This window comes from Mesorhizobium sp. AR10, from assembly GCF_024746795.1.
GTDB lineage: Bacteria > Pseudomonadota > Alphaproteobacteria > Rhizobiales > Rhizobiaceae > Mesorhizobium.
The window spans coordinates 689024-745457 of sequence record NZ_CP080523.1; the positions used below are offsets into that span (position 1 = coordinate 689024).

Annotated in this window: 54 protein-coding genes and 3 pseudogenes (2 of these 57 cut by a window edge); 30 read left to right on the forward strand and 27 right to left on the reverse strand. The window is 60.7% G+C overall.

Going from position 1 to position 56434, the window contains the following annotated elements:
- The 4 genes in view from LHFGNBLO_RS03225 to LHFGNBLO_RS03240 are tightly spaced (at most 3 nt apart) and all read right to left on the reverse strand, a layout consistent with a single transcriptional unit that may run on beyond the window.
- A protein-coding gene (locus LHFGNBLO_RS03225; protein ID WP_258600074.1) for a hypothetical protein crosses the window boundary here: on the reverse strand, positions 1 to 17 show its 5' end (the start). 733 nt of this gene lie to the left of the window's left edge; only the first 17 of its 750 coding nucleotides appear in the window; it begins with the start codon at positions 15 to 17; its stop codon lies off the left edge, out of view.
- Positions 7 to 750, reverse strand: a complete 744-nt coding sequence (locus LHFGNBLO_RS03230) for a hypothetical protein (protein ID WP_258600075.1) — start codon at positions 748 to 750, stop codon at positions 7 to 9. The genes LHFGNBLO_RS03225 and LHFGNBLO_RS03230 overlap by 11 nt, the downstream gene beginning before the upstream one ends.
- Positions 751 to 753: 3 nt before the next feature.
- Entirely contained in the window at positions 754 to 1515 is a 762-nt protein-coding gene (locus LHFGNBLO_RS03235; RefSeq protein ID WP_258600077.1) for a hypothetical protein, read from the reverse strand.
- Positions 1472 to 4345, reverse strand: coding sequence for a class I SAM-dependent DNA methyltransferase (locus LHFGNBLO_RS03240; RefSeq protein WP_258600078.1), 2874 nt, complete (start codon positions 4343 to 4345; stop codon positions 1472 to 1474). Before LHFGNBLO_RS03240 ends, LHFGNBLO_RS03235 begins: the two co-directional genes overlap by 44 nt.
- 116 nt (positions 4346 to 4461) lie before the next feature.
- Between LHFGNBLO_RS03240 and LHFGNBLO_RS03245 the strand changes: the two genes are divergently transcribed.
- The 3 genes from LHFGNBLO_RS03245 (at position 4462) to LHFGNBLO_RS03255 (ending at position 5910) form a co-directional block, all read left to right on the forward strand.
- Positions 4462 to 4821 carry a hypothetical protein gene (locus LHFGNBLO_RS03245; protein ID WP_258600079.1) on the forward strand — a complete coding sequence of 120 codons (360 nt, stop codon included), beginning with the start codon at positions 4462 to 4464 and terminating at the stop codon, positions 4819 to 4821.
- 277 nt (positions 4822 to 5098) lie between these two features.
- A complete protein-coding gene (locus tag LHFGNBLO_RS03250; RefSeq protein ID WP_413774619.1) occupies positions 5099 to 5311 on the forward strand; it encodes a transposase domain-containing protein in 213 nt (70 codons plus the stop codon).
- A complete protein-coding gene (locus LHFGNBLO_RS03255) occupies positions 5308 to 5910 on the forward strand; it encodes a UPF0149 family protein (protein ID WP_258600080.1) in 603 nt (200 codons plus the stop codon). Before LHFGNBLO_RS03250 ends, LHFGNBLO_RS03255 begins: the two co-directional genes overlap by 4 nt.
- Positions 5911 to 6240: 330 nt before the next feature.
- On the opposite strand, the pseudogene LHFGNBLO_RS03260 reads toward LHFGNBLO_RS03255, so the two are convergent.
- Positions 6241 to 6771 (reverse strand): annotated as a pseudogene (locus tag LHFGNBLO_RS03260) (hypothetical protein); the annotation flags it as partial.
- Positions 6772 to 6782: 11 nt separating this feature from the next.
- Between LHFGNBLO_RS03260 and LHFGNBLO_RS03265 the strand changes: the two are divergent.
- The gene (locus tag LHFGNBLO_RS03265; RefSeq protein ID WP_258600081.1) at positions 6783 to 6941 is read left to right on the forward strand and encodes a hypothetical protein; all 159 of its coding nucleotides are present in this window, start codon (positions 6783 to 6785) and stop codon (positions 6939 to 6941) included.
- A 51-nt stretch (positions 6942 to 6992) separates the two neighbouring features.
- Here the strand turns inward: LHFGNBLO_RS03265 and LHFGNBLO_RS03270 are convergent, their stop codons facing one another.
- From LHFGNBLO_RS03270 to LHFGNBLO_RS03280, 3 genes are all read right to left on the reverse strand, one after another.
- Positions 6993 to 7613 (reverse strand): helix-turn-helix domain-containing protein, encoded by a 621-nt coding sequence (locus LHFGNBLO_RS03270; RefSeq protein ID WP_258600082.1) that lies wholly within the window; start codon positions 7611 to 7613, stop codon positions 6993 to 6995.
- 7 nt (positions 7614 to 7620) lie between these two features.
- Entirely contained in the window at positions 7621 to 7800 is a 180-nt protein-coding gene (locus tag LHFGNBLO_RS03275) for a hypothetical protein (RefSeq protein WP_258600084.1), read from the reverse strand.
- 300 nt (positions 7801 to 8100) lie between these two features.
- The gene (locus tag LHFGNBLO_RS03280) at positions 8101 to 8325 is read right to left on the reverse strand and encodes a hypothetical protein (RefSeq protein ID WP_258600550.1); all 225 of its coding nucleotides are present in this window, start codon (positions 8323 to 8325) and stop codon (positions 8101 to 8103) included.
- Between LHFGNBLO_RS03280 and LHFGNBLO_RS03285 the strand changes: the two genes are divergently transcribed.
- Positions 8224 to 8733: a thermonuclease family protein gene (locus LHFGNBLO_RS03285; RefSeq protein WP_319944157.1), complete on the forward strand. Its 510-nt coding sequence runs from the start codon at positions 8224 to 8226 to the stop codon at positions 8731 to 8733. The genes LHFGNBLO_RS03280 and LHFGNBLO_RS03285 overlap by 102 nt on opposite strands.
- Before the next feature lie 327 nt (positions 8734 to 9060).
- On the opposite strand, the gene LHFGNBLO_RS03290 is transcribed toward LHFGNBLO_RS03285, so the two are convergent.
- Complete coding sequence (locus LHFGNBLO_RS03290) at positions 9061 to 9366, reverse strand: hypothetical protein (RefSeq protein ID WP_258600091.1); 306 nt, start codon at positions 9364 to 9366, stop codon at positions 9061 to 9063.
- A gap of 752 nt (positions 9367 to 10118) precedes the next feature.
- On the reverse strand, positions 10119 to 10364 hold the full coding sequence (locus LHFGNBLO_RS03295; protein WP_258600093.1) for a hypothetical protein: 246 nt from the start codon (positions 10362 to 10364) through the stop codon (positions 10119 to 10121).
- A gap of 172 nt (positions 10365 to 10536) precedes the next feature.
- On the opposite strand from LHFGNBLO_RS03295, the gene LHFGNBLO_RS03300 reads away from it, so the two are divergent.
- The 3 genes from LHFGNBLO_RS03300 to LHFGNBLO_RS03310 are packed head-to-tail and all read left to right on the forward strand — an operon-like array spanning position 10537 to position 14828.
- Positions 10537 to 12021 carry a tyrosinase family protein gene (locus LHFGNBLO_RS03300; protein ID WP_258600095.1) on the forward strand — a complete coding sequence of 495 codons (1485 nt, stop codon included), beginning with the start codon at positions 10537 to 10539 and terminating at the stop codon, positions 12019 to 12021.
- A 16-nt stretch (positions 12022 to 12037) separates the two neighbouring features.
- Positions 12038 to 12814 carry a DUF2182 domain-containing protein gene (locus tag LHFGNBLO_RS03305; protein WP_258600096.1) on the forward strand — a complete coding sequence of 259 codons (777 nt, stop codon included), beginning with the start codon at positions 12038 to 12040 and terminating at the stop codon, positions 12812 to 12814.
- A gap of 58 nt (positions 12815 to 12872) precedes the next feature.
- Positions 12873 to 14828, forward strand: coding sequence for a hypothetical protein (locus LHFGNBLO_RS03310; protein ID WP_258600097.1), 1956 nt, complete (start codon positions 12873 to 12875; stop codon positions 14826 to 14828).
- Positions 14829 to 15343: 515 nt separating this feature from the next.
- Here LHFGNBLO_RS03310 and LHFGNBLO_RS03315 read toward each other — a convergent pair.
- From LHFGNBLO_RS03315 to LHFGNBLO_RS03335, 5 genes are read right to left on the reverse strand one after another with little or no spacing between them, the layout of a single operon-like run.
- Positions 15344 to 16429 carry an NAD/NADP octopine/nopaline dehydrogenase family protein gene (locus LHFGNBLO_RS03315; RefSeq protein ID WP_258600098.1) on the reverse strand — a complete coding sequence of 362 codons (1086 nt, stop codon included), beginning with the start codon at positions 16427 to 16429 and terminating at the stop codon, positions 15344 to 15346.
- A complete protein-coding gene (locus LHFGNBLO_RS03320; protein WP_258600099.1) occupies positions 16423 to 17439 on the reverse strand; it encodes an NAD/NADP octopine/nopaline dehydrogenase family protein in 1017 nt (338 codons plus the stop codon). The genes LHFGNBLO_RS03315 and LHFGNBLO_RS03320 overlap by 7 nt, the downstream gene beginning before the upstream one ends.
- Before the next feature lie 38 nt (positions 17440 to 17477).
- On the reverse strand, positions 17478 to 18170 hold the full coding sequence (locus tag LHFGNBLO_RS03325) for a hypothetical protein (RefSeq protein WP_258600100.1): 693 nt from the start codon (positions 18168 to 18170) through the stop codon (positions 17478 to 17480).
- Between the two features lie 9 nt (positions 18171 to 18179).
- On the reverse strand, positions 18180 to 18407 hold the full coding sequence (locus LHFGNBLO_RS03330) for a hypothetical protein (protein WP_258600101.1): 228 nt from the start codon (positions 18405 to 18407) through the stop codon (positions 18180 to 18182).
- A gap of 59 nt (positions 18408 to 18466) precedes the next feature.
- Entirely contained in the window at positions 18467 to 18685 is a 219-nt protein-coding gene (locus LHFGNBLO_RS03335; RefSeq protein WP_258600103.1) for a hypothetical protein, read from the reverse strand.
- Between the two features lie 455 nt (positions 18686 to 19140).
- Between LHFGNBLO_RS03335 and LHFGNBLO_RS03340 the strand changes: the two genes are divergently transcribed.
- From LHFGNBLO_RS03340 to LHFGNBLO_RS03410, 14 genes are all read left to right on the forward strand, one after another.
- The gene (locus tag LHFGNBLO_RS03340; protein ID WP_258600105.1) at positions 19141 to 19422 is read left to right on the forward strand and encodes a hypothetical protein; all 282 of its coding nucleotides are present in this window, start codon (positions 19141 to 19143) and stop codon (positions 19420 to 19422) included.
- 1 nt (position 19423) lies between these two features.
- Complete coding sequence (locus LHFGNBLO_RS03345; protein WP_258600106.1) at positions 19424 to 20869, forward strand: hypothetical protein; 1446 nt, start codon at positions 19424 to 19426, stop codon at positions 20867 to 20869.
- Entirely contained in the window at positions 20844 to 21716 is an 873-nt protein-coding gene (locus LHFGNBLO_RS03350; RefSeq protein ID WP_258600108.1) for a hypothetical protein, read from the forward strand. The genes LHFGNBLO_RS03345 and LHFGNBLO_RS03350 overlap by 26 nt, the downstream gene beginning before the upstream one ends.
- Position 21717: 1 nt before the next feature.
- On the forward strand, positions 21718 to 23079 hold the full coding sequence (locus LHFGNBLO_RS03355; RefSeq protein WP_258600110.1) for a radical SAM/SPASM domain-containing protein: 1362 nt from the start codon (positions 21718 to 21720) through the stop codon (positions 23077 to 23079).
- On the forward strand, positions 23015 to 24481 hold the full coding sequence (locus LHFGNBLO_RS03360) for an NAD(P)/FAD-dependent oxidoreductase (protein WP_258600112.1): 1467 nt from the start codon (positions 23015 to 23017) through the stop codon (positions 24479 to 24481). Before LHFGNBLO_RS03355 ends, LHFGNBLO_RS03360 begins: the two co-directional genes overlap by 65 nt.
- Positions 24482 to 24684: 203 nt before the next feature.
- Entirely contained in the window at positions 24685 to 26733 is a 2049-nt protein-coding gene (locus tag LHFGNBLO_RS33395) for a multicopper oxidase family protein (protein ID WP_319944158.1), read from the forward strand.
- Positions 26734 to 26786: 53 nt separating this feature from the next.
- Positions 26787 to 27188 carry a hypothetical protein gene (locus LHFGNBLO_RS03375; protein WP_258600114.1) on the forward strand — a complete coding sequence of 134 codons (402 nt, stop codon included), beginning with the start codon at positions 26787 to 26789 and terminating at the stop codon, positions 27186 to 27188.
- A 21-nt stretch (positions 27189 to 27209) separates the two neighbouring features.
- Positions 27210 to 28610, forward strand: a complete 1401-nt coding sequence (locus tag LHFGNBLO_RS03380) for a tyrosinase family protein (protein ID WP_258600115.1) — start codon at positions 27210 to 27212, stop codon at positions 28608 to 28610.
- A 10-nt stretch (positions 28611 to 28620) separates the two neighbouring features.
- Positions 28621 to 29169 carry a hypothetical protein gene (locus LHFGNBLO_RS03385; RefSeq protein WP_258600116.1) on the forward strand — a complete coding sequence of 183 codons (549 nt, stop codon included), beginning with the start codon at positions 28621 to 28623 and terminating at the stop codon, positions 29167 to 29169.
- A gap of 11 nt (positions 29170 to 29180) precedes the next feature.
- On the forward strand, positions 29181 to 29786 hold the full coding sequence (locus LHFGNBLO_RS03390; protein ID WP_258600118.1) for a cytochrome P460 family protein: 606 nt from the start codon (positions 29181 to 29183) through the stop codon (positions 29784 to 29786).
- The gene (locus LHFGNBLO_RS03395) at positions 29783 to 31099 is read left to right on the forward strand and encodes a YCF48-related protein (RefSeq protein ID WP_258600119.1); all 1317 of its coding nucleotides are present in this window, start codon (positions 29783 to 29785) and stop codon (positions 31097 to 31099) included. Before LHFGNBLO_RS03390 ends, LHFGNBLO_RS03395 begins: the two co-directional genes overlap by 4 nt.
- An 11-nt stretch (positions 31100 to 31110) precedes the next feature.
- Complete coding sequence (locus tag LHFGNBLO_RS03400; RefSeq protein WP_258600121.1) at positions 31111 to 31761, forward strand: hypothetical protein; 651 nt, start codon at positions 31111 to 31113, stop codon at positions 31759 to 31761.
- Positions 31762 to 31785: 24 nt separating this feature from the next.
- Positions 31786 to 32817 (forward strand): M4 family metallopeptidase, encoded by a 1032-nt coding sequence (locus LHFGNBLO_RS03405; RefSeq protein ID WP_258600123.1) that lies wholly within the window; start codon positions 31786 to 31788, stop codon positions 32815 to 32817.
- Positions 32818 to 32844: 27 nt separating this feature from the next.
- Complete coding sequence (locus LHFGNBLO_RS03410; protein WP_258600124.1) at positions 32845 to 33132, forward strand: protealysin inhibitor emfourin; 288 nt, start codon at positions 32845 to 32847, stop codon at positions 33130 to 33132.
- Positions 33133 to 33208: 76 nt separating this feature from the next.
- Here LHFGNBLO_RS03410 and LHFGNBLO_RS03415 read toward each other — a convergent pair whose 3' ends face one another.
- The 5 genes from LHFGNBLO_RS03415 to LHFGNBLO_RS03435 form a co-directional block, all read right to left on the reverse strand.
- The gene (locus LHFGNBLO_RS03415) at positions 33209 to 36802 is read right to left on the reverse strand and encodes an adenylate/guanylate cyclase domain-containing protein (RefSeq protein WP_258600126.1); all 3594 of its coding nucleotides are present in this window, start codon (positions 36800 to 36802) and stop codon (positions 33209 to 33211) included.
- Between the two features lie 92 nt (positions 36803 to 36894).
- Positions 36895 to 37596 (reverse strand): Crp/Fnr family transcriptional regulator, encoded by a 702-nt coding sequence (locus LHFGNBLO_RS03420; protein WP_258600127.1) that lies wholly within the window; start codon positions 37594 to 37596, stop codon positions 36895 to 36897.
- 407 nt (positions 37597 to 38003) lie between these two features.
- Positions 38004 to 39053: a hypothetical protein gene (locus LHFGNBLO_RS03425; protein WP_258600128.1), complete on the reverse strand. Its 1050-nt coding sequence runs from the start codon at positions 39051 to 39053 to the stop codon at positions 38004 to 38006.
- Positions 39050 to 40789, reverse strand: coding sequence for an AAA family ATPase (locus tag LHFGNBLO_RS03430; RefSeq protein WP_258600129.1), 1740 nt, complete (start codon positions 40787 to 40789; stop codon positions 39050 to 39052). The genes LHFGNBLO_RS03425 and LHFGNBLO_RS03430 overlap by 4 nt, the downstream gene beginning before the upstream one ends.
- A 183-nt stretch (positions 40790 to 40972) precedes the next feature.
- A protein-coding gene (locus LHFGNBLO_RS03435) for an IS630 family transposase (RefSeq protein WP_258600130.1) occupies positions 40973 to 41915 on the reverse strand; the annotation gives its coding sequence in 2 pieces (ribosomal slippage) (positions 40973 to 41579 and positions 41578 to 41915; 945 coding nt in all).
- A 156-nt stretch (positions 41916 to 42071) separates the two neighbouring features.
- Between LHFGNBLO_RS03435 and pmtA the strand changes: the two genes are divergently transcribed.
- The gene (gene pmtA, locus LHFGNBLO_RS03440) at positions 42072 to 42653 is read left to right on the forward strand and encodes a phospholipid N-methyltransferase PmtA (RefSeq protein WP_258600131.1); all 582 of its coding nucleotides are present in this window, start codon (positions 42072 to 42074) and stop codon (positions 42651 to 42653) included.
- A gap of 161 nt (positions 42654 to 42814) precedes the next feature.
- Here the strand turns inward: pmtA and LHFGNBLO_RS03445 are convergent, their stop codons facing one another.
- The 6 genes from LHFGNBLO_RS03445 to LHFGNBLO_RS03470 form a co-directional block, all read right to left on the reverse strand.
- Positions 42815 to 43876, reverse strand: a complete 1062-nt coding sequence (locus LHFGNBLO_RS03445) for an ABC transporter ATP-binding protein (protein WP_258600133.1) — start codon at positions 43874 to 43876, stop codon at positions 42815 to 42817.
- Entirely contained in the window at positions 43873 to 44880 is a 1008-nt protein-coding gene (locus tag LHFGNBLO_RS03450) for an ABC transporter ATP-binding protein (protein WP_258600503.1), read from the reverse strand. The genes LHFGNBLO_RS03445 and LHFGNBLO_RS03450 overlap by 4 nt, the downstream gene beginning before the upstream one ends.
- Before the next feature lies 1 nt (position 44881).
- On the reverse strand, positions 44882 to 45763 hold the full coding sequence (locus tag LHFGNBLO_RS03455) for an ABC transporter permease (protein WP_258600135.1): 882 nt from the start codon (positions 45761 to 45763) through the stop codon (positions 44882 to 44884).
- 2 nt (positions 45764 to 45765) lie between these two features.
- Complete coding sequence (locus LHFGNBLO_RS03460) at positions 45766 to 46707, reverse strand: ABC transporter permease (RefSeq protein ID WP_258600504.1); 942 nt, start codon at positions 46705 to 46707, stop codon at positions 45766 to 45768.
- Positions 46707 to 48311, reverse strand: a complete 1605-nt coding sequence (locus tag LHFGNBLO_RS03465; RefSeq protein ID WP_258600137.1) for an ABC transporter substrate-binding protein — start codon at positions 48309 to 48311, stop codon at positions 46707 to 46709. The genes LHFGNBLO_RS03460 and LHFGNBLO_RS03465 overlap by 1 nt, the downstream gene beginning before the upstream one ends.
- Before the next feature lie 90 nt (positions 48312 to 48401).
- Positions 48402 to 49499 (reverse strand): serine hydrolase domain-containing protein, encoded by a 1098-nt coding sequence (locus LHFGNBLO_RS03470; RefSeq protein WP_258600138.1) that lies wholly within the window; start codon positions 49497 to 49499, stop codon positions 48402 to 48404.
- A 305-nt stretch (positions 49500 to 49804) separates the two neighbouring features.
- Here LHFGNBLO_RS03470 and tnpA point away from each other — a divergent pair, with 305 nt between their 5' ends.
- The 5 genes and pseudogenes from tnpA to tnpC all read left to right on the forward strand — a co-directional run.
- Positions 49805 to 50269 (forward strand): IS66-like element accessory protein TnpA, encoded by a 465-nt coding sequence (gene tnpA, locus LHFGNBLO_RS03475; protein ID WP_258600505.1) that lies wholly within the window; start codon positions 49805 to 49807, stop codon positions 50267 to 50269.
- On the forward strand, positions 50250 to 50603 hold the full coding sequence (gene tnpB, locus LHFGNBLO_RS03480; protein WP_258580693.1) for an IS66 family insertion sequence element accessory protein TnpB: 354 nt from the start codon (positions 50250 to 50252) through the stop codon (positions 50601 to 50603). The genes tnpA and tnpB overlap by 20 nt, the downstream gene beginning before the upstream one ends.
- Before the next feature lie 57 nt (positions 50604 to 50660).
- Positions 50661 to 50942 (forward strand): annotated as a pseudogene (locus LHFGNBLO_RS03485) (IS66 family transposase); the annotation flags it as partial.
- Positions 50943 to 51058: 116 nt separating this feature from the next.
- A complete protein-coding gene (locus LHFGNBLO_RS03490; RefSeq protein WP_258600489.1) occupies positions 51059 to 52309 on the forward strand; it encodes an IS256 family transposase in 1251 nt (416 codons plus the stop codon).
- 65 nt (positions 52310 to 52374) lie between these two features.
- Positions 52375 to 53670: pseudogene (gene tnpC / locus LHFGNBLO_RS03495) on the forward strand (IS66 family transposase); the annotation flags it as partial.
- A gap of 450 nt (positions 53671 to 54120) precedes the next feature.
- On the opposite strand, the gene LHFGNBLO_RS03505 reads toward tnpC, so the two are convergent.
- Positions 54121 to 55134, reverse strand: coding sequence for a MurR/RpiR family transcriptional regulator (locus tag LHFGNBLO_RS03505; protein WP_258600139.1), 1014 nt, complete (start codon positions 55132 to 55134; stop codon positions 54121 to 54123).
- Positions 55135 to 55483: 349 nt separating this feature from the next.
- Between LHFGNBLO_RS03505 and LHFGNBLO_RS03510 the strand changes: the two genes are divergently transcribed.
- Positions 55484 to 56266: an enoyl-CoA hydratase/isomerase family protein gene (locus tag LHFGNBLO_RS03510; protein WP_258600140.1), complete on the forward strand. Its 783-nt coding sequence runs from the start codon at positions 55484 to 55486 to the stop codon at positions 56264 to 56266.
- A gap of 2 nt (positions 56267 to 56268) precedes the next feature.
- A protein-coding gene (locus LHFGNBLO_RS03515) for an acetate--CoA ligase family protein (RefSeq protein WP_258600141.1) crosses the window boundary here: on the forward strand, positions 56269 to 56434 show its 5' portion. It continues 2027 nt past the right edge of the window; the window shows 166 of its 2193 coding nt (coding positions 1–166); the start codon lies at positions 56269 to 56271; the stop codon falls past the right edge of the window.

Below are 56434 nucleotides of genomic sequence, written 5' to 3' on the forward strand. Positions count from 1 at the left end.
TCGACATCATTCGCCATGACTGCCTGCCTCTGTCCTCGCAGCCGGTGGCATCCATTTCCGTTCAACACGCTCGCGGGCGAGCCTGCTCTCCAGGGATGGGTGCTTGGATTGGATGCTTTCGTTGTAGATGTACTCCGCATCCTGCCAGAATTCGACAATTGCATCGACGAAGCCGCACAGACGTTCGATCGGTACGTCCATCGCCCCCACTGTCTGGAGATTGACCTGCGGCAGCTGATCGCCAAACGGCATGGGCGGGATTGGCCGCCAGAGATCGGCACAACGCCGGGACAATTGTACCGCGGAGGCACCGTCGCCATGCCGACAAGCATTTCCCAGCAGCTGTAACGTATCGAGTGCCTCAAAGCTGGGGAACGCCTCCAACCCGATGCCGCGCAGCTCGCTAAACAGCTTCCGCAATCCCTTCCAGTCAGCCACCTCGATCCTCTTGTCTACCGGCTCTCCCGGGCGAAGCTCCCTCGCGCAACCCAGCAGATATGACCTCAGTTGCCGCTCCCAGATCGACTGCATCGCGAGCGCGAAGGCCATTTTCGTTTCGCGCAAGACGTCCTCGATGTCGCCTTTCTCGAACGCGGCCCACGGCTCTCTGTTACGGCCGAGGTCATCGATGCGGCGATCGAGGGAACTCAAGGCCGGGAGGATCACGTCATCGAGGTAGGCTCTGATCGTCCGGTCATGCCGGGAGGCCGCGACATCCGCATAGCAGTTCTGCCATCGGAACAGCGTCATCGGCTACATCTCGATCCAGAGATGGTCAATAAGGATCGGCTCGAGGTCGGCATCGCGTCGATGTGTCGACTGCAACGAAGCAATCCCGGTCGCGCTATTGTGTTCCGCCAAAGCCAGCTTGTCGTCCGCGGACCAACCTTGAACCGCGGTGGCGACCAACCCATCGATCCATGCATCGAGCTGCGTGCGCCAGAAGGGTATGTCTCGGTCCTGGACGTAGCCAATCATGGCCGCGCGAGCATGTCCTGCAGCGTGATGACCTGCCTTGAATCGTTGAATCCCGCCAGTGGAGCTGAACTGGCTGAACACATACTCCCGCTCGTCCCGATCCTTGCCGGTCGGGGTCGGCAGCCGTTTGCACTCTATGGGCAGGAGAGTGCGATACTCGCTGTATTCGCGGCCGGCGATCCAAATAAGGGCGCCACTGGGTGCGACGACGAGATCGATGGAACGCCCCGCGCGAACATCGTCGGGCTCTTCGCGACGGAACTGCAGGAAATCCCATCCAGGCGAGTGGCGACTGAAGCTGTTCAGTCGCGCGCAAAGCTGTGCCGTCAATCCGGTTTCGCCGGTCTTGGCCGGCCGTCTAGGATCGTCGCGCCAACCAGGCAACGCTGCGGCAATAAATCCGACCAAAGACGCCAGCCATTCTCCCGGAAAATGGATGTCGGCGCCGAGCGTGCCGGTCTGAACCGTGGCCCCGTCTTCGTCCGCCAGCACGCTAGAAACCCTGTGCCCGAAGATCCGCGAGAACATCATCGGCATCGCGCAACGCAATCGACCGCGTCCAGAACCGGTGCCGATCGGGCTTGAGAAGAAAGACGAAGCCCTGATCATACAGGCGCGTAATGCGTGTGATCGTCAGACTGGAGCCGCGACGCTCCTGCAACAATGCATCCAGCTTCGCCCGCAGCTCATCGGCACCCGACCAGTCTACGACCCCATCCCCGAAAACATACGCGCCGCATATGGCGCCGGTCCAATGGTAGCGATCCACAGCGCGTAGCGGCTTGCGTGGGTAGACGGCGTTAATCTGCACGGTAAAGGTCGCGTCGAACTTGCCGAGCGCGTCTTCGGGCGCGACGCGCATCAGTGCCGACCCCGTGCCAAGCCGGACGAACTCGCGCTGATAGTCTACAATGTCCTGAGCGACGATGCGCTCATTGTCGCTGAGGTCGAGATCCTCGTCTTCCGGATACGGTAGGGCGAGGATGTCCGCCTGCAGGATTGCAGTGGCGCGCTGCACGAAGAGGCTGGCGCTGATCCCCGCGACATACGCCCTGAGCACGGTTTGCTCCTTGCGCAACCACGCCTCGATCGCCTCCAACCGGGTAAGATCGCGCTTCTTTGCCGCAAAACCCATAATGCGGTGCTTGTAGGTCAGATAGTCGCCCTGCCAGAGCCCGTGATGAAGATCCTCGTTTTCTTTGACCAGCAGGAACGGAGGCGTGAACCGCTTGACAGACCTAGGACCCTCGATCGGCTGGTCCGGCACTATCTGCAGATGGGTGGCATCAATTCCGGTGTCGGACAGCGCTTCGGTCGGGAGCAGCGGCTGACCGATCAAATGCTCAGCGGACCGAGACACATCCTTCCCGCCTGCGATGTAGCCTTCACCGAAGTCCCACTCGTGGCGTGTCGCGATATCCCGTAGCGTTGGGTACTGCCGGAGGCGCCTAATCAAATCGTGTACGCGGCTGCCGCCGAGGAGGTTCGATCTCCATATATCGGCGGACTCCCTCGCCTGCGTGTTCCGCACCCAATGGAGATCGTAATAGTCGATATCGAACCCTTGCTCCGCCGTGGCGCGTCCGTTGCGACGAAACACGGCGTGTAGAATGCGCCCATCCGCGACAGGTGCGACCGCCTCTATAAGTACGACGACGATCTTGGGGTCGGCCTCGCCCTTTTTGAAGAGCCCTCGAACGGAGACGAAGTCCAGGATCTCTCTCACACCCCAACGGGTGAAGATGCCGCCCCGGAACGGTGCGACGTTCTGGTTGTAGAGAAAACCAGCCGGCTCGACCAAGGCCAGTATCCCATTTGGCGCAAGAAGCTCTATCGCCTCATGCAGGAAGAGGTATGCAAGCTGCATGTCCGCAAGCAGGCCATGGGTCTTGGTGTAAGCGGCATAGCTCCGCTTGGCACCGTCCGTCGTGAGAGTCGACTCAAACGGAGGATTGCCGACCACCACTGCGACTGGTGCCTTCAGGACCCCCCGTTCCTTGGCTTCGAAGAAGCAACTCCAATGCAGCGTCACGTCGGCCAACGGCGGGAAAAGCTTCACGCTTGCGCGGATTTCCTCGGGCTGAAGGGCATCGCAGAGGCTGAGACACAAGCTGAACGCAGCAAGCTCGATAGCTCCTTCTTCAACGTCCATCCCGTGCACACGCTGGAGTAGCGGGCGCAAGTCATCGATGCCAGGACGGGCCCATCCATTGTGAAGTCGCCAGTGCAGCACCAGCCGCTTGTAGGCTTCCACCAGGAAAACGCCCGAACCACATGCCGGATCGAGGATGACGCCGTCACCGGCCATCAGCGTATCCAGCCGCTCCCAACTCAGAGTTTCCTCGAGCATCAAGCGAACCAGCGCGGGCGGCGTGTAGACCGAACTCGCGGCATCCTTGACGAAGAGCTGGTAGATATTGCTGATCAACTCCACCGGCAGGTCACGGAACGAATAGAGCCGCCACAGGCTCAGCTGGCCCGTCGCATCTTCGCGGCCCTCGACCAGTCGCGCATAGTTTGCGAGCTCGGTGCTCGCAAGCAACGCAGTGCGCTCCTCGTCGGTCAGGCGAAACACATGACCGTTGAAACGCCCTTCCAGAGCTTCCAGCAATTTCACCAACGCGGCGCCATCGCCTAGCACCTCGAAGAAGCGGGTCGCGCCCTTGCGCGCGCGGGCGAAATCCTTGGGCAGGAGAACCGAACGCTCCTCGAGATAAGCTATGAGCAGTGCGAGAATAAGCAGTCGACGGAGCAGGCGCGGCTCGAGCAAGCGACTATCGGTGAGCTGCTTGGCGAGCGCTCGAACTTCTTCGACGAGTGTACGGTGCGCCGATTTCTGCGCCGAGAGCATGAGGTCACATGCGATCGGGTCATCCCAGATTGTGCCATTCCGGATCCGCGCCGCATTCCACCACACGTCCTGAGCGGCGATTTTGGCTCCGACGGATAGACTTCGGATGGGCCGGCAAACGGGGACATTGTCTGGACCAACAAAGTCCGGTTGATGCGCGCAGCGGAACAGCTGGATGCGGCCAGGAGCGGCACGATAGACGAGAGGCACGCCGCCCCAGCTCCAAAGCCGTTTGTGCAGTTCGGCAAACTGGCCGTCATCGGCCGCGGTGCTCGCGTCGAACACAAGGGCCTGCGCGACCGGGGCACGCCCGTGCCGGGCCGCCTCGAAGAATACAGCACGCGCCCCATAGTCGCGGGCCTTCTCCATGACCGCAACTTCCTCGGGCGGGCGTCCCGACGGCGCATAACCATCGACCGCGACCAAACCATCGACGCCCGGAAAGCCACGACCTTCGCCGATGGCGAACAGCCAGTCGGCCTCGGATCCAGGACTTCCAACTTCGTCCAGCGTCATAGGCGCCACCCAAGCGATGGCCGTGATCGAAGGGCGCCGACACGCGGCCCAGGTCGCGCGCTCATTTCTGCCGCTTCTTCTTCGAGAGGACAAAGCCCTCTTTTAGGAGATCGGTCATGCTGATCCCCTCGGACACCGCGAAGCCTTTGAACTCCTTCTTGAATTCGGGGCTGACCTTGAAGTTGAGCGACTCTTTTTCGCTCTCCGGCGCGCTGTTCTCGCTGGTGCTTTCGGTTCGCCTGCTGGCCAAAGCCGCCCCCCCATGGCGCGGCGACTACCGCCCCTGGTCGCGCAACGCACCGCAAGGATACAGATTTCTGCCTTTCTTGCAATACCGAAAGGCAGAAATCGTTCTTTCCCGAAAGCCAGAAATAAAGAATTCTGGATTGGGCGACCCACCCATGCATAGCCCATCGTCGACCACCCGCGCTCGCCAAGACCTACCAAATCAAGACACTGTCCGGCGCTCATCTTGACGTTGCTACCGTCCTAGGTTCGGCGACCCTGCGACAAGAGTTGGGACACGCTGCGCGATTTCATTCGGCAGCCAAAGCAAGATCAAAACGCTGCCCTCGGGACGGAATCAAACTTGACGCCGTACTCTAGAACAAACAGAGAACCGAACGCAAGGCCCGGATCTCTGGAAGTCGATCGACCCGTGCGGCCTCACCCACTCTCGATTGAGCTTCCATTCGAGGTGTGGCAGTCGACACACTAGCATCCAGCGGGGCTCAAAGCCCCGGAGGTGGGCAATTGGCTCTTCTCGGGCAACTTCGCGCCGCAGAGCGGTCAGCGGTCGTGCTCAGCATCATCGAGACCTGCAAGCTCTGCGGCGTCGATGCCGAAGCCTACATGGCCGACGTCACCGAGCGCATCCAGAACGACTGGCCAGCCTCGCGCTGGGACGAGCTAATGCCGTGGAGCTGGGTGCGCCGCGAAGAGATGCCGCTCCCCTTGGCGGCATGAGCGCGATCGATGACATGGCGCTGTCGGACGAGGCGCTCGAGGCCTGGATGGCCGCCAAGACCAACCGCCGCCCGCTGGTGCGGACCATGTCGGCGCTGGATGGCTTCGTAACGGCGGCGGTCACCGGACCGCGGTTCCTGGATCCGCAAGACTGGATGTGCCCGCTCATGGGGTTGCCGCGCGACGTCTTGGCCAAAGGGTCCGCAACCGATCACGCCGTGTTTGCCAGCGTCGCCAGGATCCACAACCAGATCAACGAGACGCTCTTCGACAGACCGCAGGATTATGCGCCCCGATTCGCAACCAAGCCCAGCGGCGGCATCGACCCCCGGCCGTGGTGCCAGGGGTTCTACGCGGCCATGAATCTCAACATCAAAAGCTGGAGACGGCTACTCGACCTCGACAACCCCAATCACGGCCTGCTGCTGCCGATCCTGATCTACTGCGTCGACAAAAAGGGCAGGCCCGTCCTCGGTAAGCCCAGGCCGGGGCCCGAGACCGCGCATTCCATCGAGCACGAGGCCTACAAAGACATCGCCCTCGTCATTCCCGCCCTCCGCGAACTCCACTACGTCACCCGTTATGACGATCCGGAGTGATCGTCGGCCCCGCGCCGACCAACGGCTGATGTACTATAGGCGCACCAGACGATTTCGGGAAAGGTGCCTCGGCGCATCGCTTACGAGTCATCGATTGGGGTGGCAGTGGCCGATAGAGACGCGACCCATGCTTGGAAGAGCGAGCATTCGACGGGAGGTGACGTATAGCTAAATGGAAAGACGCCGAACCCCTCGATCGCGCCAGCCGCGACCCAACCGACTCGACTCCAGAGCGAAAAGAGCGCGTGCGGCTCGAGCGACTAGCGAGGAAAAAGGAATGGGCGCCTCGGCATGACTGGCCAAAAGCGGTCCAGTCAGATCAGGCTGTTCCTATTCGCTAATGGGCGGAAACGGTGTGATCGACCAATCGATCAATTCGACGGCACTTTGAAGTATTGCCTCGGTCCGAGTATGGCTGTGTGAAAAGGCGATGACATATCCCATGGAGTCTAGGCAATCGCCTTTCCTGATGATCGGCGTCTTGGGTTTAGCACACAATTTGACCTCGGCCACACCAGGTACAGCCGCCGCCCGACTGCCGTCATCGATCCAGTCGAGGGTGCCATCCTGATCGGGAAGTAGGGACCGCCAGCCAGCAATTTGCGAATGCCTTTTGCGCAAATCCCATTCGTCGCCGGTGACAAGTTTGATGTGCTCGGTGATGAGATCGATACCGTAAGCCAGCTGAATGTGTTCAGGACCGCCACCAAGGCGCGGATTGACTTCAATGACGACTGGGCCACGCTTCGTCCACCGGAGTTCAATGCACGTTGGCCCCTAGCCAAGGCTCAGAGCTTGCAAACAACTCAACGAAACATCGATACTACGCTTATGCTCGTCATCAGTTAGCGGAGCGGGAAAGATCCTGCAAGATGACCGCCACCGGCATGGTCTGCGAAATGACCCCGATGAACGACGCCTCGAAGGACATGTTCATGGAATGCTGCAAGCGCATGATGGCCATGAACGGCGCCGGCATGCCGATGATGATGATGTGCGGCGGCATGATGATGATGGGCTCGATGGCCTGAGCGCTACCGCTCTATCTTTGAGAAGGGCCGCCTAGCCGGCCCCTTTTTTGTTCAGCCGACAGCCTCGACATAAGTCATGACGAGGTAGGCGATCGCCTCGCTGCCGCCGGGGTTCCCGTAGCTGTGCGGCACATCGGCTTCGAACAGGATGGCATCGCCTTCGGACAGGTGATGCGGCGCCTCCTGGCCCGCCCGGATCTCGAGTTGGCCTTTCGCCAAGATGATGTTCTCGATCGTGCCCGCAGCATGCGCCTCGGCGTTTTCGGTGTGTCCGGCCGCAAAGCGCAACTCGTAGAACTCGACCTTCCGTTCCGCGTCGAAAGGAAACAAGGCCCGCGATGTGAATTTGCCGTCGACCGAGGTCAGGATTTTCGCATGTTGGCGGCGCAGGACCACAGTCCCTTGCACCTTTTGACTGTCGAGCAGCGTGGCAAAAGGAACGCCCAGTGCTGTGGCGATCTTCCAAAGCAGGTTGATGCTGGGAGCGCTCATGCCGGTTTCGATCTGGCTGAGCATGGCCCGGCTGACGCCTGACAGCTTCGCAAGCCGCTCAAGGGAGTGGCCTTGCCGCGTCCTCAGCCGGCGCAGATTGCGTCCGAGGACCTGTGGCAGTTCATTGGCGGCTTCATCGCTCTCACCAATTTGGATGACGTTTGAGAACGGGTCCGCCACGGCTATTTCAATTCTGCGTCGAAGGTGTTCCGACCGGATAAACCGGCATGAACCAGACCGGCACCCAAGCCATCGGCACCATGCCCGGCATCATGAAAAGGGCTTCCGGCGGACGCGTTAACTGTTGTGCATTCCGAGCATGGCGGAAGGCATCCAAGCTGACGACGTTTGCGGATTGCGCAGACATTGTGTGCTTCCTGCATGTTCCTGGCCAATTACCCAATATTAGCCGTGGGACCGTTGACTGGCAGAGTGCTCGATTCCATTTTAGGTCTCTCGGGGAAATATGAATTCCATCACGGACCGACTGGTGAGCATGGCAGTGCGATATACGGGGAGCTGGGCCTTGGCTGCGATGCAGACGCGGTGCTGGATGCAGGCCTGCCTAGGGTCGTCGAACGACGGCATTCCTGTTGGGTGCATCCACCCGTCCTGACATAGTCTGCGAAAGCACCGGTTTCCCAGCAGAGAATTACATGGTCGACCTCTACGCCGGTCGCGAAGCGTCGCCGGTGACACGCGGCACGCTGTGGCCGCGCTGCACAGCTGGGCGATCGGCCAGTTCGAGATACCAGCGCCTGACATTGGCAAAGTCGGCGAGGGCGGTCACGTGTCGCTCGATCCGCGATACCGACGGCCAGATCGCGATGTCGGCGATCGAATAGTCGCCGCCGACGTAGCGGCGGCCGGCGAGCCGGGTCCAGGGTCGCACAACCTGTCTCACTGGATTGGACATTCGCCGGGGCCGATCGCCGGTGTAGCTTCCGTCATCGATGGCGACACGATCGAGATCCGCGGACAACGCGTCCGCTTAAATGGCATCGATGCGCCTGAATCCGCCCAACAGTGCAACGACGCCAAGGGCTTTCGATATCAGTGCGGCACCAAATCTGCTGCTGCCCTTGATACGTTCCTCACACTCTCCAGGCCCACGCATTGCACGTTCGTTTCGTGGGGCAGGTACCGCCGCTATGTAGGCGACTGCCACCGCGCGGACGGCAAGAGCGTAGCCGGCTGGCTGGTCGAGAATGGCCTAGCCGTAGATTGGCCCAAATACGGTCACGGGAACTATGCGGAGCAGCAGGCGGCGAAGGTTGTCGTGTGGCTTGGCGTGTTTTAGGCGCCCGGGGATTGCCGCGCCGAACCTGCCGAGGGCGCTAAACCATCCAGCAGCCAGCCGCTCGGCATCATCAGCCGCCCTCAGGTAGCGCAGAACTGACAGCTTTCGGATTCGGACCTTTAGAAGCGAACGTCCATACCTGCGCGAGCTGCCGGAGTGAACCGTCCACCGACGCCACGTTTCAGCGCTGCATCTCGTCCAACCCTTTCTGAACGCTCCTGCGATTACGTGAGCGACGTGAAAACGTTCATCCGCCTGCAATTCGTGGAATACATGATGACCGGCGTGCGGCCGAAGACCGATACGGAGCAGTGATCCCGCGCAGCTTCAAGGACGCCGGAGAAATGCGTCGTCAAAAAGCACACGGAACTGGTCTATGGCCTCTTCAAAGCGGTCAAATCCTTCCTGCCTAAGCTTCGCTGCAAATGCGATGCTAGGGTCGGTTCCGACGATGGCAGACCAGTAGTATTGGACCATCCCCCGCGCGTCCCGCTCGTTGAGCCGCATTATGGTGTAGTTGATCCCCCTCCTTAGGCTGTCTGATGTTATCGGGGACGCAAGGATCGGGTCGAAGACGTGCTCGTGCAGAAAAGCTAGGATTTCTCGTTCCTTACGGCCATGAACTCTCGGCATGTCCACATCCCAGCAATTGGCGGTGTTTATTCTTCCACGCGCTGTGTATCATACACCTTCAGTCCTGGCCGAGAATGCCGTATTTGCAGGCACATTGCGGGGCTTTGGGTGGCTCTTTTTAGCGAGGAGTTAAAGGGCGCAGTAAGTTTCCGCGTACGTGAAGGACGTTGCCCGAAAGTTTGAGAGGGGAAACGCCACTGAACACACCTATCGCGAATGTCTGGTCACACTCTCCAATGCGCTGTTGGCCAACTAATACAGCCTTACGAATGAGCCGAAACGGCAAAAATGTGGGGCTCCCGACTACATCCTGGAAAAGGGCGCAGTGCCCGTTGGCTACATCGAGGCGAAGAACATCGGTGCCTCACTCGACCAGATGGAAGGCGGTGAGCAACACCGTTGGCATCGCGAAGGTCGTCAAGGGTAAGGTCTTGCTGCAGCCGGACTAGGTCGAGCGCTTTTTGACCTATTTCAAAGCCTTCGCTGACTATCGCACTCAGACAATCCGAAATTCAAAACTGCTCGCACAGGTGATGGCCGTAAGGCGATCCTCGTGAAGGACGTATTTACGCGGATCTTGGCAAGCGACGAAAACTCCGGCCTTCACGACTAGTATAATGCCTTTAAACAGGTGCCCCGGCACACGGTTATCCGGATATGTAGTTATCCCGATCAAATCAAGGATCAGTTTCTTAACAATGTGAGGCTCGCCTAGTTTTGGAATAAAATCGACCAACTCCTCCGTTGCCGTGTTAAGTTGCTCCCCACTCCGATCCATCGAATTCGGCCGCTACCTTTTGAACAGCCACCGCATCCTTGATTTTCTTTAGTGCCGCGATCTGCGCATCCGCAGTGGTAGGTGCGTCTTCGGCCGAATCTATAGCCTCAACGTCTGCCTTCATTTCCGCAATGACTTTCGAGTGTACTGCTGCCTCAACTCGGGTCTCTTTACCGATCTTTCCTTTCAGTTTCGGCCACGCTCTGCGGAACTCCCGCATCGCCCGATTTCCAACTCCGACTTCCTGCTGGCGGAAGGCGTAACAAGCTTATTAGGAAAGTTGGAGAAAAAGGCGATTTCAGGCCGAATCCTGCTTTTCACGCTCAAACAAAATATTGAATTTCATTTTCTTTTTGCTAGGCTTGAGATCGGTCTTTTCTGGGGGTGGGGTGATGGCTATTCGGCGAGACGCGGCAACTCTTGGTGCTGGTTGGAATAAGACTCTAGTCAATTATGCTCTCGCGGTTCGCGCACTGGACAAATTGCCATTCGATAATCGCAACTCCTGGCGCTTTCTTGGGGCGATGCACGGGTTCGACGCACAACTATGGGGATCGGTCGGGTTGCTGTCCGACGGAGAACAGATCCCGGCTGACATCAACGGCGACTATGGCAACCAGTGCCAGCACGCGAGCTGGTATTTCGTTGCGTGGCACCGCGGCTATGTTGGCGCGTTTGAGGCTGTCGTGGCGGCTAAGGTCAAGGAACTGACCGGCGACGACTGGGCGCTGCCCTATTGGAACTACCTCGATTCGTCCAATGCCGACGCGCGCAAACTGCCACAGGCATTCCTAGCCGACACTATGCCCGACGGTACGGAAAATCCGTTGAAATATTATGGCGGGACAGCGATGCGCGACGCTGCCGTGACCGCGATCAAACCGGGGTCGCGCGACAAGTTCGACCTCGATTCGATGGACGAAGATGATTTTTTGGTCGGCAACCAGGGCGGGATAGGTTTCGGCGGAGGCATTTCGGGTGGGTTCATCCAGTTCGGCAACTGGACCGGAGATCTCGAGAGCAACCCGCATAACATCGTTCACGTGCTGGTAGGCCGAGGCGGCGGCTGGATCGGCGATCCGATCACGGCGGGCATCGATCCATTGTTCTGGCTTCACCATTGCAACATCGACCGGTTGTGGCAAGCTTGGATGGGCGCGCCCGGCAAGCATATGGTCAACGACCCGCGCTGGTACCATGGGCCGGCCGACCGCGCGTTCATCATGCCAGTCGTGGGCGGCAACAAACCCGGAATCAGCTTCGGCGGGCAGGATTGCCTTGCAGAGGGTCTGTTCTTCCCGCAATACGACGATCTCACCAAGGGAACAGGGGTCACTCAAGGAGTTCAAGCCGTGGCGCGCGTCAGCATGGGGCCATCGGAAAGCCAGACGGTTGAAGTGATTGGCGCCAACGCCGGACCTGTCCGGGTGAGCGCTGAGCCTGCCATGACCGAAGTCGCGGTCGACTTGCCGCGGGCCAATGCGGCGGTGATGTCGATGGGGGTGACCGAGCTAGGCGAGGTAGTCTCGCGGCTCTATCTTGCGCTCGAATCGGTAAAGGGTAACCTCGCGTCGGGCATGCTCGATGTCTACCTTGATCTGCCCGAAGGGGCGAAGCCGGAGGAGCACGCCGAGAAGCATGTCGGCAGCGTGGCGCTTTTCGGGCTCAACGTCGCTTCGAAGCCGGATGGTCCGCACGGCGGCAATGGGCTGAGCTACACCATCGACGTTACCGACCAAGCAAAACAGTTCACCGCAGCGGGCTTGGGCAAAGGCCTGCTCAAGGTCACGCTGCAAACACGCGACGGCCATTCGGGTGACGCCACGATCACGGTCGGCCGGTTAAGCCTGATCAAGCGCACCGGCAAAGTCGGTTGATACGCGGGGCGCGGCTATGACCGGTATGATCGAGCACTTTCGCCGCCCACCGTGGCCAGCGCTGCTGGGTGTCAGCGCAGCCGGCTACGTGCTCTGGCTGTTGGGCTCGATCGGCGTTCTCCCGGCTGCCGTGTGCGGTCCCGGTGGAGGAGGTTGGCCCGGTGGCGTTGAACTGTGGGAGGTAGTCGCGGCTACGCTCACGCTCAACTCGCCCGGATCCCTGGTGACAGGTTGGAGTATGATGCTTGTGGCGATGATGCCGCCTTTGGTGGCGGCGCCGATTGTGCATGTCCAGCAATCGAGCCTGGTACGGCGCAGGGCACGTGCCGTCGCCGGCTTCCTTGTAGGCTATTCGATGGTATGGCTCGCCATGGGCGTCCCGCTCGGATTGCTCGCAATGCAAGCGCAAGCCGCCTTTGGCTCTTTGGCATTCCCGCTTGCCGTCGCCGTGGCGTTGATATGGAGCGCGAGCCCTGCCCACCGACGGTTACTCAATCGCGCCCATCGCCTACCACCGATCAGCCTGTTCGGCATGCGCGCGGACGGTGATTGCCTTGTCTTCGGAATCGACCACGGCCTGCTGTGTGCCGCCACCTGCTGGGCATGGATGCTGGTGCCTCTGCTGGGCGGAGGCTGGCATTTTGCGGCGATGCTGGCGACCGGAACGATCCTGCTGGCCGAGCGGCTGAGCTTGCCCCGGACGGCACAGTGGCGCATGCCCGTGGCCATGGCGCTTGCTCTGCGCCTGCGCGCGCACCTCTTTCCGCTCGTATTGAACCGGCGCCATGGCTAGGCGTGCCTGCTTGGCTATAGGCGTCGGCATCGTCGACCCACCCACGCCAGGCTCGGCGATGAAGTTCGGCTATCTCAGCGGTGCCCCGATCGCGGCCAAGAACCTCGGCGAATGGGCCCGCAGCGCGGGCTTCGGCGACGCCAATGTGCGGATCGTGACTGACGAATACATCGGCAACAAGCCCAACCCGGTTACCCGCGAGCGGGTTCAGGCCGCGGTGGATGAGCTTTTCCCGGACGCAGCGGAGACGGTCAGCCACCTGATCCTCGGGTTCTGCGGCCACGGTCTCACCGATGAGAACATCAAGGCGATTTCCTGGCTGTTCAGCGATTCGCTGGCGCAGAAATACCGGGTCAAGGCAGACCTGTTCTATTCGGAGCTGCTCTTGCACGGCATCGAGCGGCTTACCTTGGTGAGCGACGCCTGCCGCGAGGCACCCAAGGATGTGAATCTGCAGCGGCTCGACGCGGTGCGCGGGATCGTCGTCCAGGGTCAGCAAGTTGACAGCCCGCGGTTCGACAGCTTGGTTGCCTGCCAAGATACCCAACTGGGGTTCATGGTCGCCGAGCAGAACAATCCGGCCAAACCCGGCAAGTGTGTATTTTCTGGCGTGGTCGCGGACGCCCTGTGGGGGAGTGAGCCATCGGCGTTCGACGGCGACCGGATCACGGTGCGCAGCCTGGGCGATTGCCTTCAGGAACGCACGCCCAAAGTGGCCGAAAAGTACCGCCTCAAGCTATTTCCCGACTGCATGACCAACCCGGCGCCGGCGATCCTCTACGATAAGGCCGCGGCGCCGGCGGGCCCGCCAGTCCTGCAGGCATGGCCGGCCGTGGGAACGTCATCGGTGATGGGGATGATCGAGAAGGCCGCAGTGGCCCCGGTCGATGCTACTAAGGTGCTCCAGCGGTTCAACACCGACGCCGATTTTCGCGCCGACGTTCTTAGCGTCGGGCACACGCCGCTGCCCGGCGAAGCCGTCTTCGTGGGCTTGCCCAAGGCGAGCGCCCCGGTCGTGAGAGGGCTCGTCGTGCTTCAGGCCGATCGCGCCGCATGGGGGCCCAAAGCAAAGAGGTTCGAGCGCGGTCTAGTAGGTCGGTTGGCGGCTGAATCCGCTAAGAGCGCGCGCAACAAGGCAAGCGGCGACGTTGGGCGGAGCTTGAGCCAGCTCCGCACACCGGAGCAAGAAGGCCGCTCGAACCTGATCGTGGCCGAGGCCGGCGCGACAATTTGGTCCCGGCACGGCTTGGCGCTCGGCACTCGGACCCGCGCACGCGAGGGGTTCCGAGTTCCGGATTCCCCTGCCGGCGCGCCTAACCTCGTCGAACTCTCTGACGGAAGGTTCGTGCCGTGGGTGCCCTACAGCGGGCTCTACACCGTCATGAAGCGCAGTCGGCTGGGCGACGTTTTCCAAGCCTACGGGATGCCGATCCCGGGCATGTCAGCCAACTTCACGAGCGGGGTCCGGACGCTGGCGGACTTCGCGTCGGGCCAGATCGTGCCGGGGGACGTGGCTCAGATCGCCGCCGGTTTGCGCGACGGCAAGCACCGCGATCCGGTGCTGGGGGTGATCTGCGCCTATCTCTATCGCGCCGTGGCGGACTTCGACAACATCCGGCGGATGGCATACTACTACGTGGACAATGCGCAGCCGGTCCCGTTCGACATCGTGCTCCTCGGCGAAATGAAGGTCGTGCGAGCTGCTGCTGGCGGGTTCACCGTTCACGTTCCAGCGGTGAAAGACGGAGACGAGTACGCCGCAAGGGGACTGCCAACCTATGCATTTGCGCAGACGCCAGCCATCATAGGGACGGTAGGGGGATGGTGTCCATGGCTTGGCATTGGTTGGGACTATGTCGGGGAACCGCGCCAAGACTGGGCGGTGCTGGTGGAAGGCCTCGCCGAGCTGGCAAGCAAGGTCCAGCGTCGCGGTTTTACCTGGCTGCCGAAGCAGCAGGGACGTATGTTGGCCCGGCAATGGGGGCTCGGGACGCCGATGCGTCATAGAGCGTAATGACCGCTGCAGCCTCGGGTTTGGTACATGGCAAACCGCCCGAAGCGAAACTTCGGAAACGGACTGGCCGCTCCGGCCCCAAGCGGTCTGTGTACGGTTCCCCAATTAGGGATCGAGCCTTCCTGCAAGCTTTTCGAGCTTTCTGGATCGCGCCTAGTCGGAATTGAGTGAGGAGGCATCGACTTCCTGGGCGCGTGCCTTCCTGATCGTGAACGTCAGCACGAAACCCCTATAGTTCAATGTGCTGAACGGCGGCTATGCGCCTCTTCTGAGCCGCCCACCACGCGACACGCCGCGCTCGAAGCTGCCCTTGCTTCATCTCTACCGAGCGAACTGCCGCAAGGCGCGTTTACGCGGCATCATGGAATATTCAGAACTGCTCCCAGCCGCGGACCTTGATAGGCAGCGCCGCGGCAGGCATCCAGCACCAAGGTTGGACCAGCTTGCAGCCCTTCATCCCGGCGGCGGCTGCATTCGGTGCTGACAGGCCTGGTGCCCGCCCCGATAGACTAAGCTCAATCGAGCAAGCGCATTAGCGATTCGATGTCTGGAAACGCCTGATCGAAGTCGGTCTCGTGGGTCGTCAAACAACAGCCCGGGGACGCAAATTGCGATCGCCTCCAATCGATGATCTCGTCGGCGACCGGCGTCTTCGCTCCCGCAAGGCGAAGTATCGAGCGCACGGTGGCAAGGCCGACATCGATATCCTCAGTGACGTAGGCAGAGGCCGGATCGAGTTCGATGGCGTCCCCGGCACACTTTGCAGGGATGGGGCGGCCGGCGAGGGCGGTTAGGCTACGGAAACGGTCCGTAAGAGTATGTTCGTCGTTCGCGTCGTATTGCAGAAGGATCGGCGCAACGAACGACGTGTCTCGCGGGATCAGACGTCGCCCGTGCTGCAGCTCTTCGTCAAGCCGCAAAAGCAGCCTCGACGAGGGCAAATCCCAATCGATGAAGAACTCCATTTCGAGGCGGTGACGTTTGACGTCCTTGCCGCCAAAGAGCGAATAAAGGCGAATGGGATTGACGATGGAGTTGGATGGGCTGAGTTCGACATTCACGTAGTGCGAAACAGGCACAGTGGGGACATCGAGCACGCGGGTCAGCAATTCACTGACGGCGCGGGACCGGCAGGCGGGCATAGTGCCGACAAAGGTCTGCCGGCGGATGCCGCCTATCGTCACGCTGCGGCCAGGAATGTGGCTGCGGACGACAAACGGAATCCTCTGTGTTCCAAAAAGGCAAGAGGCGTGCGGAATGATGTTTCGGGCAGCGATGCCGAAACCTCCAAAGCCCGGTATGGCACCGACCACCATGCGCTCCGAAACATAAGCCGAAATTTGCTTGAGCATCACTGCAATTTGGGAGGCGGGCACGCAGACGGCGACAATGTCACTGCCTGGAATGCAATCGCCGGCCGACTGTGACACCATCTCCAGAGGCGCGGCAATGCTCTGGCGGGATGGCAACCTGCCTCGAAGTTTATCTGACCACACTGCCGCGTCCGAGACCAACACGCGCACCGAATGGCCCAGATATCCGCTTATCAGGGCAATGGAATGCGCGATCGGCCCGTGTCCGCATACCGTTATCCTCAGCAAGGTCGGCCCTCGCACATTCGACCTTGATCATACCAGCGCACTATGGCTTCGCAATTCGGCATCGCGACGCCCCTGTTTCTGGCCAGTTCGACGATGTAGGAGAGACCTTCCCCGATATCTTCGCGGAAGAAGCGATGACTGCGGTCAAGTGCAGTGCCCTCTCCATCCAAGATACAGGGCAGACGCACTTCGCTCAGCCTTCTTTCATCTCGAATCTCACGGGTAAGCTCTGACGGGGACGGGGTCGGACGACGATCCACAAGGGTGCGAATGAACTTTCTCGAGAGATTGGCGGCATCGCGCAGGGCTGCCAATTCCTTGTGCAGGGCGAGCAGCACCTTGGAAGCACCGTCGTCCCAGTCCGCGTAAAACCTGTCGTTGCACGCCGGCCGAGGAGGTGTCGCACACTGGCTGCTGAAAAGGCGTGCGGGATGGATCAGCGGATTGCCCGGCGAAACGGAAACATATTCGAATTCCGGGGCCATCACAAAATGGAAAGGAAGCAGCGCCGACAACAGTACGCGAGCGCGGGCATTGTGGGCCGGGTTTACGGCGGCGGCGACGACTGAATTGCGGACGCCAATCAGTTCCACCGATGATCCGGGCTGACGGATCCGGCATATGATCGGGCTACGCTGAAGCCCTGCCGAAACCGCGTGAATTTTCAGATCAATCAATGATTGAGCGAACCGTCCGGTGCCTTCCCAACTTAGCAGCAGGGCGCAGTTCGCGATCCGGTCGGCGATCTCACCGAGGATGTCGTGTCTCGCAGGTGTCGGCACTGCCAAGACAATCATGTCGGCGTTGCGAACGGCGGTCCCGAGGTCGTTTTCGACGGTTGCCACGCCGATGGCGTAGGTGCCGTTTTCTCCAAAGCACATCAACTCTCGGCTTTGGGCTCGCTCCCAGCGCCTTCCCCAGAGGGCGACGTCCAGTTCAGGCCGGGCGCCAAGAATGGCAGCGAGCGTATGACCGACGCTGCCACTGCCGATGATCGCGACTTTGACCAAGGATGCCGCCCCTCGATATGGTGCCTCGCAGCTCGCCCTTACTGAAGCCTGGCATTCTCAAATTCGCCGAGTTCATCAAAATAGAGCCCGATGAATTTGGTAATTCCACCCAGTATTTCGACGGCCGCGAGCAGCTTGTCCGGACTGTCGATCAACACGGCCAGAACCTCCGTGACTGCCTCCGCATGGTTCAGATTTTCGTCGAGCGCCCGATGTGCCGAGGCCCCTCGAACGGCGTCGTCGCCGAACAGCGAGCGACCCCGGGCGATGATCGGGGCGGAACCTTCATCGGAGTTCTTCTCGGCCCAAAACGAATATACCACTACCGGCAGCGGACCGAACTCGCCAATGGCATGCCTGATGTAGGAGATCAGGGCTTCCGTGGCCTGGAATGGCTGCAGCTGCTCAACGTGCTCCCGCGCAATGCCCATCGCTTCGAGATCGCGCAGAAAATAGCGGTCATGAACGGCTTCCGAGCGGGCATAGCGCGACCAGGGCGTGGCAATTTCCGGGTGGTGTTGCTCGATCAGCTTTGTGGCGGCTGCATCCAGTTGGCGAAACCGCCGAATGCGCAGCACGTGTTCGGCGGCATGCCGAGCCAGAACGCTTCGCGAGAGGCGCCCCGGATCAACGGCAAATCCGATGGAGGTTTCGGATGCGTCCCTGATCCTGGAAACCTGCTCACCAAGATTCAGGCTGAGGAAATGGTCGATCTGCTCGGTGGACAACATCGAAACATCCTATTTTACGATATCGAAACCGAACGGCAGCGTGGCTATGATCTTCTTGCCGCCAACGGATTTGGAGGATTTCTCGATCAGACCCTTGAGCTTTATCGAATGATTGAGAATTTCCGCCAGCGTATCCTTGTCTTCGGCCGATAGTCCGCATGCTTTGACCCGCTTCAGGACAGCTTTCAGTTCGCTGCTGGTGATTGGTTCGTGTGCGACGGATTTCTGCGTTGCCATTTCAATCTCCTTCGGTTGGGTTCAGTCCAAAATATTACTTCAGCTTGTATTGCCCGACCTCATCTCGCGAGCCAGTGCAGGAGCCAGACCATCGCAAGCACGAGCGCGCCGGCGCGCGGCGCGAAGCGCCGCAAGCCACGTTCGTACAGGGAGACCGACATCATGGCGGCCATGAACAGCAGCGAGTGGTCTGCCACCGCCAGTGGCAGCATCAGATGGCCGCACCTGGCAACGCAACTTCGTCCGTGCGCGGCGCCATAGCTGAAGGTCGAGACCATCGCTGCTGGCCCGCGAGCGATAAAAGGGTGCGTACGGTGCGAGGCGCGGCGGCGCGGGATCGATGACGCTGCGGCCAGACTCTCCTGCTCCCCCTCTTGGCAGCAGATCGTCCATCGGCAATGTTCGTGGCACCGGTCCCACTTCCAGGGTTGTCGTGAAAGTGTCGGGACTGGCCGGGGGCTCTTCCGCGTTGACGATGAGGCCATGGGCCATCATCGCATCGAGCCCGGCCTCGTCGGCAACGCTGATGAGGTAGTCTCCACTATCTTCGGGAGCGGGTGCGGCGCGCAACAGCTTGAGCGCCGTATCGCGCTCGTCGGGGCTGACGTACAGAACCGAGACGCGTCGCATCATTGGGTATCCATTGCGCTAGCGATGCTCTCAATCGGCACGCTTGCGAAAAAGTGCCTGCTTTCCCAAATCCTGAACCGCGGACGTCGCCTTGGATGTGAAAATGGCCACCTCGTTCACGGATATTTTTGGCGATCACGCCCGCATCGTCATCGACAAAGCGCGTGTTCAAGTCGAACCGAAATCTGCGCTGCAATTTCGGGAGTTCCACGTGGTAATTTTCACATTGGTGAGGCAGTGCCGAATCTACTCTGGTTCCTCGCATTGCGGTGTTGGGCAGCCGCAAGAGGGGCAAGCAATCAATGATTCTGCGGCAGCTACGCATCCTCCCTCCCATAGTGATCGCCCGGTTCGGCTCATCGCCGACACCGATGGAGAACTATGAGTTGAAGCTGCCGCGCGACGCGGCGGGCGCTGAGACGTCCGATTATCGGGTCATTGCGCCCGCCGAGACGCTTTTGATCGACAACGCGACGGGTGCTGTCGTTGAGGCCTCAACTCCGGCCGACGTGCGGTTCCGGGATGCACAGGGTCGAATCAAGCCTGTCTCTCCTTTCCTCGAGGTGTGGGCGCAGTGCGACGGCAGCGACGAACTCGAACCGCTTACGCTGAACCATCTGGCCGAGCTGGGCGGATCCGTCGCTTCATTGTCGTGGCGGGTGCGGGCAGGCAACCTCAAGGTGTTCAGGCGCACTGGTGAGGAACGCGACAAGGTGGAAGCCGATACCGGGGCGTTCTCCGATCATGCGCCGCATGCTCTCGTCGGCCGGTCGCCAAATTTCAAACCGGGCAAAACCATCTCGTTCGGTGAGATACGCTTCCTGAAACCCACCGAGGCGTTCCCCGAGATCCGCCTTCGCTTCTTGCCCGGCAAGGGCCTCGTCTTCGGCCCACGCGCCGGCGATCCGCACGTCACCGACGACGTCTATTTCGGCGCAACCTCGGTGAAGCCGATGCCGCGGGCATCGGGGCGATGGGACCGCTACTACATCAGTGATCCCGGAACGCCGCCCTTCACGGCGCCGGCCGATATCTTTCAGGGCGAGAGCATCGGCGTGAACGGCAGTTCCAAGCTCAGCCACGGCTATCTCGACGATTCCTGCGATGGCATTGCCGAGGTGACGCTGGCGCTGGGCGGCCAGACCTTCAGCGCCTACGGGCGCTTCGCATCCGCAATACCGGACTTCGCACCCGACAGCCTACCGGTCCGCTCGATTGCCGACGATATCGAGCAGATGGCGCTCGGACCGGGCGTCACGATGCCGCCTGACGCGGACGGCCAGGCGGGGCTGCTCGCAGACGTGCGCGACATCCTGCGCCGCGGTCTCGACACGATGCGGCAGATCAATACAGCCGTCCACAACGGCGATGAGCCGGTCGCCGACGTTGCATCGTTCCGCAACAACATGCCGGGGCAGGAACAGGGTTCCTACAACAGAAGCTTCGAGCCGATTTTCAGTCCTGCGCAAATGGCGAGCTATCCGTTCGCGCTCAACGTCCACAAGGGTGTACTCGAAAGGGCCAACGCCAGCCCGGATTTCGCCAATGCCTTTGCCGGCGGCATGGCGCATGTGCGCCTTCCGGAAGATGTCGCCGACCTCACCACTCCAAAGCGCAGGCTCATGCCGGCCATGATGCGAGGTAACGAAGGCCTCGAACTGGCGCTCACCCGGCGGATGATCGCCAAGCTCGCGCTTGCCGATCCCACGGCTCCGCCCGGAGCTGTCGTTGCCGCGGCCGTACCCGCCGCGGACAATGCGGCGCAGACAGTCGACTATGCCAGCGCGACGCGGCCGATATTTGGCCGTGTGCGCGGCGGCGACGAATCGTGAAGTGGGACGGGGGATGGCGATGATCAAGGCCAAGAATGTAACCGCCGAACTGCAGTTTCGCGGCCGCGGCAATCCACCGGCTGCTCATCCGCAAGATGCCGTAGGCAATTTCTTTCCTGGGCTGGAGTTCAATTTCCAGAACGTCTGGAAACGGTTCTTCGTCGGGCTGGAAGTTCTTGAGCACGGCGCTCAGGTGACAGCGGTGAATGAAGATGAAGTCAGTGCGAGCGGTGGGGACATCGTCTCGCCCGGGCCTGATCCTGTCTCGTTGAGCACCGTTGTCGGCGCGGTCTTCATTCAGATCGACGGCAAGCAGACATGGCAGCAGATGGCGGGACCGCTCGACGATCCTTCGGCGGGGGCGCCTTTCATCCTGCTGGAGTGGAGCAACATGCTGGCCGAGGTCCATGCCGCCAAAGGTGGGACCGACCAAACCGTGGCCTGCTTCTTCCAGCGCCCCGAAGATCAGGCGCCGGTTGGCCCCTTCCGCCTCAAGGTCCGGCGGCTGCTGGAACCGGATTCCGCGCTGATCAAACGCGAAACGAGCCTTCCCGGTGAGATCACCGAGAGCCTGTGCTCGCCGTGGCAGACAGACTATATCGGCTGCGCCTGCTATTACTGGGCGTCCAACCGGCCGGACTACGTCAACATCACCGACCCTGAAACTCCTGACGTGACCGGCAACAACTGGCTCGATACCGCACGCCTGAAGAAGGCGGACGGCAAGCCGCTCTACACGCTGGTCGAAACGAATCTTCTGCAACATGAAGATGTGATGCAGGACTGGGAAAGCAAGTTCCAGTTTATCGTCAAGGGCAAGGACGCCCCTGACGGGTTGGGGTCCTGACATGGGCGGGGCGGCAGCGGCTGATCGTAGGGCATGGCGCGAAGCACACTGGTCGAAGGCCGGTCTTTCGTTCTATGTCGACGATCAGCCGCATCTGTTCCTCTCCAACGGTTCTCGGCTTTATGGTGTCGACGAACAGGTGCTGCGCTCGTTTCGTGCCCTGGCATCGGACGACGAGACCACCGTTTCCAGATGGCTGGAAGCGAGCGGGCTTGATGCGGATCGCTATATAGACGACACGCCGATCGAGCCGTTTCCGGTCCATGCAATCTCTCTGGCGGTCGCCCAGAAATGCAATCTCGGCTGTACCTACTGCTACGCGCAGGAGGGTGATTTCGGCGGCCGCCCGAAAAACATGCCCCTTGACGTGGCAAAGCGCTCGATCGAAGCCCTGATCGATGGTGTCGAACCGGGCGAGCGTGTCAACATCGCCTTTCTCGGCGGCGAACCGCTCGTGAATCGTGACGTCCTGCGCGCGGCGACCGAACATGCCGGAGCGATCGGCGCCTCCAAGGGCGTCAAAGTCAATTTCTCGGTTACCACCAACGGCACGCTGATCCGGCCCGACGACGCCGATTTCTTCGAACGTCACGGCTTTGCGGTAACGATCAGTCTTGACGGCGCCGGTGCGACGCACGACGCGTTGCGCTCATACAAAAGCGGCCGGGGCAGCTTCGATGAAATCATCCGACGCGTGACCCCCTTACTCGAAAAACAGCATCGCATGCAGGTGTCCGCCAGGGTCACGGTCACGCCCCGCAACCTCGATCTGCCGCGCACGCTGGAAGATTTCATCGCGAGGGGCTTTTTCAGCGTCGGCTTCTCGCCGATACTGAGCTCCCCGACCGGTCGCGACGAGATGACGGCCGATGCCCTGCAGACCATGCTCGATCAGATGGTCGTCTGCGGCGGTGCCTTCGAAAACGCCTTGATCGAAGGCCGGCGATACCCGTTTCTCAATATGGTCAACGCAATGCGCGAGATCCATCGCGGCACGCACCGGCCATACGGCTGCGGTGCCGGCGGCGGATATCTCGGCGTGTCGGCCGAGGGTGCCTATTTCGCCTGCCATCGGTTTGTCGACGACGAGATTGGCGCGATGGGAACGATCGCCGCTGGATTGGATGACGACCGTCGGCGTGGTTGGCTCGCCGAGCGGCATGTCCATCGCCAGAAGCCTTGCTCGGATTGCGGCGCACGCTACCTCTGCGGCGGCGGCTGCCACCACGAAGTGATCCATCGGGGGCGCCCGGCCTGTGATTTCATTCGCGGTTGGCTCGCCTACTGCCTCGCAGCCTATGTACGGCTCGTCGAGCGCCGGCCTGACTTCTTCGGTGCCGCGGAGGCGACGAAGCCGCAGTAGGTCATCAATGGAAAAAGAAGAGCGGCGCTTTGACTGCGTCATCCTGGGTGGCGGCTTGAGCGGATCTGTGGCCGCCGTCCGTTTGTCTGCACTCGGCCTGACGGTTTGCCTTTTGCAGGATGGGCGGGCGACTGTCGTCGGCACAGTCGAATCGATCTCGCACGGCGCGATTGCCGTACTCGAACGAATGGGCTTGGCGCGCGCGCTGCGGCGAGCGGAGATGATCAGATCGATCGGATCGCGAGTGCATTGGGGCGGCGAGACGATCGAGGTCGACGCCGCTGCGGGATCCAACCTGATTGTCTGTCACTCTGCCTTCCGCGCCGCGTTGCTGGACGACGCCGAATGTCGAGGCGTGGAAGTTCATCGTGGCACCAGCATAAGCAGCGTCGATCGCGGCGGTCACGGCTGGCGGGTCGAAGCCGAAACGCCGGACGGCTTGCTGCGCGTTGGCGGACGTTTCATGGTTTTCGCCGGCGGACGCCACGGCCATCGGTGCGGCAGGCGGCGCCGCATGTCTCCGGCGACCCTGGCACTGACGGGCCGATTTCGCGCACCGGCGGCAATGCCGGCGAGGAGCTATGTCGAGGCGGGCGCTGAATGGTGGTGCTGGGCTGCCCCGCTGCCTGCCGATCTTGCCCAGATCACAGTTTTCACCGCGCCGGATCATCCGGCATTGAAGGCCGGATCGAATCTGGAATCTGGCCTGCGGCGGTTGCTCGCCCGATCCGGATCGTTGGCCGCGTTCGCGGATGCTGATCTGGATGGCCCGTTGCAGGCGTGCGATGCCTCGCGCACGATGGTCTTTCCTGCCATAGGAGACGACTTCGTCGCTGTCGGCGATGCCGCCTTCACCATCGATCCGCTGTCCTCGCAAGGCGTTGTGAAAGCGGTCGTATCGGCGCAGCAGGCCGCGGTTGCGGTGAACACACTGCTGCGACGCCCCGATCTGGCGAGCTCTGCCCGGGATTTCTACCTTGCGCGCGTTCGCGAGGCGGTCGACTGGGATCGTCGGACGTCCGGTCTCTACTATGCGCGCCAGGCGGCCTGCATGCCGACGCCATTTTGGGTTTTGCGATCGGGCACGCCGGAACCGCAGGCGCGGTGCGCCCTGGAACCGCACCTTGCGCTGCACTTCGACGACGCCACGGCCATGGTCGACACACCGGTGCTCTGCGACGAACTCATCGAAAGGCATCCGGCCCTGACCCATCCCGGCCTGCAAAGGCCCATCGCCTTTGTCGGAAATACACCGGTCGGCGCATTGCTGCGCGGGCTGCCGCGCACGGCAACCGCAAGCCAGCTCGCCGAGCGCTGGTCGGCGGCTCTGGGACGCCACGCCGCAGCTCGGTTCGTCAACCTGCTCTGGGATAGGGCCGTGCTCGTCACCGCTGGTCGCTAAGGCGAGATCCGCGTCTGAACGGCTGTTTGCAGCCGTGTCCCGCCGACGCCGGCGGTCCCGTCGGCCACCCCTTTCCCGTTATCGAGGAAATCGCGCTCGACGGTGGCAAATCCCACAGTCAGGAGCCACGGATCGGCAAAGGATCGATGACGGAGAGATACGGATTTCGTGGCAACCGTCAGACCGGTGGGAGGATGACCGAGGTGCGCAAAGTTCCCGAAACAGAACCCGTTGGTCGAGCGGGTCGCAAAAATCGGTCCTGCGTCTTCGCCGCGGCAGCTATCTGCGTCGGGTTGCCTTCCGCGGCATGGACTGCCGGGCAGATCGCGCAGAACCCACCCAGCGCAGTCATCGAGCGCGCTGGAAGCGGCGCCGGGCCGATCACGATCCTGTCGGAAGCGCCGACGGTACCGACCGTCGGCGGAGAGGCGTTCTGGTCGGCCACCATACAGTACGTGAACGGCAAGATCTTCAACCCGCGGACCGGCATGTATGACAAGGTGCGGCTGCGCAGCTATCAAGGGGAGGGGGTCGACCCGGACTATCCGTTTGTCGCTCCAACGATTTCGCTCTTCCCCGGCGAAACGTTCCGGATCACCCTTGATAACAAGCTACCCGCAGACGATCCGTCCTGCACTGCGGAGCATGAAAATCCCAACATTCCGCACTGCTTCAACTCGACCAACCTGCACGCGCATGGACTTTGGGTCAGCCCGGCCGGCAATTCCGACAACGTGCTGCTGCGCATCAACCCGGACGTTCAGTTTCAGTACGAATACAACATCCCCGCCGATCATCCGGCCGGAACCTACTGGTATCATCCGCATCTTCACGGCTCGACCGCGCTGCAGGTTTCGAGCGGCATGGCGGGGGCGCTCATCATAAAGGGAACCCGACTGCCGACCGCGGATCAACCGGGCGACGTCGACACGCTGTTGCGGCGCGACGACGGCACCCCGTTCCCGGAACGGATCGTCCTTTTGCAGCAGATTCCGTACGCTTGCCGCGACGCGGCGGGGCGCATCAAGACCGATCCGCCGTCAGCTGCAAACGGCGTTTGGGTATGCGATGAAGGCGATGTCGGGGAGATCGAGAGATATGTAGGACCTGTGAAGCCGGATCAGTTTGGACCGCCTGCGTGGCACGATTCTGGACGCTACACCACCATCAACGGGCGAACGATTCCGACCTTTACGGGCGCCTCGGCCGGCGGCATCGAGCGCTGGCGGCTGATCCACGCCGGCGTGCGGGCCTCGATCTCGCTCGGCTTCCAGAAGACTCGGCCGACCCAGGTCGCCATGGCAGAGGCGGCCGCCTACACGGCAGCGACGCCGCAGGCGCGGGCGGCCTTCGTCGATCAGGTTTGCGATGGCACCAACATCGTCCAGCATGCGCTCGCCGAAGACGGGCATACGCGCGACCGGCTTGTCGGGCAGCAGACGGCCACGCTACACCCCGGATACCGCGAGGATCTGCTGGTCGTTTTCCCGACGCCTGGCATCTACTGCATCGTCGACGGCGACCTCCCCGGCGACGGCACGGCGAGCCAGCAGGCAAAGTCGCGTCAACTGCTCGGCTTCGTCGAAGTCGGGGAAGGCTCCGGCACCGGCGGGGTCGATACGGAAGCCTATCTCAAGCAGGAGCTGAAAGCCGCCGCGGCGCGCTTCATGCCGGGCGACGTCAGCCAGAAGGTCATCGACGATCTCGAGCAGGGGCTGCTGCTTTCGGCCTTTGAGCCACACAAAACAATCGCGCCAGAAGAACTCACGGGCAAGCAGAGTGTTGCGTTCAAGATAGATACGTCCGTCGCGCCACCCATCTTCGAGATCGGCTCCCTGGACGGAAGCGGGGGTGGGGTCGACCTTCGGCCATATGACCCAATGCGCGTCGATCGACTGCTGCCGCTGGGTGGAGTCGAGGAATGGCGGGTGAAGTCCCTGTTCGCCGGGCATCCATTTCACATACATGTGAATCCGTTCCAGATTGTCGAGATCCTTGACGGAGACAAGGACGTCAGCGGTTTCGAGCCTGGCAACTCGTCGCCCTATGCGCGGCTGAAGGGTGTGTGGAAAGACACGCTCTATATTTCAGGCGCGGACCTGACATTCGTGCTTCGAACCCGCTACCAGCGCTATATCGGCGACTTCGTCCTCCACTGCCACATCCTCGACCATGAGGACCAAGGCATGATGCAGAACGTGCGCATCGCGCTGCCCGACGGGCACGGCGGAATCGCCGCCAGCCACCACTAGCGACGCGCTTTGGCATCGTCTCTGAAGGCCTCGCGCAACCGAGAGGAAATACGATGAGCAGCTCCTTTGTTGGAACCTGGACCTATCGCAGCTTCGTCAGTGATCCCGACTTGAATACGCCGTTCCAGAGCCTGGAGTTCGGGCGCGCCAAGTTGGCGATCGAGGAGCCCAAGCCAGGCACTGTCGGCGGCACGATCGGCGGAACGGGCTGGTCGCTCAACCTCGACGGCACGATCACAGCCGGCAACCCCGAAACGATCCGCTTCACAGGCTCCGGTCCGATCGGCGGTGAAAACTGGGTCTACGATTATCGCGGATTTCTCGTCCCGCAATGGCCGAACGGCGTCAATCAGCGCGCCGCTATTGTCGGAACCATCGTGCGCACCGTGGCGCATTCGAATGGCACGGCTCCGGCAGGGGTCGTCGCCCAGTGGATCGCGGTGCGGCAGGACTGACCGCAATTGGAGGATGTAGAGATGCGAAAGAAATTAGCCGCCTTGGTCATCTTTTCCATTCTTGCCGCGATCATGAGCGTTGGCGGGGCGCTTGCCGACAATCCCGAATTGCGCATCCGCAAGAACATAGATGCGCTGAAGCCGGAGGAGTTGTCCAACTACCTGCACGCGCTGGACATCGTCATGCGGCGTGACCCTTCGACGGTCGGGAGCTATGCCTACTACGCGGCACTTCACAACGACCTCGACGTTGGTCCCTGCGAGCATGCCACAGACACCTTCCTGCCCTGGCACCGCGCGCACCTGTATGATTTCGAAAACGAGCTCAGGGCATCGGATCCGCCGCGCACGTCCGAGGTTACGATCCCCTACTGGAACTGGTCGGAGCTTCCGAGCGGAACGCGCTTTCCCAAGGCGTTCGAAACTGAGGCGCTTCTGACGCGCAAGGATCGTTGGAACAGACCGATCTGCAAGGGCGCTCCGGACCCAAGCTGTGATCGTCTCTCCTTTCCATGGCCTGAACTCGACGCGGACGTTCTCTCGGTGAAATCCTGGTCTTCGCCAACGGAGGACAATTTCGGCAGCTTCAGCCTGAACCAGGCGGTGGAGTGCAAAGACCGCGCAGACGGCGGCTACGGAGCACTCGAGAATCCGCCGCACAACACCATGCATGGCAGCTACATCGGCGGCCTGATGGGCAATCCAAGGACAGCTGCGGAAGACCCGATCTACTGGTCCTATCACGCTTTTATCGACCTGCTCTGGTGGAATTGGCAGCAGCGCGCCAACCACGTGGTCGACACCTGTCCGACCTGCAAACTCTGCGGGCTGAACTGGACCGTCGACAAGCTCGTCGATTCCGAAGCGCAGTTGAAAGTTTCCTACGAATTCAGCCCGCCGCCGCCTGTGACGACGATCGCATCACCGGGGGGCATGCCCGAGCCGCTTGCGAGCGTTGATATGGCGCTGAGTGCGACCGAGGATCCTGTCGGACGCCACACGAGCCTTGTCACAATCCCATCCAAGAAGGTGGAAGCAGCGAGAGTGACGGTCCAGAACGTCCGCATCGTTTCTCCCGTCACGTTTCAGGTCAACGCATTCTTCTACCCGCAAAGCGAGGCAGCTTCCTTCGATCCCAAGGACCGCGCATCCCGCGAACGCCGCATCGTCTATGTCGGAACGATCTGGCAGAGGCACCACGGCCACGACACCACAAGCAGTGGATTGACCCAGACCTTCCGCGTCAATCTTGCGCCCTACCTCAACGCACTGGTTGCCGAACATGGCGGCGAGACCTGGGTGCTGGATGTCCGGACCTACGTCGATCCGAACAGTGATTCCGGAATGCACGGCCTGACTACGGATTCGGAGGCGATACGCGGCATCCTCGAATTCGGCGGTGTGGGCCTGTCGATCGAATAGGGGAGGTGAGATGTCGACGCCACGCTGGGAACTGCACATTCGTCCCATGTTCAACCTTCAGGACTGGGATCATATGCGATCTCGATTTGACTTTTCGGACGTGAATGCCGTCTGGGCCTCTCGGCATGCCATTCTCGATCGGCTGCGGTCCGACGACCCGATGCCACCCAGGCCCGAGGGCGGTCCTTGGCCGCGGGAGTGGGTTGATCTCTTCGACCGTTGGATCGTGGCCGGAGAGACCGAGTTCGGCGGACAGCCGCCGCGTCTGACTATCGGGCAAGGAACCGGTTACAATCTAGCGGCCGGCTTCGGAAAATGGCGCCTCACCGCAACAGTCTCCGTGCCTTCCCCGGATTCGAAAGCATGGCTGCATCTCGTTGCATTTTCGCCAGCGGTGCAGACCCTGACGATGTTCATCGAGGCGCCAGCCAATCCAGCGGGACCCGCGTCCGACCGCCCGCTGCTTGCCATGATCAATGCCTCACCCGCGCTGCAGGAGGTTGTCGTCATCAACGCGAACGGCGAGACGCGGCTGCCCCGTCCCGGCGCGGGCACATGAAGGAGATGGACATGGTCGCGCGCGCTCTCGCAATCCAGATTGGCATCGCCTCGCTGCTGATCGGCATGGCCGGATCGGCCACTGCCCAGACCGCCCCAACCTACGACGCCAGCGGCAACCTCGTTCTGCCGCCGAGCTATGAGAACTGGGTCTTCGTCGGCTCGAATCTGGGCCTCGCGTATAAGAGCGGCGCCGCGGCCATGACAGCGCTCGAAGCCACACGTGCCGACAGCCAGGTCTTTCACAATATCTATATCGACCCGACGGCCTATGCGGCATTCGTCAAGACCGGCGTGTTTCCCGATCCGACGATCCTGATCATGGAAAACTACGCCGCCGAGGACAAGGACAGCGGCGGCGTGCTCAACGGCGGCACCTACAATGGCAACCGGGTGAGGGTGGAGGCGGCTGTCAAGGATTCGCACCGCCCGACCCGCCCCGATTCGAAAGAGGTGTGGGCGTATTACTCCTTCTCAGTCAATGCCGCCGGCCAGCCTGCGCCGGCGACCTCGGCATTTCCGGACGCCGCTTGCTACTCCTGCCACAAGCTGCATGCCGGCCACGACAATGTGTGGGTGCAGTTCTATCCCCAGCTAAGACGCTGGATCCAGCCATGACCGCCATGAAAACATGGAGGCCGACCAGCCTTCCGGTTGCTCGCCGCACCGACGACATCTGGTTCGTCGATGCGGCCGTCGGATGGGCGGTCAATGCCGACGGCTACATCATGAAGACGAGTGATGGCGGCGCCAGCTGGATCCGCCAGGCGCATCTGGCAGGCAGTTATCTGCGTTGCATTGCGTTCGCCGACGCCGACACCGGATGGGTCGGGACCCTGCACGGCCCCCACCGCCTCTATGTCACCCGCAACGGCGGTGCCGACTGGGTGCATGTGGAAAATCTTCCCGCGGGCGCGCCCGGACGCATTTGCGGCCTCTCAGCGCCCGGTCCGACGACGCTCTATGCTTCGGGCACCAACTACCCCAACGAGCAGGCCGGGATCCTGCGCACCCGTGACGGAGGTGCAACGTGGGACACCATGCAAGTTCCGGATGCGGCGCTTCTGGTCGACATCTGTTTCGATTCACCCGACACAGGGTGGGTGGTGGGTGGGGTCAATGACGTCGGCCACCCCGCACGCCCGACGCAGAGGGCCGACGTGGTGCCCGGGATATTCTTCACCAGGGACGGTGGTGAGACCTGGGTCAACCAGGTACGCGGCAACGCCGCATCCGGGGAGTTCCCGCGCGGCGAATGGGGCTGGAAATTCCAGAAACTCAACGAGCGCGTGCTTTTCGTATCCTGCGAGAACTTCCATGACGGAGCAATTCTACGCAGCGACGACAGCGGGCAATCCTGGCGGAGGCTGCGACTGAACGACCGCCAAAGGAACTCCAACCTTGAAGGAATAGGCTTTCTCGACGAACGGCAAGGCTGGGTCGGGGGCTGGGGCGACGCCGACTTCACCGGCGGCTTCTCCAGCGCAACCGTTGACGGCGGCGCCAACTGGAGCGAAGCCAACGAAATCGGCTTCCGGCTCAATCGTTTTCGCTTCATCGGCAATCCACCGACGGTCGCCTATGCCTCCGGTGATACGGTCTACAAGCTCACGGACGAGCCGGTCGCGGTCGCCGCCCTTGCGGCGTACGCGCGCAGTCCTGAAGCGGTGGGCGAAGAGAGCGTCGCGTTGCCCGCCGAAATCCCTGCCGGAGCGCGGCTCCTTCAGGTCCGGATATGGGAACGGTTCGGACGCCAGGTGCGGCGCTTTGCCGACGAGGTCGATCCGGCTCCAGGACAGCGTTCGATCGTGTGGGATTTCACCGACGACAGCGGCCGAAAACTGGTTCCGGGGCCATTCATCGTACGCATCACGATCAACGACGATTCATCCAGCATGATCGTCCACAAGAAGACTTCGTCCACAAACTGAAAGGGCATTTTATGAGCGCAGGCAAAATCTATTCGGTCGATGACGTCGCCACGACGCTGCTCAAGGGCAAGCCGCCGTCGCTGCTCGTCACCAGCAGCGGGCGCGTCGTCAGCAGTGGCTGGAGCAATCCGGAACTGGCGCAGTACGTCCATATCGTACCACCTGCGGACGGCATTCTGGATTTCGATTTCATCGCACGCAGGCCGCCCGCCGGCAGCGTGGTCCTGCCCGTGCTCACTCCCATTCGCGCCGAGATCCTGCTTCAGGATACCGACCTGGCGAACTACTGGGGGCCTGGATTGCCGCTGCGCGGCGTCCGCGTGCATGCCGTCTCGAACGTCAAGACCGCACTGTTCGACAAGGCATCGAAGATGCACAGCCTGGCGAGCGGATCGGCCGCGCTGGCGGCGCCGAGCCAGCCCGTCGAGGCGGCCGGCGCCCCCAGCTTCGCGGCGGATATCAAGCCGCTGTTCCGTCCGAAGGATATCAACGTGATGGCCGCGGTAACCGGCTGGCGCTTGGACGTCTACGAGGACGTCAAGGCGAACGCTCCCGGAATTCTGCAGCATTTGCGGGATGGAGACATGCCGTGTGACGGCAAATGGCCCATAGCCGATGTCGACTTGTTCGACAATTGGACGACCACAGGAATGAATGCATAGCAAATCTTACTCGGGGGAATCGTCATGTGCATGTACTGCAGTATAGTCCCACTCCAGGTATTGTTGCGTCTGTCAAAAGACCAGACTTACTCGTCACAGGTCAGGCGCGGGCTCGCCGACGCAGCGCAGGTCGATACCCAACTGCGCAAGCTTCGCGAGCAGGCCCGCAAGCTGACAAGGGCTTCCGAGGCGGTTTCGCCCGGAATCGTGGCACTGGCCGCCGCGCCAACCATCACCATATATGATTGCAACGGCTCAAAGACGCTGCCAGGCCTGCCGGTAACTAATCCTGACACATCTGCCGATGCGAGTATCAAGCAGGCATTCGAAACGACTACGAACGTTTCGAAATTCTATCAGCAAGTATTCAATCGAAATTCTATCGACAGTTCCGGGATGACGATATTGTCCTCGGTCCACTTCGGTATCGGATACAACAATGCCAATTGGAATGGGTCTCAGATGTTGTACGGTGACGGAGACGGCGCGATTTTCGTCGACTTCACCAGGAGCAACGACGTCATTTGCCACGAACTTACGCACGGTGTCATACAGCACAGCCTTCAATTGGTCTACAGCAACGAACCGGGCGGCCTGAATGAGAGCATGTCGGATGTTTTTGGCGCGATGTTCCGTCAATGGATGGCTGGGCAAACGGTCGCGACCGCCGACTGGCTGATCGGCAAGGACATTGTCGGACCGCAGGCTGCCGCCAATGGGCTGACCTGCCTGAGAGATATGGCAAGCCCCGGCAATGCGCATTGCATCGCTCCCCAAGTCTTTCATTACGCGAACTACCGGCCGGGAATAGACCCTCACACGAGCAGCGGCATACCGAATTTCGCATTCTACAACGCGGCAATGGCGATTGGGGGCAACAGCTGGGACAGCGCGGGCCAGATTTGGTACGCTGCAATGACCGGGTTTGGCGCTTCTCCGAACATGACAATGCAGAAATTCGCTGACCGGACCCGTCAGGTCGCAGGCCAACTGTTCCCAGGAAACGCAGCGGTGGCCAATGCGGTCGATCAAGGATGGAGGCAAGTCGGATTGTAGCGACTGCCGGTGCCGATTGGAGTTGTGATGAGCGATCTGAAGATAGAGAAGGTGGGCGGACTTGCCGGCTTCGGCCTGCCCAACTCCAGATTGAAGAGCCGGGGGAGCTTAGCGGCCAAAGATCTTACAAAAGCGGATCAAGCGGCTGTCGAGGCTCTCTTCGCCAACAAGGACAAAGGCGGCACGTCCGCCGTCGCAGATGAGTTTCGCTACCGCATAACGCGCGAAACGGCGAAAGGGCCGGAAACGATAGAGGTCGCGGAGCATGCTGTGCCCGAGGCCCTCGCCGCCAGCGTCAAAGACGAGATCGAGTAGCGGTCTGGCGCCCGTGCAATCGCGTGTTTGAGCAGAGGAAGCGGCGAGCGCGATGCAGCATGTTCCGGCGGACGTCTCAGGCCATCACCATCAGTTTGAGGCCTGGCACATCAGCCGTGAACGTCCCATAGTGGAGCCGCTCCGCTATCCCGGATAGTTCCGCGGCCGATCGCGCGATCTGGTCGTCGGGCGAGCCGTTGCGTGAGTCCGTCAAGATCCGGCACCTGCGCACCACCACATCCGCCCATGCCATCGGTTCGTGCTGGGTGTATCGGGCCAGTGCGTCGGCGAGCCGCGTGGCATCGTCGAGGTCGCCGTGGGCAAGGCTTGCATCGATCGCGTCGCGATAGAACCACAGGTGGTTGGAGCCGATGCACCCCGCCGCGAGCAGCGCCTCTCCTTGCTTGAGCACAGCCTTGCGTTTCCTCGCATCCGGTTCGCACAGCGCGATCTCCCCCAGTACCCGCGCGCCGTTGTACGACATGCCCACGTCCTCGCTGGCCCTCAGAGCCTCGTCCAGCACCTCGCGGGCCTGCGCATGCTGGCCGCGAAGCCGCAGGACCTTTGCCAGAAAGGTGAGGTTCAACGGCTCGAAGCGTCGTGCACCGAGTTCGCGCGCCAGAGACTGTGCCTGCGTAGCGTACGCGTCCGCCTCGTCGAGAAGCCCCAAATCGAACGAGATCACGCTGAGAAAGGACAGGCAGCACAGTTCGGCGCGGCGATGGGCAATCTGCCTGGCGCGCTCGAGCGCGGCCAGTCCCTGTGACAAGGCTTCCCGAAGCGGAATGAAATAATGCGCGGCGGTGGCCACCATGTGATGGTTTTCCACCGCTGTGCGCCGCCAGCCTCTTTCGTCCGACATCTGAACGCATTGGCGAAACAATGCATGGGCGCTACGCATGCGCCCGCGCGCGTATTCCGCATCGCCAAGCCCGCTCAGCGCCAGCACCTCGGTTTCGGCGCAGTCGGCCTTTCGCGCCGTCAATCGCGCCGCGTCGTGCTGGCGGTAGCAGTCGTCGACGCGGCCTTGCGGGAAGAACACGCTGCCGCGCAAGTAATGAGCCTGCGCCAACTCCTTGGTGCAGCCGCGCTCAAGTGCGGCGTTTTCAGCCAGATCGAGGAATCTCAATGCGTCGGCATATCGATCGACAGAGGCATGGCATTTAGCCAGGACCAGCCAGGCCTGTATCGTCGCCAGGTCATTCGAAGCGGATGGCAACTGCACCACTTCGCCAGCCACCGTGATCGCGCTTCCGGTCAACCCCATCGCAAGCAAAACCTGCGCCTTGAGCAGCAGCAGATCGCGACGTTGCGGGTCAGTGCGTGCCCATCGCAGACCGCGTTCGGCAAGCGCAAGGGCTTCCGCGTACCGAAGGCTCTGCAGCTGCTCCGTCGCAGCCTGACGGAAGGCCTCGGCGGTCTGCTGGTCGGCGGCCTTCTCGAGGTGCTCCGCGCGCAACACGGCATTCGTCCCGGCGAACCATTCCGCCGCGCTTTGATGCAGCTTGCGGCGCTGGGACGCCGTTGTCGAGGCGTATGTGACGTCACGAATAAGAGGGTGGTTGAACACCCAGGTCTCGTCTATCAGCTCGATCAGGCCGCCCTGCGCCAGCGTGCGTGGGTCGTAGCTCGAATCCATCAGCAGGAAGCGAAGCATCTCCGTCGATGCGCGTGCCCCGGCAACCGCCAGGGCGCGAAGCGCCAGCCCATCCGAACGCGGCAAGTGCGCAAGCCTGGTCTTGATCGCATCCATGATCGTCGCTGGAATGGCGCTATCGGCCGAAGCATCGATGTGGCGCAGCAACTGCACGAGGAACAGTGGATTGCCCCCTGATCGCGAAATGCAGTCGTCGACCAAGTGCGCGGCAATCGAGGAGAACTGCGCCGCGATCTGCCGGCAGTCGTCATCCGGAAGCGAGCCGAGAGACAGCAGCATTCCGGTCTGGTCGGCAGTGGCGCCATTTCTGCCGCTTGCCTCAAGTACGTTGGCTACGCGAGATGTCATCAGGACGGCGATCGGCAGGTTTGCGACGAGCTTGGCGATATCCCGCAGGAACGACAGCTCGGAATGGTCGGCAATCTCGGCATTGTTGATGATAACGACCAGCGGCGTGAGCCGGGACGCTTTGCAGACGATGTCGACCACCACAGCCTGTTTGCCCAGCTTGCGGGCCTGGTCGTCAAGCAGCGAATACTGGCCGAGCAGGGATATCGGAATAGGCAGGTTCAGCAAATCGTACACAAACGGGAACTGCCGCTCTTGCAGCCACCCCCGGCTCTTCATCTCGGCAAGCAGAAGATCCATGTCGGCCGTTGCCAGCCCTTCCGTCCTGAGCAGGTCGGCAAGAAGCAATCCGGCGACCGACGAAGACGATGATGCCACGCTAAATTCATGGGGCTCGATGCGCAAGCAGCGGCAGTTCGCGGCCTCGCATTCGGTGGCCTCCTCGGCAAGTCGAGTCTTGCCGATACCGGCCTCGCCGACGATGGTGACCACGCAGCCCCGCCGGGCCGAAAAGACGGCCGTCAACAGGCTCCGCAACTGCATCAACTCGACTTGGCGGCCGACGAAGGCGGTTTGCCTGGCTAGCGGCTTGGCCCGACCGTTGACGGCCTTCCATATCTGCCCGGGCGCGGCATTGCGCGTTGCGCTTTCGACGCTGACCGCGTCAAACCTGTCGCCGACCGCCTGGAAGATCTCCGACGTCATGTAGACGCCCGGAGTACTCGATTGCTCGGCAAGCCACAGCGAATTGGCGACCACCGGCCCATGTATGTCGCATTCACCCGATGAAGTTTGGGTCTCGACAAGCGCCAGACCGCAGTCCACGCCGACGCGCCAGGTGAAAGTCTTGCCCAGTTCGCGGGTGACCTCGTCGGCTGCCTGCGCAAAGGTCAGTGCGGCGCCAAGGCAGGTGAAGATGGCACTCTCTTGAGTAGCCTCAATGCCAAAACCGGCGATGTACCTATCGGCCGCCCGCGAGACGATCGTGCCTCCCTTCTTGCCGACGATTCCGCGCAGCAGCTGTTCGAAGGCGTTGGTTGCCCGGCGCGCCTCCTCGACATCCATGAGTGGGATGTCGGAGGCGCTTGTCATCTTGAAGGTCGCGACTGCGACGAAGGTCGCGATGTCGAGACCGGGCGATGGTCCATGAGCGATCCTGTCCGTCGAAAGGTGATATATTCTCACCGGCCTGCTGACGTTCTTCAGCGCTCGCTCGCCCAGCAGAGCGAAGCGGTGGCTTGCCGAGCCGCCGAGCGCGGAATAGACCGCTTCGGAAATGCAAACACCGCCCGGCTCCGCCACACGCTGAATTCGTTCGGCGATGTTCACGCCGTCGCCATAGACGTTGTTGCGATCGACGATGATGTCGCCGAGATTGATGCCGATCCTGAAGTCGAGGACGCGCTTGCCCGAGGCGCGCGCCGTTGCAAGAGCATGCTGGGCCTCTTCACCAGCCGAGACCGCTCCTGTCACGGTCGAGAACTCGGCAAGCACGGCATCGCCTGGATGGTAAATGATCGTTCCGCCATGGCGTTCGAAGGTTTTGCGGAAAACCTCGAAGCTTTCCGTCAGCGCCTCGTGCGTGGCCAGTTCGTCGGCGCCTGTCTCCGAGCAATAGCCGACCGCGTCCCCATAGAGCAGGACGGCAAGTCGCCTGGTCGGCATCGCAGTCGCCATCGTCTCCCACCCCTTAGACAAGCCGTTCAAGGTACCGCTGTCGGTCGCAACCAGGCTACAACGTCAGACGATGTCGTAAATCAGGCTATGGCGGCCATGGCGAAGTCGGTGCGGAACCGACCTTCATCCAAAATGACGATCTGGCCGCGACGGAGCTGCACATATCCCAGCGACTCCAACCGGTTCAGTTCCTTCGTCACCGCCTCGCGATGGGAGCCGACCCGCGCCGCAATTTCATAGTGCGTTGGAGCCGGGCGAATTGTCACCGCTGTGCCCTCACGCCGGCCGTTCTTGGCCAGGCGGGCCAATTCGAAATGCATGCGGTCATGCGCGTTGAGGGCGATTACTTGAAGAAGCCGTTCCGAAAGCGCCCTGGATTTTGCCGTCAGCAGACGCAGCAGCTGAATTGTAAAGTCGAAATTGGAAGCGACCAACGCCAGCAGGTCGGTAGATTTCATTCTCGCGACCGTGGTGTCTTCGATCGCAAATACGTCGGCGGCTCGCGGCAATCCATCGATCGCCGAAAGCTCTCCAAACAGGTCTCCGGTCTCGATCTCGGAATATATGAGCTCGCGCCCTTCCCGAGAGTAGTTCTTCACGTGAACTCGACCCTCGAGAATAAAAAACACATCGCTTGTATCTTCTAGAGCCGAAAGGATCTGTCTGCCTTTCGCGTACTGGCAAACCAAACACTTGTCGACAACAGCTTGCAGTTCCTTGTCCGCGAGTGAAGCGAATAAGCCTACGCAGCGAAACAAAGGCAATGTTATCGCCGTCTTCATATCTCGCCTCAAAGGTATATTAGCAAGCAATTGTCCTCTGTGGAGAACTCCCTGTCAATCGCAAATAGCGGCGCTGTCGCCGCTCCGTCGAGTTGCGCGGAGAACCGATGGGCGCTGAATTCATCGAGGGGCGTTTCGCAGCGGCCGGTCGCTGTGAGTTCGGCTGTGGCGTCGCCCACGCGGCCTTGGAGCGGCGGGGCTTCCTTACGTCGCACATGTCGTCGATATGAAGATCGATGAGTTCGCCGAAAGTTTTCAGGCGCGCTATACGAGATTTGGTTGGCGTCCCACCACGATCCACTTGGCGCTCGGCTTCGGTTGCCTAGCGTCGCTCGCAGTATGGCCTCGTGACGGAGAGGGCTTGGGGTCTAAATTATGTCCGACCAGCACCCCCTTGCGGTGCTGGCTCAGCTTAGATACTTCGAAATCCATGCCCTGACCAGCTCGGAATAGGGTTCCTGCGGGTCGGCCATGCGTCTAAGCTGTGCGAGCGTGTCTCGTCGAAACCCTTCGATGCCTCGCTTGATTTTCGCATTGAATGCGATGTCTTTGCCAAGCTGCTGTGCCTGAGCTGCGGAACTTCCGGCAATTTGGGCGTTCTTGCCTGCGGTTTCACCATCGATCTCCTCAATGACTTCGGCTAGGCCGATACCGAGTTCCAAAATAAACTCGATGTCGCGTAGCACTTTCGTTCGAGCCTGGACGAGGCTCAAGCGGTTAAGCCCGTACACTTGGATGGACACCAAGCCCACCGCGCTTACGCCCGCTTGGGCAGCCAAGGCGACGAGATCAGCGGGAGCGCCATTCTGCGCCTGACCAGGAGCCTGCAGTGCCTGCCCCGTCAACTTCGGGAACACCAGGCCGATGAGATGGTCCCGATCAATGTGGAAGGTGAGATGCTCCCGTGGATCGTCTCGTGTTGGGTCCAGTAGGAGCCGATGTTCCGCAAGCAGCGCATCTCCGGGACTTCGAGCCCGTCCCCTCTCTGTTGCCAAAGGAAATGCCGAAGACTTACCCAGTGACATTTTTCTCGTTCGGTCGAATTCGCCGCTCGATAGCAACTTGACGATGCTCCCGATGGCAATGTCCGGCGTCTTTTGTTCGCGTCGACGATTGCAGTCGATGCAACTGGGCAAAAGGTTGTTCCAGTCCATCGCCAGCCAGTAATAACCAAGATGACCCGCAACGCCTTCGACCTCGCCCTTGGGACGATAGTGCTCGACATCGACGGGCTGTGTGCTTGCAAAAAAGCTCTCGCAGTACGCACACTTTCCGTGGAAGAGCCGCTCAAGTTCGACCTTGACGGCGTTCTCCTTGTAGCGTGCAAACTCAAACGCCTTTGCCGCGTCCGGTCCGGCCATATGGTCGAGAACGCGATCAAGTTCCGTCTTACCCTGCTTGTCAGGCTTGTGCAGGATGGAAGGCTCTGTACTTTGCGACCGGTCGACGCGCCTCATCCGAGCAGATCCCCCAGGTAAGACTTAACGGCGTCCTTGGCACGCTGACGCTTGTCGTCGTTGCTGCTCTTGTCGCGTTCTCTGCGACTGGCAACATATTCGGCCACCGCTTCCTGCACGAGCCTGCTGACTTCGGTCTTTCCATAAGGCAAACCATTGCTGATTTCATTTCGAAACGAGCGCAGTATGGTTTGCTCACGTTCGGACAGCCGCCAACGCTCCTCCCTTGTCCGGAGAAATTCCTCTTCTTTTTTGAGAATCGCGGGTACTTCGGCGAATGCCGTTTCGATCCGCCGATCATCAGTGGTGAATAACTGAAAGATGTCTGAGGTCAGAAGTTGGTCGATGGTCAGATTTTCGATGTTTGGGAAGTCGCTAATTTGCTCAACGATTTCGTTCATGCTGCTCTCGACCGCCCCGTCTCGATTCCGGAAACGGTTCAACATCATGACTTCTCCCGCGAACATACCTCTGAGACATAGGGGATCGTGGCTGGTTAGGATAAATGTCGAGCGAGGAAGTGCGCGGCGTAAACCGGAGACAATCTGCATCTTCCAACGCGGATGTAGGTGGGCTTCGATCTCATCAATCAAGATGATGGCGCGAGCGTGGCGTGCAGCGCGGTGGTCATTCTTCGACAGCTCAAACAGTCGAGAGAAGATGTCACAGACCACGGCAAGAACCGCTCGGTAGCCCGATGACACCACGCCCAGGCGCTGCCTCAGCATTCCTGGGGGATTCTTGCGTTCAATGTTGATTGCACAATATTCCTTGCCGTCTTGGTCATGCCCCACTTCAATGTTTCGAAAATGACCGTCGATCTGAATGATATGCCGCAGAGCGCTCACGACTTCGTTGAGCGACTCCGGAGAATTTCTGGATAGTTCGATCAGCCAGGGCTCCGGATTTGAGATTACCTGATCGCGTCTGAAAAGTGTGTCGATGTGGCGGACGACATCATCGCGTTGTTCCCTGTCAAAGAGCCTATGGGCGCCATAGGCGAAGACCAGGGGATGATGAGCGTCGGTGTCGTCGCCGAAGATGCCGTTGGTGCGATCGAGCACCAACTTCAAGGTAGGAGCATCGTTGTAGAATTCGACCTCAATCGATCCACGATTTATTGGCTTGTGGCCGGCGCTTCCCATGTATTCGGGATCCATCAAAAGATCCGATGGGCTTTCTTGAAGTTGGTTGCGCAAGTCGGTAGGAATGCAAGTCAATGCAATCGCCTCTAGGATGCTGCTCTTCCCAGTCGCATTTTCGCCTAGAATTAAAAGGCATGGAGCGTCCGGCACGTCGCTGAACTCATTGGGCACGGACATAGCAACAGCGACTTCAGGCATCTGCGCTTTCATATTGAACTCGATGGACTCCAATGACTTGAAGTTCTCGATCCGAACGCGTTTGATGCGAGGATGAGCGAGATCCACGTCAGGTTTTGGGAGCGTTTCCTCGATCGGCGCTACCGACTGCGGGAGACCCCGGTTCTCGTCCAGTCGTCGCACTTCTTCAATCGCGTCATGAATGAAGGTATAGGCATCGCCGTCGCGCCACAGGCGGGCAATGGCGGAACCGATTGCGGTTGGCGCAAGGTTCAGTTTTCGCTTCGTCTGACGCCGGATTTCGCGGCCAATGCGCAGAGCGAAGAGATATGCAGCACTCGGATATGGCGCGGACGATTGGAGCGACGGATAGGACTGGTCACTCGACGGACGGTCGAGCATTTCCTTGATCATTTGTATCAGGAATAGCCTCCGTTCCTCGACGAGCGTCGGTCTATTCAAAGCGAAATGAGCAATTGTCGGATCTGCTCTTCTGTTCCCGGTGAATCGCCCGTCGGAGCGGACCTGGAACGCCTGCGTGATGCGCCTTTCGCCTGGGTAGTACAGGACTTGATCTTCATCTAGAGCACGTCCTGTTTAATTTGGGTCATATCCGGCGGCCTGGAAGTAGTTGGCGCATTCGGCTGGCGTGAACTGATCAAGGAGTGAGCCGACCGCATCCCACAGAGCGGTGATGGTTCTCTCGGCCTTGGCGCGTAGGAGTGCCTTGAGTTTTGAGAAGGCATTCTCGATGGGATTAAAGTCGGGGCTATAGGGCGGCAGGAACATGAGCCTTGCGCCGGCGGTCTCGATCGCGTCCCGAACGCCGGCCGCCTTGTGGGCGGGCAGGTTGTCCATCACGACGATGTCGCCCTCCGACAGGGTCGGGACCAGCACCTGCTCGACATAGGCCAGGAACACGTTGCCGTTCATGGCGCCGTCGTAGACGAATGGGGCGGTCATGCCCGTCAGCCGCAGTGCGCCGGTGAAAGTGGTGGTTTTCCAATGGCCGTGCGGCACGCCTGCCCGGCAGCGCTCACCGCATGGCGCACGGCCCCGCAGCCGGGCCATCTTGGTCGATAATCCAGTTTCATCGATGAACACCAGCTTTGCCGGATCGAGATCGAGTTGGCCGTCGAACCACGCGCGACGACGCTTCAGGATGTCGGGACGATCCTGCTCCAGTGCATGTGCGGACTTTTTTGAACGTCCAGCCGTGCTGGCCAAGCCAGGCGCTTAAGGCACTGCGACTGATCCGAGCCGATCGTTCGACCGCCAGCCGTTCCACCATCTCATTAAGCGTGATGTCCTTGCGTTCATCGATCAGCCCGACGAGGAAGGCTTCATGCGTATCGAGGCTGGACCCGCGTCGGCGGCCTTGTCGCCTCGGCCCCAGTTCGCCGATCTTTGCCCGAGCGATCCAACGGATCGCACTCGATATACCAACCCCGAACCGCGCCGCAGCCCGCCGGGCCGACATGCCGGCGTCCGAGGCCTGCAGAACCCGAGACCGAAGATCTTCGCTCAATGCTCTTCCCATCATCCACCTCATGAAAGTGGATGTTGAATCACACCGCCAACGCCCTCGTCACATCACAATCGATTCATCGATCCCCGGATGTGCTCTAGATCTTCGGCCGCCGCCGCGGCACCCCTTAACTCGGCGACCACATCGCCCCTTGCATGTTCCAATGTCATGGCCCGAAACCTCCATGTTCATCGGCCTCTTGCGAGGTGCCTCGGCGCATCGCTTACGGACAAGAAGGGTGTCGGCGCCGTCATTCCGACATCGATCCATACCGCGCGACGAATGGCGAGTGTGGTCAAGCCATGGTCCGGATTGCCGGTGCTGGAACTCGGCGCCGGTACAGGCGTGATCACCAAGGCGATCCTGGCGCGCGGCGTCGCGCCGCGCCAACTGGTCTCGGTCGAGTATTCCAGGAATTTCTTTGACGGCCTGACGCAGCGCCTTCCAGGTGTGGATTTCCGATTGGGCGATGCATTTCAACTCGATCAGGTGCTGGGCGATCGCCGAGGCGAACAGTTCGACTGTGTTGTCAGCACCGTGCCGATGCTGAGCTTTCCGATGGGAAAACGCGTTGTCCTGCTTGAGGATCTGCTTGCCCGCATTCCTCCCGGCCGGCCGATCATCCAGATTACGTATGGGCCGCTGTCACCGGTGATCAAGATGCCCGACCGCTATGTGGTTTCACACAACGACTTCATCGTCCGCAACATCCCGCCGGCTCAGCTTTGGACCTATCGGCGCGCGATCTGAGCATGTGTGTTAATGCCCACCGACCGGTATCCGGCACCTGTTGGCGTGCTGTCAGCAGGCCGCCCGCGGCCAAGTTACTGAAGCAAAAAGGAACTGCGATTTGGAGAAATACGTCAGCGACAAACTCCACGGGATCCGGGTGACGGAGCCAAGCTGAACTATCATGGCTCGATCACGAACGATAGCGCCCTTTTTATGTCCGGCCTCTTTATATCGTCAGCAACTACATTCGACTGCTTCCTGGCACCCGCAGCTGGAGCCCGTACATGACAGGCCACTACCCGCCCGTCGGCCATCGGCATCAGGGCTGGCACTTCGATGCGACAACGCTCGACCGCAAGCGGGCAGCGCGGATGGAACGCACAGCCACTCGGCGGATTGATCGGGCTCGGCACCTCACCCTCGACAGGCGCCTCTAGCCGAACATGTGTGGGATCCGGCACAGGTGCAGCGGCGATAAGGGCTTCCGTATATGGATGAACCGGGTTGGCGAAGAGGGCCTCGCATGTGGCGAGTTCCACGATCCGCCCGAGATACATGACCGCGACGCGATGGCCGAGATGCTCCACGACGCCGAGGTCATGCGAAATGAAGACGTAGGCGATGCCCAGTTGCTGCTGAAGGTCCATAAGTAGATTTAGGATCTGTGCCTGCACGGAGACATCCAGGGCAGAAACCGCCTCGTCGGCGATGATTATCGACGGCTTCAGCGCCAGTGCCCGCGCAATGCCGAGCCGCTGGCGTTGACCACCCGATAGCTCGGACGGCAGCCTGTGCGTCATTTCGGGCGACATTCCTACCTTGTGAAGAAGGTCTGCTGCAAGCGCATGGTGTTGCTTGTGGCTGAGTCGCTCATAGTTCTCGACAGGTTCCGTGATGATCTGTCCTGCGGTGAGACGAGGATTGAGCGACAAGTAAGGATCCTGAAACACCATCTGCATTTGACGGCGATACGCGCGCAACTCATGTTTCTTGAGGCCTGCAATATCGGTTCCGTCGATCAGCACGCGCCCACCCGTCGGCTCGACGAGCCGCATCAGGAGCCGCGCGACGGTGGACTTGCCACAGCCGGATTCGCCGACGATGCAGAGTGTCTCGCCCGCCTCGACGGAAAAGGATACATCCTCCACCGCCCGGATCACCGGAATGCTTTTCCGGAAGATTCCCGCACCGAGCGGATAATGCTTGGTGAGATTCTCGACTTTCAGCAAAGGACCACTCATGCGCCCATCACCTCTTCGGCGCGCCAGCAAGCCGCGGCGTGGCTCGACCCGATATCCCGCAGGATGGGCGGCTTGTCGCGGCAAATGTCGATAGCGAACGGGCAGCGAGGAGCAAAGCTGCATCCGACTACGGGCTCGCGCAGACTTGGAACAATGCCGGGAATTTCTGGAAGGCGGCGCTGTCGGCCGCGCCGCCGGTCAGGCACCGATCGCATGAGGCCCTGAGTGTAGGGATGCGCGGGACGCGCGAAGAGATCAATTACGGTCGCTTGTTCTACGATACGGCCAGCGTACATCACGATCACGCGTTGGCACGTTTCGGCTACAACGCCCAGATCGTGCGTGATGAACATCACGGCCGTTCCCATGCGTTCTTTCAGATCGACGATCAGCCGCAGGATCTGTGCCTGGATGGTGACGTCGAGCGCAGTCGTCGGCTCGTCGGCGATCAACAGTTCGGGCGAGCAGGCAAGAGCCATGGCGATCATGGCGCGCTGGCGCATGCCGCCTGACATTTCGTGGGGATAGTTGTTGACGCGACGCTCGGGATCCGCGATGCGGACGAGACGGAGCATCTCCTCGGCCTTTGCCATGGCCACCGACCGGGACGCTTTCGTGTGGATTTGTACCGCCTCGGCGATCTGGTTGCCGACCGTATAGACCGGGTTCAGGCTCGTCATCGGCTCCTGGAAGATCATGGCGATCTGGTCGCCGCGGACCTTTCGTATCTCGCGATCGGACAGCTCAAGCAGGTCGCGTCCGTGAAAGCGGATCTCGCCGCCGACCGTCCTGGCGCTTAGCTTCGGCAGCAGGCGAAGGATGGAAAGAGCGGTGACGCTCTTCCCGCATCCGGACTCGCCGACGACGCCAAGCGTCTCGCCTTTCTTTACCTGGAAGCTGATGCCGCCCAGGGCACGGGTGACGCTTTCTTCGCCGTAAAAGTGCGTCTCAAGGTCTCGAACGTCGAGAAGCACGTCCTCCGCTGCTGATTCTCGCATTAGCATATCAACGCCTCCGCTTCGCGCGGGGGTCGAACAGGTCGCGCAGGCCGTCCCCGAGCAGGTTGACGGCAAGGACCATGACGGCAAGGCAGATGCCAGGGGCGAACACCGTGAATGGGGCGATGGTGAGATACAGTCGAGAGCTTGAAATCATATTGCCCCAGCTCGGAATCTCGGGCGGAACGCCCACGCCGAGGAAGCTCAGCCCGGCCTCTGTCAAAATTGCGTCGGCGCAGACAATGGCGCTCTGCACCATAAGTGGCGGAATGGTGCTCGGCAGGATATGGCGCCACAGTACCTTCGGCAGGCGCGCACCGCCGCAGACGGCGGCCTCCACATAAGGACGCTCCCGGACACCCAGAACTACCGAACGAACCAGGCGGGTGACGCTTGGCAGCTGGGGGATCGTGATGGCAACGATCAGGATACCGATCCCGGGGCCCGTCAGGGAAATAAGGGCAATGGCCAGCAGAAAGGTCGGGATAGACATCAGGCCGTCCATGACCCGCATGACGATATTGTCGAAGCCGCGGCTATAGCCGGCAAGAACTCCGATCAGAAGCCCGCCTAAAGCCGCGCCCGCCGCCGCCGTCAATCCCACTATGAGTGAGATCCGGGCGCCAAACACCGTTCGCGCAAAGACATCCCGGCCCAGATTGTCACTCCCGAACCACATTTCGGCGGAAGGCGGCTGGAGGCGCTTGAATGGATCAATGTTCAATGGATCGCCCGCGTAAAGCGGGGCACCGAGCGCCAGGAAGATCAAGAGCACGAGGAGGCCACCGCCTATCACGACCAGCGGATGCCGCCTTGCCAGACGGGGAAGGTCAGATATTAGAAGGCGCCCCGTCGAGACGTATTCAACTGATGCGGAGAGGAGCGTCATTATCAGTACCTTATGCGGGGATCGATGAGGGTGTAGGAAAGATCGACCGCCAGATTGATAAGCACGTACAGACCCGAAACCAGGATGAGCACGCCTTGAATGATGGGATAATCGCGGTTGTTGATCGCATCAACCACCAGACGACCGACACCTGGTATGTTGAACACCGTCTCCGTGATGACGACACCGCCAATCAGACCTGCGAAACTTAGGCCGATCACGGTGAGGATCGGGACACCCGCATTCTTCAGTGCGTGGTGGAAAAGCATGGCATAAGACGAGGCGCCCTTGGCTGCAGCTGTTCGCATATAGTCTTCCGACAGAACTTCGAGCATGCTCGCACGCGCGATTCTGGCGATATAAGCAATGTAGGGAATGCTCAAAGTCACGGTCGGCAGGATCAGGTGCACAAGCCATGGCCCGAAGCCATGGTCGATCGGGTTGTATCCTTGAACCGGTAGCCAATGTGTTGTGGTCGCGAACAAGTATATGAGAAAAAAGCCGACGACAAACACCGGGACAGAAAAACCGAGTGTAGCGAATGCCGTCAGGATGCGATCGACGAGACCGCCAGATCGCCACGCAGCAAGGATGCCGAAGGAGACCCCGACCGTCACCGACACGATCATTGTCAGGATCGACAGGGAAATGGTCGGTTCAAGCCGCTGCGAGATGAGCTCTAGGACCGGTCGTCCGGCAAAGATCGAGGTGCCGAAATCGCCGCCGAGCATGTCGCGCACCCAACGGATGAACTGAACCGGCATAGGATCGTTCAGCCCCAGTTGCTCGCGGATTCCGGCAATCATCTCCTCCGTCGCCGACCGGCCGGCAATCATCGCCGCCGGGTCGCCGGGCGCCAGCCGGAGTAGAAGGAAGACGAAGATCCCGACCATCGCCATGACCGCGATGGCCGACACCAGCCTGCGGAAGATGTAGGCAACCATCAGGCAGAGGCCTTCTGCATGTTCCACGTCGGAACCGATCCATCAGTGCTTATGACGCCGGTAAGCGTCTTCCGGCGCGCGGACGGCGAGACCGCTTGACCCAAGAAAACCGCTCCGACAAAGTCAAACCAAATATGTTGCATCTTGCGAGCCAGAGCCTTGCGCTCATCCATTGTTTCAACTTCGGCCCACTTGGCGCGTAGCGCCTCATATTCATTGTTCTTTGGCCAGCCGTACCAAGCATTTTCGCCATTCGCGCTGAAGAGCGCGCACCCGATTGGATCGGAGAGTGCACCATTAGGCCAACTCGATATGTGAATGTTCCAGCCACCATTCTCAACAGGACCCTTGTTCGCTCGGCGCGCGACAATGCCGGCCCAGTCGCTCGGTGCCAACTCCGCATTAACGCCGATTTTCTTCAGCTCTGACGCCAGTAGCTGGGCGGAAACGTCGGCCTGTGCCCAGTCAGTAGAGTCAAGAATGACGACCTTGTCGCCGGTGTAACCGGCCTCCTTGAAGAGCTGCTTGGCTTTTTCTGGGTCGCCGCCCTTCTTATACCATCCCGTGTTTTCGTCATTTGAGTAAGGCGAACCGTTGCCGAACATCGACGAAATGGGATGGGCGTACCTTGGATCGGGAGCCAGGACTCTCAGGAACGCCTCCTGATCAACCAAGTGCAAAAGCGCTTGACGCGCCTTGACATTGTCGAATGGCGGCTGGAGGAAGTTTACTCGTGCAAACATACATTGCCCCCCTGTGACCACAAGCTGGAGCTGAAGGTTGGGATCTCCCTCGATTGTCGAATAGAAGTCGGGAGGGCAAGTAAGCAGAAAATCAACCTCACCCGCCTGCAACGCGGCCAAAGCCGTCTGTGGATCGGAGATGTTCCCCCAGATGGCTCGATCGACTTTAACGATCTTCCCCCCAGCGAATCCGTTGGGCGCCTCGTTGCGGGGCACGTATTGTTCATTGCGGTCGTACGTGAAGCTTGCACCCGGCTTGGCGAGAGCGTGATTGAACTTGAACGGCCCCGAACCGATATTGGCAGTTACCTGCTCTGTCGGGAGAAGATTCGCGTCCTTCTCCCGCATTACAGCCAGGAACTGTGATGGCGAAGCCAGCGTGTCGATCAGAAGCCCAAATGGTTCCGTCAGCTCGATCGTGAAGGTTCTATCATCCTTCTTCGAAACGTCCTTAGTTCTTTCCATGAGTAGTTTTCCACCCGAGGACGCCGCGCCCCAACGTCGAATTGAAGCCACACAGTCTGCAGCTGTGACAGGGGTGCCGTCGTGGAAGCCCAAGCCGTCCCTAAGCGCGAATGTATAGGTCTTCCTGTCCTCGGATACGCCCCAGTTTCCGATCATTTGCGGGCGCGACACCCGCTCGGAGTCGAACGCAAAGAGCATATCATAAATGGCCAGGGCATGGTTTCCAGTGTCGGCGGCTGTCGAAATGTGAGGGTCAAAGCCCGAGGGGAGACCTATCTCCAAGCGGACCATGCGCGTGTCTGCTGAAGCCACCTGAGCGCGCAGGATAGACGGAGCCGACAAAGCGGCTCCGGCGGATACGCTCAGCTTGATGAGATCGCGTCGAGAAATCTTCATGTGTTCCTCCCTGTTTGAGTAGTTTCGTTGCGGACTTGGTCGTGGGGACCGCTTCCCAAGGTCAAAGCTTTCCGGGCGGATTAGCTTCGCTTAGTTCACGATTGCGCTCTCCACCAGCTTCTTGAACTCCGGTCGAGTAGCGTTTCCCGTCGATTCCGACTGGGTCAAGTAGAGGACGATTAGGTCATGTGCCTTATCAACCCAGGATAAGGTGCCTTGAAACCCCCCGTGCCCAAAAACGTTCTCGCCGAAAACCTCCCATTGGAAACCGTACTCTTTGGACACAGGGCTCGGGCTCGTCGCAAGTCTGACGGTCTCCCCTAACAGCAAGCGGCGATCGCCGAAGCGCCCACGGTGCAGCATACAGGACAAGAACTTCGCGTAATCGATCGCCGACGCGAAAAGGCCGCCGGAAGCGCGGAAAAATGGGACTTCCTCCGGGTGCGTGTTATCCCAGGACTTTGTCCAGGGGCCACTCTCGCCGTTCTCCCTGCGATAGCTTGCGGCCACACGTCCTGCACGTGGATCGTTCGGCTGCAGCTTGAAGTCTAAAAACGAGTCGCCCATTCCAATGGGCTCCAAAATTCGCGTCCTGATGAAGTCTTCAGCAGGCATTCCCGAGACCTCGGCGGCAATGGCCCCAAGAGTGCTCGAGCCCGGATCACTGTATTCGTACCGCGTGCCCGGGGGATGTTCAGGCCCTTTCTGACCGACCTCGTCAACCGCCTCGCGCAGTGAGGCGTGCCGCGACCCGTTATCCTCAACGATCGAGCCGGTGATTCCAGAGCTGTGAGTGAGAAGCTGGTAGATCGTAATGGCGCGCGAACGCTCATTATCAAAAGCCGGGAGATACTTGGACACCCTGTCCTGGAGCTTCAGCCGCCCCTCCTCCTTCAACATCAGGATGGCCGTGCCGAGGAGCGGCTTCGTCATTGAACGCATCATGAAGATCGTGTCGGTTTTCATGGGGATCTGGCGCTCTCGGTCGCTCCAGCCGACCGTCTCGTGCAACACGATTCGATTCCGGCGGATCACCAGCATCACCGCGCCAACGATGCGGCCCTCGTCCACCCAGACCCGAGCAGTCTCGACGGCGTGCCTAAGGGATGGCGGCGACATGCCCACGCTTTCGGGCGACGCGGGCGAGAAAGGTTCACTCGGTTCGTACAGGATGGTTTCAAATCTCATCACGTTCTCCACAATTGTCGAAGCAGCGGTAGATCCGCGGTCATCATTCTCCACTAGCTCCGACGCGCCAATTGATGCACATCTATAAAAATGAGTCAACTGTTTCATGCTAGCCCCCAGATCCACCGAGCTACGTGGTGGGCTTCCTTTGAGCTGAGCGCAGCGAGCTCGGCAGCTGCGAATGGGTCGGGGCGAGGACCCCAAGCCGGCAGCTGGTTGTGGGTAAGCGCGAATTTCTCCGCACCTTTTTCCATTGAGCGTGTTTTGGCATGAAGTGTCCACTTAACGGAGGTGGACACCAAGTGATTGAGGACGATGAACAGAAACTGCTGGTGAGGCGGATTTTGCGCAACGGCCGCCGGCGGTACGACCCGGCGTCGAAAGAGCGGCTAGTTGCGGCCTGCCTTGAGCCTGGCGTGTCGGTATCGCGACTTGCGCTTGAACATGGGATCAATGCCAACCTTCTTCGGAAATGGATAAAGACGACCAAAGACGCCGGTGCTTTGCCGCCACCTGCACCGTCTGCGTTCATTCCAGTTCAAGTCACCGCTGCGGACCACAGCCTGCCTATGCAGTGCAATTCGGTGGACAGGCCTGCTGCGCGTGGTGAAGAGCGGCTGTCGAAGTCGGAAAGCATGGGCTCATCGCCACTCGCAGCCAAGGTGAGCGCGTCTTTGCCGAACGGCGTGAAGCTGGTGCTGGAATGCGGTGATGTAGACGCGTTGACGGCGATCATTGGAGCTCTGGGCCATGTTCAGACTGGGCGCTGATCTCAACGTCTACCTGCACCGCGAGCCGATCGATTTTAGGGCCGGCATCAACAGCCTTGCGGTCCTGGTTCAGGAGGTGATGGAGCTTGACCCATTTGCGCCTGCGGTCTTTGCATTTTGCAATCGCCGCCGCGACCGGATGAAACTCCTGTTCTTCGACCGGTCCGGCTTCGTGCTGGTTCTGAAGCGGCTGACCGAAGACAGGTTCCGATGGCCACGCCGGGAGACGGCGGTGGTTACGCTGACGACCGAGCAGCTCCATTGGATTCTCGACGGCATCGACATCGATGCAATGGTGCGCCATCCGGTGCGGCAATATCAGGTTGCGGGCTGATGACGGCTCCCGAATTGTGCGGTTGACGCGTCGGTGCGGTTCAGATTCAAAACTACGATGAATCGACCTGGCGAACCGACTGTTGAGGAGTTGATGGCGCGCATTGCTGTGCTGCAGGCGGAGAACCGTCAGCTCGCAGAACGCGTGGTAAAGCTCGAGGAAGAGTTGGCGCTGGCGCGCTCACATCGTTTTGCGCCCAAGAGCGAAAAGCACGTTGATCGCCTCTTCAATGAAGCCGAACAGGTTGCCGATGAAGACGACGCGGGCAGCGAAGATGGCAATGTCATCGACCTGCCGGACACCGGCTTTCCGTCCACCGAAAAGCCGGAGGGAAAGAAGGGTGCCGTCGCAGGAGTGGTTGGAATTGTGAGTTGGCGTAGTCTCCGGGGTGTCAAACCTCGAATCATCCGGCGTTAGAGCGCCGGACAGGAGACTACGCCATGACAAGGACTACCATGAATGCGGAAGCCGTTCATCCTGGGGATGAGGCGACGAGCTATCTTTTCGACAACTGGTTTGATCCGATTGAAGCTGGCCTGCGCGAGCGGGTGCGCGGCTTCATCGAGACGATGCTCGAGACCGAGCTGGACGCGGTGCTTGCCCGTCCCCGTTATGGCCGGCAGCCGGCGGCGCGCAGTGATGAGACCACCGGTGTCGCCGGCCACCGCCACGGCAGCCGGACGCGCACGCTGACGGGGACCTTCGGCACCACCGAGCTCACGGTTCCGCGGGCGCGCCTCGATGCCGGCGAGGACAAGACGGTGGAATGGAAGAGCAAGGCCTTGCGCGCCTATCAGCGGCGCACGATGGCCGCCGACGCGCTGATCGCGTCGAGCTACCTGGCGGGCACGAACACCAGGCGCGTGCGGCGTGCGCTCGCCGCGCTGTTCGGCGGCGCGATCGGCAAGGACGTCGTCAGCCGCACCTGGCGCAAGGTGAAGACGGACTGGGACGCCTGGAATGCCCGCTCTCTGGCCGACGAGCCGATCGTGCGCCTGATCCTCGACGGGACGGTGGTTCGTGTCAGGCTCGACCGCAAAGCGACCTCGATCTCGCTGCTCGTGGTCATCGGTGTGCGCGCGGACGGCCAGAAGATCCTGCTCGCGGTCAAGAATATGGGTGGCGAGACGACGGAGGCCTGGCGGGCCATTCTCGACGATCTCGTCGGGCGCGGCCTGCGCCGACCTGAGTTTCTCATGGTCGATGGCGCACCTGGCTTGGACAGGGCGATCGCCGCGCTGTGGGACGGGGTGCCGGTGCAGAGATGCACGGTTCACAAGCACAGGAATCTGCTTGCCCATGCTCCCGAGCGGCTGCATGAGGAGATCAGCGCCGATTACACCGACATGATCTACGCGGCCACGCCGGAGGAGATCGAGAGCCGCCGCAAGGCGTTCCTGCGCAAATGGCGGCTCAAGTGCCGGGCGGTGGCCGATAGCCTGGAGGAGGCCGGCGAGCGTCTCTTCGCCTTCACCCGGCTGCCGCCGAGCCAATGGAAAAGCGCCAGAACAACAAACGCGATTGAGCGTCTGCATGAGGAGTTCAAGCGGCGCATCAAGACCCAGACCGTTCTGCCTTCGGCCGAAACCGCGGCAATGTTGTTCTGGGCGTTGATGGCGTCCGGTCAAATCTCGATGCGAAAGATCGACGGCTGGCAGACGCTTCCTACGAAGCCACGCGATCAGCAGATTGACCTCGCCGCATGAGCCGATAATCTTAACCTACCGGAGGCTGCTCCGCCGAATTCCAACACGACCCGCTACGGCACCGAAAGAAGCGTGGCCGCAAGGCCCTCCCGGAACACCTGCCGCGCGAGCGCGTCGAGTATGACCTTCCCGAAGATCGGAAGGCCTGTCCTTGCTGTCGTCACCGGATGCACCACATGGGCGAGGCCATTACCGAGCAGCTTCATATCGAGGTGAAGGCGAAGGTCCTGCAGAATGTGCGCTTCAAGTATGCCTGCCGCCATTGCGACCGCACCGGCATCAATACGCCGGTCGTGATCGCGCCGATGCCCGCGCAGCCCTTGCCGGGCAGCATCGCCACGGCCTCGACACTGGCATTTGCTCTTGTTCACAAGTACGTCGACGGCACGCCGCTCTACCGCTTGAGCCAGGCATTCGAGCGAGCCGGCGTGCCCGTCAGCCGCGGCGCTCTGGGGCATTGGGTGATCGGATCGAGCGAGAAGCATCTCTCCCGCATCTATGACGCACTGAAGCTGCGGCTCAGGTCTCAAGCACTCATCCATGGCGACGAGACCACCGTCCAGGTCCTGAAGGAAAAGGACAGGGAGGCCACCAGCACATCATTTATGTGGGCATACCGGAGCGGCGAAGAGAGTAACGAGCCGATCGTGCTGCTCGATTATCAACCGGGTCGCGGCCAGATTTATCCGCAGGCCTTCCTCGGCGATTACCGCGGCATACTGATGAGCGATGGCTATACCGCATGGCGCACGCTGGCAGGGGCCACCCATGTGGGATGCATGGCCCATTCCAGACGTCGCTTCGTCGATGCCCTCAAGGCAAGAAAGAAGGGGGGCGGTCCGCCGGAGCAGGCGCTCAAGTTCTTCGAGCAGCTCTACCGGGTTGAAGGCCAAGCGCGGAACGAAAAGCCGGACAAGGGCGAAACACAAGCCGATTGCATTCGCCGCTTTCGCCAGCAACACAGCGTTCCCATCCTCAATGCTCTCAAGACATGGCTCGACGACATCGCGCCGAAGGTCTTGCCCGATAGCAAGATCGGCGACGCCGTGTCCTACACTCTGAACCAGTGGGAGTACCTGACGCGATACACAGAAGACGGCAGGATGCCGATCGACAACAACCTCCTCGAACGCGATATCAGAATCTTTGCCACCGGCAGAAAATCCTGGCTGTTCAGTGATACCGTGGATGGAGCCAGGGCCAGCGCCGTCATATACAGCCTGATGCTGACCTGCCCCGCCTGTGGCGTCGAGCCCTTGGCCTACTTGCGCTACGTCCTCAGCGAACTGCCGCAGCGCGCCACAGACGCCGACATCACCGACCTGCTGCCCTTCAACTTCGCCAAAACCGCCGCTGCATGATCCGATGCAGCTGTCTGACAGCGACCCCGTCAAACGGGCCGCGTCAACGCGCATGGAAATGAGCGCTTACGGTTGTGGAGCATGATGGCCCGACCGGCGGAGCCGACGACGGCGAGATCATCGTTGTTAACCGCGATTTAAAGGCGTTGAGCACCGACCGCTGATGTCGAAGAGATACGGTTTCCAATCAGGGTGATCTTCGCTGACGCAAAACGCCTTCGCCAGGCTCGATGGTCATTTCGTCCTCGCGCTACGTAGAGGATCCTCGGGGAGAGATTGGCAGTTTTGGGCGCCGGCGCGGTGGCGACGGATTGCCGAAACGGGCGGCGATGGCCTCCGGCGTCATGCCGATTTTCGGCCTGCCAGTCCTCAAAAGGTTCATCAGCTACGCCGGCAACGTCATCCAGGATACGTTCCCTACGGCAATTTCGACACCAACGTCGACCACCGCTACTTCGACGCCGGGACCGGCTTCTCGGCCGTGGTCTCGCTCGAGGAACGCTCTGGCACGGCTGGCATCGCTTTGGGTACCTTGCCATCTATTTTCTTTGCCGTAGGAAAGGTCGAACGGGACGAGCCGGCTTTTTTAGTCCACCTTCTCGATTTCAAGTGGGTGCTGAAATCCGCAAGATGAGCATCAAACCGGAGTAGGGACTCACGCGCGGCCTCCGCACCCTGCCCTGCGACCAGGGCGCCCAGCACTTCAGCGACCGCGAACGCCGGTGTCATCGTGTGGAAAAACGACGGACTCTTCGTCTGGACAAGAACGACATCGTCGGCCACTCGGGCCAGCGGGGCAACCTCGCTGTCGGTGATCGCGACGATCGGAATGCCATGCTGATGCGCATACTCGGCGATCTCGACCGTGACGCGCGTGTAGGGGAACACGCTAGTCGCGAAGAGCACGTCGTTGCGGGAGGCACGGGCCAATGCGTCCGAACCGGTGCCGCCGATCGCATCGAGCATAACCGACTTTTCCCTGATCATCGAAAGAATGTAGTGCAGATGCCAAGCAGTTGCGTGGCTCGACCTCAATCCGACGCAATAGACGCACTTGGCGGCTGCAAGGCGTCTTGCTGTCGATACTATCGCGTCAAGTTGAGACTCGGCCAAATGGACAATCTCGGCCGCTTGGGCCCGGAGAATTTCGCGCGCAAGGCCATGATCGCCTTTACGTTTTTGAGCGATCGCTTGTAAATCGGCCTTTCCGGCGAATCCGACGTCGCCGCTGCGAACGGCCTCAGCATAGATTTCGCGAAGCTCGTCGTAACCTGTGAGGCCAAGATGCTTGGCCAGTCGCGTCATGGTAGCCGGCTGGACCCCGGCCACACGAGCCTGGTCGCGCATTGACAATAGCGCGACGTCATGTGGTTGGTCGATAATATAGCGCGCCGCCAATTGGAACTGCTCCGACATTGTGTCGAAGCCGGTGATCAATCGCTCCGAAAGAGGTCCGTCAGCCATCCCCCTACCTAGCGCAGCGTTGTAGCCTGTGCAACATATGTTACATTTCTGGACCAGGCTGTTTTCTCACTGCCCTGAGCCCCTGTTACTTCTTCAAAGTTCAAAGTTCGAAGTTCTGCTGTCTGCTTCGCGGCAACCACCTCTTGACGCGATGAAACGCAGGCGACACGGATTCGGCAGGAGCTCACCCCCGTGGCACGCAGCTCCCCGCCCGTGTCTCGACCCCTCTCGCGATCCATTATGATCCATGCAGCTCACCCATGCAATGTTGAAACATATGTTGCAAATCAAATCGCCTCTGTTATCGTGCCCGCAATTACCACCCCGTCAGCGGGGTTATAGGAAGGACATGATGTTTGAAACGGTTGCCTACGAAATCCAGAACAGTATCGCCGAAATTCGTTTGAATCGTCCTCACCGCCTGAACGCAGTGGTGCAGCAATTGTACGACGATGTCCTGGCAGCTCTCGACCAGTCTGAAAGAGACAAAAACGTGCGCGTGATTGTCCTGACCGGAGAAGGGCGGGCGTTTTGTGTTGGCGCCGATTTGAAGGAACACAAGGCCGGTCGCACGGCCTTCGATAGGCGACAATATCTGATGAGCGAACAAAAGGTGTGTAGACGTCTGGTCTCACACCCGAAGCCGGTCATTGCCGCCGTGAACGGCTATGCGCTCGGCGCCGGTGCCGAGATGGCTCTCGCTTGCGATTTTATGGTCATGGCCGCATCGGCGCGAATCGGATTTCCCGAAATCGGCCTTGGCGCATTCCTCGGCGGCGGGGTCACACACATCCTTCCGCGACTTGTTGGCCTGGCAAAGGCACGTGAGCTGCTCTTCCTGGGCCGGCAGATCGATGGAGCGGAAGCGGTCCGGATCGGGCTGGCCTCAAACTGTATCCCCGACGAGGAGTTCGCTGAACGGGTCCGCACCCTGGCAAGCGAACTGTCAAAAAAGGCGCCATTCTCGATCCAGCTTGCGAAAGAGCAGTTGGCGTCCGCCGCTGACGGGACGTTCGAAGCTGCGCTTACCGCGGAGCTTGAGGGCATGATGTTTTGTTCGACAACCCTTGATTGGCAGGAAGGTGTCGACGCCTTCGCCGAGAAGCGTTCGCCGGTCTTCCGGGGGGAATGATGATGTCATCGAACGAACTGGTTGACATTCTATCCCCGAACTCCATCGCGATTATCGGCGCATCCAGGAATCCGGCCAAGCGGGGATATCGGTCGCTAAGGAAACTCCTGGATGACGGCTATGCGGGAGCAATCTATCCGATTAATCCGAAGGAAAGTGAAATCTGCG

What these genes read in the sequence shown, in the direction of transcription:
- LHFGNBLO_RS03425 (WP_258600128.1), bottom strand. Translation starts at nt 39,053, where the DNA reads ATGAGGCGCGTCGACCGGTCGCAAAGTACAGAGCCTTCCATCCTGCAC.
- tnpB (WP_258580693.1), top strand. Translation starts at nt 50,250, where the DNA reads ATGTTCAGACTGGGCGCTGATCTCAACGTCTACCTGCACCGCGAGCCG.
- LHFGNBLO_RS03510 (WP_258600140.1), top strand. Translation starts at nt 55,484, where the DNA reads ATGATGTTTGAAACGGTTGCCTACGAAATCCAGAACAGTATCGCCGAA.
- LHFGNBLO_RS03330 (WP_258600101.1), bottom strand. Translation starts at nt 18,407, where the DNA reads ATGGCAACGCAGAAATCCGTCGCACACGAACCAATCACCAGCAGCGAA.
- LHFGNBLO_RS03295 (WP_258600093.1), bottom strand. Translation starts at nt 10,364, where the DNA reads ATGCGGGAGTTCCGCAGAGCGTGGCCGAAACTGAAAGGAAAGATCGGT.
- LHFGNBLO_RS03445 (WP_258600133.1), bottom strand. Translation starts at nt 43,876, where the DNA reads ATGAGTGGTCCTTTGCTGAAAGTCGAGAATCTCACCAAGCATTATCCG.
- LHFGNBLO_RS03470 (WP_258600138.1), bottom strand. Translation starts at nt 49,499, where the DNA reads ATGAGATTTGAAACCATCCTGTACGAACCGAGTGAACCTTTCTCGCCC.
- LHFGNBLO_RS03410 (WP_258600124.1), top strand. Translation starts at nt 32,845, where the DNA reads ATGAGCGATCTGAAGATAGAGAAGGTGGGCGGACTTGCCGGCTTCGGC.
- LHFGNBLO_RS03450 (WP_258600503.1), bottom strand. Translation starts at nt 44,880, where the DNA reads ATGCTAATGCGAGAATCAGCAGCGGAGGACGTGCTTCTCGACGTTCGA.
- LHFGNBLO_RS03290 (WP_258600091.1), bottom strand. Translation starts at nt 9,366, where the DNA reads ATGCCGAGAGTTCATGGCCGTAAGGAACGAGAAATCCTAGCTTTTCTG.
- LHFGNBLO_RS03390 (WP_258600118.1), top strand. Translation starts at nt 29,181, where the DNA reads ATGGTCGCGCGCGCTCTCGCAATCCAGATTGGCATCGCCTCGCTGCTG.
- LHFGNBLO_RS03300 (WP_258600095.1), top strand. Translation starts at nt 10,537, where the DNA reads ATGGCTATTCGGCGAGACGCGGCAACTCTTGGTGCTGGTTGGAATAAG.
- LHFGNBLO_RS03415 (WP_258600126.1), bottom strand. Translation starts at nt 36,802, where the DNA reads ATGCCGACCAGGCGACTTGCCGTCCTGCTCTATGGGGACGCGGTCGGC.
- LHFGNBLO_RS03335 (WP_258600103.1), bottom strand. Translation starts at nt 18,685, where the DNA reads ATGGTCTCGACCTTCAGCTATGGCGCCGCGCACGGACGAAGTTGCGTT.
- LHFGNBLO_RS03240 (WP_258600078.1), bottom strand. Translation starts at nt 4,345, where the DNA reads ATGACGCTGGACGAAGTTGGAAGTCCTGGATCCGAGGCCGACTGGCTG.
- LHFGNBLO_RS03375 (WP_258600114.1), top strand. Translation starts at nt 26,787, where the DNA reads ATGAGCAGCTCCTTTGTTGGAACCTGGACCTATCGCAGCTTCGTCAGT.
- LHFGNBLO_RS03360 (WP_258600112.1), top strand. Translation starts at nt 23,015, where the DNA reads ATGTACGGCTCGTCGAGCGCCGGCCTGACTTCTTCGGTGCCGCGGAGG.
- LHFGNBLO_RS03420 (WP_258600127.1), bottom strand. Translation starts at nt 37,596, where the DNA reads ATGAAGACGGCGATAACATTGCCTTTGTTTCGCTGCGTAGGCTTATTC.
- pmtA (WP_258600131.1), top strand. Translation starts at nt 42,072, where the DNA reads ATGGCCCGAAACCTCCATGTTCATCGGCCTCTTGCGAGGTGCCTCGGC.
- LHFGNBLO_RS03400 (WP_258600121.1), top strand. Translation starts at nt 31,111, where the DNA reads ATGAGCGCAGGCAAAATCTATTCGGTCGATGACGTCGCCACGACGCTG.
- LHFGNBLO_RS03355 (WP_258600110.1), top strand. Translation starts at nt 21,718, where the DNA reads ATGGGCGGGGCGGCAGCGGCTGATCGTAGGGCATGGCGCGAAGCACAC.
- LHFGNBLO_RS03265 (WP_258600081.1), top strand. Translation starts at nt 6,783, where the DNA reads ATGACCGCCACCGGCATGGTCTGCGAAATGACCCCGATGAACGACGCC.
- LHFGNBLO_RS03430 (WP_258600129.1), bottom strand. Translation starts at nt 40,789, where the DNA reads ATGATCAAGGAAATGCTCGACCGTCCGTCGAGTGACCAGTCCTATCCG.
- LHFGNBLO_RS03245 (WP_258600079.1), top strand. Translation starts at nt 4,462, where the DNA reads ATGCTGATCCCCTCGGACACCGCGAAGCCTTTGAACTCCTTCTTGAAT.
- LHFGNBLO_RS03490 (WP_258600489.1), top strand. Translation starts at nt 51,059, where the DNA reads ATGAATGCGGAAGCCGTTCATCCTGGGGATGAGGCGACGAGCTATCTT.
- LHFGNBLO_RS03455 (WP_258600135.1), bottom strand. Translation starts at nt 45,763, where the DNA reads ATGACGCTCCTCTCCGCATCAGTTGAATACGTCTCGACGGGGCGCCTT.
- LHFGNBLO_RS03230 (WP_258600075.1), bottom strand. Translation starts at nt 750, where the DNA reads ATGACGCTGTTCCGATGGCAGAACTGCTATGCGGATGTCGCGGCCTCC.
- LHFGNBLO_RS03465 (WP_258600137.1), bottom strand. Translation starts at nt 48,311, where the DNA reads ATGAAGATTTCTCGACGCGATCTCATCAAGCTGAGCGTATCCGCCGGA.
- LHFGNBLO_RS03340 (WP_258600105.1), top strand. Translation starts at nt 19,141, where the DNA reads ATGGCCACCTCGTTCACGGATATTTTTGGCGATCACGCCCGCATCGTC.
- LHFGNBLO_RS03505 (WP_258600139.1), bottom strand. Translation starts at nt 55,134, where the DNA reads ATGGCTGACGGACCTCTTTCGGAGCGATTGATCACCGGCTTCGACACA.
- LHFGNBLO_RS03325 (WP_258600100.1), bottom strand. Translation starts at nt 18,170, where the DNA reads ATGTTGTCCACCGAGCAGATCGACCATTTCCTCAGCCTGAATCTTGGT.
- LHFGNBLO_RS03385 (WP_258600116.1), top strand. Translation starts at nt 28,621, where the DNA reads ATGTCGACGCCACGCTGGGAACTGCACATTCGTCCCATGTTCAACCTT.
- LHFGNBLO_RS03235 (WP_258600077.1), bottom strand. Translation starts at nt 1,515, where the DNA reads ATGCCGATGATGTTCTCGCGGATCTTCGGGCACAGGGTTTCTAGCGTG.
- LHFGNBLO_RS03395 (WP_258600119.1), top strand. Translation starts at nt 29,783, where the DNA reads ATGACCGCCATGAAAACATGGAGGCCGACCAGCCTTCCGGTTGCTCGC.
- LHFGNBLO_RS03275 (WP_258600084.1), bottom strand. Translation starts at nt 7,800, where the DNA reads ATGTCTGCGCAATCCGCAAACGTCGTCAGCTTGGATGCCTTCCGCCAT.
- LHFGNBLO_RS03310 (WP_258600097.1), top strand. Translation starts at nt 12,873, where the DNA reads ATGAAGTTCGGCTATCTCAGCGGTGCCCCGATCGCGGCCAAGAACCTC.
- LHFGNBLO_RS03380 (WP_258600115.1), top strand. Translation starts at nt 27,210, where the DNA reads ATGCGAAAGAAATTAGCCGCCTTGGTCATCTTTTCCATTCTTGCCGCG.
- LHFGNBLO_RS03255 (WP_258600080.1), top strand. Translation starts at nt 5,308, where the DNA reads ATGAGCGCGATCGATGACATGGCGCTGTCGGACGAGGCGCTCGAGGCC.
- LHFGNBLO_RS03405 (WP_258600123.1), top strand. Translation starts at nt 31,786, where the DNA reads ATGTGCATGTACTGCAGTATAGTCCCACTCCAGGTATTGTTGCGTCTG.
- LHFGNBLO_RS03305 (WP_258600096.1), top strand. Translation starts at nt 12,038, where the DNA reads ATGACCGGTATGATCGAGCACTTTCGCCGCCCACCGTGGCCAGCGCTG.
- LHFGNBLO_RS03460 (WP_258600504.1), bottom strand. Translation starts at nt 46,707, where the DNA reads ATGGTTGCCTACATCTTCCGCAGGCTGGTGTCGGCCATCGCGGTCATG.